Source organism: Sporosarcina sp. ACRSL, assembly GCF_022346605.1.
In the GTDB taxonomy this organism is placed as follows: domain Bacteria; phylum Bacillota; class Bacilli; order Bacillales_A; family Planococcaceae; genus Sporosarcina.
This window is the reverse complement of record NZ_JAKRNT010000012.1, coordinates 1-57,671: the sequence shown is the minus strand read 5'-3', so window position 1 is coordinate 57,671 and position 57,671 is coordinate 1. Positions and strand designations below refer to the sequence as shown.

Annotated in this window: 56 protein-coding genes, 1 rRNA gene and 1 pseudogene (1 of these 58 running past the window's edge); 21 read left to right on the top strand and 37 right to left on the bottom strand. The window is 41.4% G+C overall.

Going from position 1 to position 57,671, the window contains the following annotated elements:
- Positions 1–1,348, top strand: the 3' portion of a protein-coding gene (locus MHZ92_RS17215; RefSeq protein WP_239432945.1) for an acetolactate synthase large subunit. It extends 245 nt beyond the left edge of the window; 1,348 of the gene's 1,593 nt are visible here — the last part of the coding sequence; the start codon falls outside the window, past its left edge; its stop codon occupies positions 1,346–1,348.
- 202 nt (positions 1,349–1,550) lie between these two features.
- On the top strand, positions 1,551–2,513 hold the full coding sequence (locus MHZ92_RS17210; RefSeq protein WP_239432944.1) for an aromatic acid exporter family protein: 963 nt from the start codon (positions 1,551–1,553) through the stop codon (positions 2,511–2,513).
- Between the two features lie 297 nt (positions 2,514–2,810).
- Here the strand turns inward: MHZ92_RS17210 and MHZ92_RS17205 are convergent, their stop codons facing one another.
- Both MHZ92_RS17205 and MHZ92_RS21655 read right to left on the bottom strand, forming a co-directional pair.
- The gene (locus tag MHZ92_RS17205; RefSeq protein ID WP_239432943.1) at positions 2,811–4,256 is read right to left on the bottom strand and encodes an HD-GYP domain-containing protein; all 1,446 of its coding nucleotides are present in this window, start codon (positions 4,254–4,256) and stop codon (positions 2,811–2,813) included.
- Between the two features lie 106 nt (positions 4,257–4,362).
- A pseudogene (locus tag MHZ92_RS21655) lies at positions 4,363–4,586 on the bottom strand (IS5/IS1182 family transposase); the annotation flags it as partial.
- Between the two features lie 66 nt (positions 4,587–4,652).
- Here MHZ92_RS21655 and MHZ92_RS17200 point away from each other — a divergent pair.
- From MHZ92_RS17200 to MHZ92_RS17190, 3 genes are all read left to right on the top strand, one after another.
- Positions 4,653–4,970: a hypothetical protein gene (locus tag MHZ92_RS17200; protein WP_239432942.1), complete on the top strand. Its 318-nt coding sequence runs from the start codon at positions 4,653–4,655 to the stop codon at positions 4,968–4,970.
- A 353-nt stretch (positions 4,971–5,323) separates the two neighbouring features.
- The gene (locus MHZ92_RS17195; protein WP_239432941.1) at positions 5,324–6,037 is read left to right on the top strand and encodes an AzlC family ABC transporter permease; all 714 of its coding nucleotides are present in this window, start codon (positions 5,324–5,326) and stop codon (positions 6,035–6,037) included.
- Positions 6,030–6,335, top strand: coding sequence for an AzlD domain-containing protein (locus tag MHZ92_RS17190; protein WP_239432940.1), 306 nt, complete (start codon positions 6,030–6,032; stop codon positions 6,333–6,335). The genes MHZ92_RS17195 and MHZ92_RS17190 overlap by 8 nt, the downstream gene beginning before the upstream one ends.
- A gap of 151 nt (positions 6,336–6,486) precedes the next feature.
- Here MHZ92_RS17190 and MHZ92_RS17185 read toward each other — a convergent pair whose 3' ends face one another.
- The gene (locus MHZ92_RS17185; protein WP_239432939.1) at positions 6,487–7,575 is read right to left on the bottom strand and encodes a serine hydrolase domain-containing protein; all 1,089 of its coding nucleotides are present in this window, start codon (positions 7,573–7,575) and stop codon (positions 6,487–6,489) included.
- Between the two features lie 368 nt (positions 7,576–7,943).
- On the opposite strand from MHZ92_RS17185, the gene MHZ92_RS17180 reads away from it, so the two are divergent.
- Positions 7,944–8,615, top strand: coding sequence for a class I SAM-dependent methyltransferase (locus MHZ92_RS17180; RefSeq protein WP_239432938.1), 672 nt, complete (start codon positions 7,944–7,946; stop codon positions 8,613–8,615).
- A 220-nt stretch (positions 8,616–8,835) separates the two neighbouring features.
- Here MHZ92_RS17180 and MHZ92_RS17175 read toward each other — a convergent pair whose 3' ends face one another.
- The gene (locus MHZ92_RS17175) at positions 8,836–9,546 is read right to left on the bottom strand and encodes a DUF421 domain-containing protein (protein WP_239432937.1); all 711 of its coding nucleotides are present in this window, start codon (positions 9,544–9,546) and stop codon (positions 8,836–8,838) included.
- Positions 9,547–9,864: 318 nt separating this feature from the next.
- Here MHZ92_RS17175 and MHZ92_RS17170 point away from each other — a divergent pair, with 318 nt between their 5' ends.
- Entirely contained in the window at positions 9,865–10,428 is a 564-nt protein-coding gene (locus MHZ92_RS17170) for a nitroreductase family protein (protein ID WP_239432936.1), read from the top strand.
- A gap of 127 nt (positions 10,429–10,555) precedes the next feature.
- On the opposite strand, the gene MHZ92_RS17165 is transcribed toward MHZ92_RS17170, so the two are convergent.
- Positions 10,556–11,194, bottom strand: a complete 639-nt coding sequence (locus MHZ92_RS17165) for an alpha/beta hydrolase (protein ID WP_239432935.1) — start codon at positions 11,192–11,194, stop codon at positions 10,556–10,558.
- 294 nt (positions 11,195–11,488) lie between these two features.
- Between MHZ92_RS17165 and MHZ92_RS17160 the strand changes: the two genes are divergently transcribed.
- The 4 genes from MHZ92_RS17160 (at position 11,489) to MHZ92_RS17145 (ending at position 15,572) form a co-directional block, all read left to right on the top strand.
- Positions 11,489–12,715 carry an NAD(P)/FAD-dependent oxidoreductase gene (locus MHZ92_RS17160; RefSeq protein WP_239432934.1) on the top strand — a complete coding sequence of 409 codons (1,227 nt, stop codon included), beginning with the start codon at positions 11,489–11,491 and terminating at the stop codon, positions 12,713–12,715.
- A gap of 104 nt (positions 12,716–12,819) precedes the next feature.
- Positions 12,820–13,560: an SDR family NAD(P)-dependent oxidoreductase gene (locus MHZ92_RS17155; protein WP_239432933.1), complete on the top strand. Its 741-nt coding sequence runs from the start codon at positions 12,820–12,822 to the stop codon at positions 13,558–13,560.
- A 412-nt stretch (positions 13,561–13,972) separates the two neighbouring features.
- Positions 13,973–14,536 (top strand): sigma-70 family RNA polymerase sigma factor, encoded by a 564-nt coding sequence (locus MHZ92_RS17150; RefSeq protein WP_239432932.1) that lies wholly within the window; start codon positions 13,973–13,975, stop codon positions 14,534–14,536.
- The gene (locus MHZ92_RS17145; RefSeq protein ID WP_239432931.1) at positions 14,520–15,572 is read left to right on the top strand and encodes a DUF4179 domain-containing protein; all 1,053 of its coding nucleotides are present in this window, start codon (positions 14,520–14,522) and stop codon (positions 15,570–15,572) included. Before MHZ92_RS17150 ends, MHZ92_RS17145 begins: the two co-directional genes overlap by 17 nt.
- Positions 15,573–15,831: 259 nt before the next feature.
- On the opposite strand, the gene rlmH is transcribed toward MHZ92_RS17145, so the two are convergent.
- From rlmH to rpsF, 17 genes are all read right to left on the bottom strand, one after another.
- Complete coding sequence (gene rlmH, locus MHZ92_RS17140; RefSeq protein ID WP_239432930.1) at positions 15,832–16,311, bottom strand: 23S rRNA (pseudouridine(1915)-N(3))-methyltransferase RlmH; 480 nt, start codon at positions 16,309–16,311, stop codon at positions 15,832–15,834.
- Positions 16,312–16,390: 79 nt separating this feature from the next.
- The gene (locus MHZ92_RS17135; RefSeq protein ID WP_239432929.1) at positions 16,391–16,555 is read right to left on the bottom strand and encodes a CxxH/CxxC protein; all 165 of its coding nucleotides are present in this window, start codon (positions 16,553–16,555) and stop codon (positions 16,391–16,393) included.
- 205 nt (positions 16,556–16,760) lie between these two features.
- Positions 16,761–18,119, bottom strand: a complete 1,359-nt coding sequence (locus tag MHZ92_RS17130; protein WP_239432928.1) for a S1C family serine protease — start codon at positions 18,117–18,119, stop codon at positions 16,761–16,763.
- Positions 18,120–18,159: 40 nt separating this feature from the next.
- Complete coding sequence (locus tag MHZ92_RS17125) at positions 18,160–18,393, bottom strand: hypothetical protein (RefSeq protein ID WP_239432927.1); 234 nt, start codon at positions 18,391–18,393, stop codon at positions 18,160–18,162.
- Between the two features lie 4 nt (positions 18,394–18,397).
- Positions 18,398–19,186: an MBL fold metallo-hydrolase gene (locus MHZ92_RS17120; RefSeq protein ID WP_239432926.1), complete on the bottom strand. Its 789-nt coding sequence runs from the start codon at positions 19,184–19,186 to the stop codon at positions 18,398–18,400.
- A gap of 12 nt (positions 19,187–19,198) precedes the next feature.
- Positions 19,199–20,035, bottom strand: coding sequence for a two-component system regulatory protein YycI (locus MHZ92_RS17115; protein ID WP_239432925.1), 837 nt, complete (start codon positions 20,033–20,035; stop codon positions 19,199–19,201).
- Complete coding sequence (locus MHZ92_RS17110; RefSeq protein ID WP_239432924.1) at positions 20,022–21,353, bottom strand: YycH family regulatory protein; 1,332 nt, start codon at positions 21,351–21,353, stop codon at positions 20,022–20,024. The genes MHZ92_RS17115 and MHZ92_RS17110 overlap by 14 nt, the downstream gene beginning before the upstream one ends.
- Positions 21,344–23,170: a cell wall metabolism sensor histidine kinase WalK gene (gene walK, locus MHZ92_RS17105; RefSeq protein ID WP_239432923.1), complete on the bottom strand. Its 1,827-nt coding sequence runs from the start codon at positions 23,168–23,170 to the stop codon at positions 21,344–21,346. Before walK ends, MHZ92_RS17110 begins: the two co-directional genes overlap by 10 nt.
- Positions 23,171–23,175: 5 nt before the next feature.
- On the bottom strand, positions 23,176–23,886 hold the full coding sequence (gene yycF / locus MHZ92_RS17100) for a response regulator YycF (RefSeq protein WP_239432922.1): 711 nt from the start codon (positions 23,884–23,886) through the stop codon (positions 23,176–23,178).
- A gap of 169 nt (positions 23,887–24,055) precedes the next feature.
- Positions 24,056–25,498 carry a M23 family metallopeptidase gene (locus MHZ92_RS17095; protein WP_239432921.1) on the bottom strand — a complete coding sequence of 481 codons (1,443 nt, stop codon included), beginning with the start codon at positions 25,496–25,498 and terminating at the stop codon, positions 24,056–24,058.
- Between the two features lie 294 nt (positions 25,499–25,792).
- A complete protein-coding gene (gene dnaB / locus MHZ92_RS17090) occupies positions 25,793–27,151 on the bottom strand; it encodes a replicative DNA helicase (protein ID WP_239432920.1) in 1,359 nt (452 codons plus the stop codon).
- A gap of 12 nt (positions 27,152–27,163) precedes the next feature.
- Positions 27,164–27,610 (bottom strand): 50S ribosomal protein L9, encoded by a 447-nt coding sequence (rplI, locus tag MHZ92_RS17085; protein ID WP_239432919.1) that lies wholly within the window; start codon positions 27,608–27,610, stop codon positions 27,164–27,166.
- Between the two features lie 2 nt (positions 27,611–27,612).
- On the bottom strand, positions 27,613–29,580 hold the full coding sequence (locus MHZ92_RS17080; RefSeq protein WP_239432918.1) for a DHH family phosphoesterase: 1,968 nt from the start codon (positions 29,578–29,580) through the stop codon (positions 27,613–27,615).
- A gap of 12 nt (positions 29,581–29,592) precedes the next feature.
- A complete protein-coding gene (locus MHZ92_RS17075; protein ID WP_239432917.1) occupies positions 29,593–30,531 on the bottom strand; it encodes a YybS family protein in 939 nt (312 codons plus the stop codon).
- Positions 30,532–30,919: 388 nt separating this feature from the next.
- Positions 30,920–31,156, bottom strand: coding sequence for a 30S ribosomal protein S18 (rpsR, locus tag MHZ92_RS17070; RefSeq protein WP_239432916.1), 237 nt, complete (start codon positions 31,154–31,156; stop codon positions 30,920–30,922).
- A 44-nt stretch (positions 31,157–31,200) separates the two neighbouring features.
- Positions 31,201–31,710, bottom strand: coding sequence for a single-stranded DNA-binding protein (gene ssb, locus MHZ92_RS17065; protein WP_239432915.1), 510 nt, complete (start codon positions 31,708–31,710; stop codon positions 31,201–31,203).
- Positions 31,711–31,755: 45 nt separating this feature from the next.
- Entirely contained in the window at positions 31,756–32,043 is a 288-nt protein-coding gene (rpsF, locus tag MHZ92_RS17060) for a 30S ribosomal protein S6 (protein WP_239432914.1), read from the bottom strand.
- A gap of 343 nt (positions 32,044–32,386) precedes the next feature.
- Here rpsF and MHZ92_RS17055 point away from each other — a divergent pair, with 343 nt between their 5' ends.
- Positions 32,387–32,947 carry a DUF3267 domain-containing protein gene (locus tag MHZ92_RS17055; protein ID WP_239432913.1) on the top strand — a complete coding sequence of 187 codons (561 nt, stop codon included), beginning with the start codon at positions 32,387–32,389 and terminating at the stop codon, positions 32,945–32,947.
- Between the two features lie 45 nt (positions 32,948–32,992).
- Here MHZ92_RS17055 and ychF read toward each other — a convergent pair whose 3' ends face one another.
- The 3 genes from ychF to MHZ92_RS17040 form a co-directional block, all read right to left on the bottom strand.
- Positions 32,993–34,093, bottom strand: a complete 1,101-nt coding sequence (gene ychF, locus MHZ92_RS17050; protein WP_239432912.1) for a redox-regulated ATPase YchF — start codon at positions 34,091–34,093, stop codon at positions 32,993–32,995.
- A gap of 81 nt (positions 34,094–34,174) precedes the next feature.
- Positions 34,175–34,378: a DUF951 domain-containing protein gene (locus MHZ92_RS17045; protein WP_370644775.1), complete on the bottom strand. Its 204-nt coding sequence runs from the start codon at positions 34,376–34,378 to the stop codon at positions 34,175–34,177.
- Between the two features lie 19 nt (positions 34,379–34,397).
- Complete coding sequence (locus MHZ92_RS17040; protein WP_239432911.1) at positions 34,398–35,288, bottom strand: mechanosensitive ion channel family protein; 891 nt, start codon at positions 35,286–35,288, stop codon at positions 34,398–34,400.
- A gap of 95 nt (positions 35,289–35,383) precedes the next feature.
- On the opposite strand from MHZ92_RS17040, the gene yyaC reads away from it, so the two are divergent.
- Positions 35,384–35,962 carry a spore protease YyaC gene (gene yyaC, locus MHZ92_RS17035; RefSeq protein ID WP_239432910.1) on the top strand — a complete coding sequence of 193 codons (579 nt, stop codon included), beginning with the start codon at positions 35,384–35,386 and terminating at the stop codon, positions 35,960–35,962.
- Here the strand turns inward: yyaC and MHZ92_RS17030 are convergent.
- From MHZ92_RS17030 to MHZ92_RS16975, 12 genes are all read right to left on the bottom strand, one after another.
- Positions 35,931–36,638 carry a DUF554 domain-containing protein gene (locus MHZ92_RS17030; RefSeq protein WP_239432909.1) on the bottom strand — a complete coding sequence of 236 codons (708 nt, stop codon included), beginning with the start codon at positions 36,636–36,638 and terminating at the stop codon, positions 35,931–35,933. The two genes, yyaC and MHZ92_RS17030, sit on opposite strands and share 32 nt — an antisense overlap.
- A 63-nt stretch (positions 36,639–36,701) precedes the next feature.
- Positions 36,702–37,538 carry a ParB/RepB/Spo0J family partition protein gene (locus MHZ92_RS17025; RefSeq protein ID WP_239432908.1) on the bottom strand — a complete coding sequence of 279 codons (837 nt, stop codon included), beginning with the start codon at positions 37,536–37,538 and terminating at the stop codon, positions 36,702–36,704.
- Complete coding sequence (locus tag MHZ92_RS17020; RefSeq protein WP_239433020.1) at positions 37,531–38,292, bottom strand: ParA family protein; 762 nt, start codon at positions 38,290–38,292, stop codon at positions 37,531–37,533. Before MHZ92_RS17020 ends, MHZ92_RS17025 begins: the two co-directional genes overlap by 8 nt.
- 189 nt (positions 38,293–38,481) lie before the next feature.
- Complete coding sequence (gene noc, locus MHZ92_RS17015; protein WP_239432907.1) at positions 38,482–39,342, bottom strand: nucleoid occlusion protein; 861 nt, start codon at positions 39,340–39,342, stop codon at positions 38,482–38,484.
- A gap of 239 nt (positions 39,343–39,581) precedes the next feature.
- The gene (gene rsmG / locus MHZ92_RS17010; protein ID WP_239432906.1) at positions 39,582–40,298 is read right to left on the bottom strand and encodes a 16S rRNA (guanine(527)-N(7))-methyltransferase RsmG; all 717 of its coding nucleotides are present in this window, start codon (positions 40,296–40,298) and stop codon (positions 39,582–39,584) included.
- 60 nt (positions 40,299–40,358) lie between these two features.
- Entirely contained in the window at positions 40,359–42,248 is a 1,890-nt protein-coding gene (gene mnmG / locus MHZ92_RS17005; protein ID WP_239432905.1) for a tRNA uridine-5-carboxymethylaminomethyl(34) synthesis enzyme MnmG, read from the bottom strand.
- Positions 42,249–42,461: 213 nt separating this feature from the next.
- Positions 42,462–43,847 carry a tRNA uridine-5-carboxymethylaminomethyl(34) synthesis GTPase MnmE gene (gene mnmE / locus MHZ92_RS17000; RefSeq protein WP_239432904.1) on the bottom strand — a complete coding sequence of 462 codons (1,386 nt, stop codon included), beginning with the start codon at positions 43,845–43,847 and terminating at the stop codon, positions 42,462–42,464.
- 382 nt (positions 43,848–44,229) lie between these two features.
- A complete protein-coding gene (jag, locus tag MHZ92_RS16995; protein WP_239432903.1) occupies positions 44,230–45,009 on the bottom strand; it encodes an RNA-binding cell elongation regulator Jag/EloR in 780 nt (259 codons plus the stop codon).
- A complete protein-coding gene (yidC, locus tag MHZ92_RS16990) occupies positions 45,006–45,776 on the bottom strand; it encodes a membrane protein insertase YidC (protein WP_239432902.1) in 771 nt (256 codons plus the stop codon). Before yidC ends, jag begins: the two co-directional genes overlap by 4 nt.
- Before the next feature lie 97 nt (positions 45,777–45,873).
- Positions 45,874–46,218 carry a ribonuclease P protein component gene (gene rnpA, locus MHZ92_RS16985; protein WP_239432901.1) on the bottom strand — a complete coding sequence of 115 codons (345 nt, stop codon included), beginning with the start codon at positions 46,216–46,218 and terminating at the stop codon, positions 45,874–45,876.
- 249 nt (positions 46,219–46,467) lie between these two features.
- The gene (gene rpmH / locus MHZ92_RS16980) at positions 46,468–46,602 is read right to left on the bottom strand and encodes a 50S ribosomal protein L34 (RefSeq protein ID WP_239432900.1); all 135 of its coding nucleotides are present in this window, start codon (positions 46,600–46,602) and stop codon (positions 46,468–46,470) included.
- Positions 46,599–46,826: a hypothetical protein gene (locus tag MHZ92_RS16975; protein WP_239432899.1), complete on the bottom strand. Its 228-nt coding sequence runs from the start codon at positions 46,824–46,826 to the stop codon at positions 46,599–46,601. The genes rpmH and MHZ92_RS16975 overlap by 4 nt, the downstream gene beginning before the upstream one ends.
- A gap of 292 nt (positions 46,827–47,118) precedes the next feature.
- On the opposite strand from MHZ92_RS16975, the gene dnaA reads away from it, so the two are divergent.
- The 8 genes from dnaA to MHZ92_RS16935 form a co-directional block, all read left to right on the top strand.
- The gene (gene dnaA / locus MHZ92_RS16970; protein ID WP_239432898.1) at positions 47,119–48,471 is read left to right on the top strand and encodes a chromosomal replication initiator protein DnaA; all 1,353 of its coding nucleotides are present in this window, start codon (positions 47,119–47,121) and stop codon (positions 48,469–48,471) included.
- Between the two features lie 171 nt (positions 48,472–48,642).
- Positions 48,643–49,776 (top strand): DNA polymerase III subunit beta, encoded by a 1,134-nt coding sequence (dnaN, locus tag MHZ92_RS16965; protein WP_239432897.1) that lies wholly within the window; start codon positions 48,643–48,645, stop codon positions 49,774–49,776.
- 159 nt (positions 49,777–49,935) lie between these two features.
- Positions 49,936–50,175: a S4 domain-containing protein YaaA gene (gene yaaA, locus MHZ92_RS16960; RefSeq protein ID WP_239432896.1), complete on the top strand. Its 240-nt coding sequence runs from the start codon at positions 49,936–49,938 to the stop codon at positions 50,173–50,175.
- A complete protein-coding gene (gene recF / locus MHZ92_RS16955; protein ID WP_239432895.1) occupies positions 50,165–51,286 on the top strand; it encodes a DNA replication/repair protein RecF in 1,122 nt (373 codons plus the stop codon). Before yaaA ends, recF begins: the two co-directional genes overlap by 11 nt.
- Before the next feature lie 74 nt (positions 51,287–51,360).
- A complete protein-coding gene (gene gyrB / locus MHZ92_RS16950; protein WP_239433019.1) occupies positions 51,361–53,283 on the top strand; it encodes a DNA topoisomerase (ATP-hydrolyzing) subunit B in 1,923 nt (640 codons plus the stop codon).
- A 111-nt stretch (positions 53,284–53,394) separates the two neighbouring features.
- The gene (gyrA, locus tag MHZ92_RS16945; protein WP_239432894.1) at positions 53,395–55,926 is read left to right on the top strand and encodes a DNA gyrase subunit A; all 2,532 of its coding nucleotides are present in this window, start codon (positions 53,395–53,397) and stop codon (positions 55,924–55,926) included.
- A gap of 148 nt (positions 55,927–56,074) precedes the next feature.
- Complete coding sequence (locus tag MHZ92_RS16940; protein ID WP_239432893.1) at positions 56,075–57,172, top strand: HD-GYP domain-containing protein; 1,098 nt, start codon at positions 56,075–56,077, stop codon at positions 57,170–57,172.
- 379 nt (positions 57,173–57,551) lie between these two features.
- Positions 57,552–57,671 (top strand): 16S ribosomal RNA (locus MHZ92_RS16935); the annotation flags it as partial.

Sequence of the window (57,671 nt, the reverse complement as noted above, 5' to 3'; positions counted from 1 at the left end):
AATATCTAGTGCAAATCTGGACCATTCTCCGGTTGTAGCGATTACAGGACAAGCAAGCTTTGAAAGGCAACATCAAGAATCACATCAATATTTAGACATAGTTAAAATATTTGAACCTGCTACCAAGTGGACCGTTCAAATTAAAGATTCGCAAACTATACCCAAAATCATTCGTAAGGCATTTAGATTAGCACAAATGGAAAAGCCAGGTGCTGTTTTAATTGAATTACCAGAGAACATCGCATCACAAATCGCTCTAACCCAGCCATTGTCAGTATTGCCTATTCCTAAAAGTACTCCTATTTCACAAGCTCTAGAGGATGCTCGTACTTTAATAGGCCAGAGTCAAAAGCCACTTGTCATAGTGGGAAACGGGGTTATCAGGCAAAAAGCTATGTCTGGGCTCCTGACGTTTGTAGAGAACCTACAATCACCTGTTATTCATAGCATTATGGCAAAAGGAATTTTATCCAAAAAACATCAGCTAAATTATTTTACATTTGGGTTTAAAAAGAATGATGAAGTACTACCAATAATAGAGCAAGCTGATTTATTAATTGTCGTTGGTTTTGATTTTGTCGAAAGTCCGCCTAAGGATTGGAATAAAAAGATGCACCCCATTTTGCATATCGACACACTGCCTGCAGAAATGGACGAACATTACCCCGTAAAGGGAGAGTTGGTTGGTGATTTGAATGGGATTTTTCAAGATCTGAATGAACTGGATATACCATCCAAACCATGGGTTCCAATTGGAAATATAAAGGAACAGATTAAGGCCGCTTATCAAATTGATGTAGCTGTGAAAGATCTATCACTTACTATTGAGAATATCTTAACGGTTATTGAAGCAAATACCACTGAAAAGACCATCGTTATTTCTGATGTAGGTGCCCACAAGTTGTCCATTGCCCGTACCTATCAATCAAAACAGGCTGGTCGACTCATCATTTCAAATGGATTTGCTTCAATGGGTATTGCGTTACCCGGTTCTATTGGTGCTAAATTAGCTTGCCCTGACGCTCCAGTTATTTGTATTACTGGGGATGGAGGGGCTTTAATGAATATTTCTGAATTAGAGACTGCCAAACGACTTGGCCTGTCATTTATCATTATTGTACTAAATAATTCAACGTTAAAATTAGAGGAGCAAATGATGCAAGAGAAATTCAGTAATAGCTATGGTACAGCATTCGGAAACCCTGACTTCGTACAGCTTGCTGAAAGCTTTGGAATAAAAGGAGTTAGACCCAAACAATTGAATGAGTTTGAACAAGTATTGAAAAACGCTTTAGAACAAAACAATGAAATTACACTGATAGACATGCAAATGGGAAGGGATCTATAGCATACAAAGAAAGCAATGGTAGGTGTTCCACCTCTCGGCAAAAGAACACCTACCCTTATGTTAAAATCGCCGCTATTTATGGTACGGTCTCCCGTGCTGGCTACTAGGGTACCTGTCGCTTTCAGGTCCCCATGAATTTCTGTTAGAATTACTATCTACAGGTTTAATGAAAATATAGGAAACAATAGGTTGGTGCTTGCTTATGGTTGGAATGGGATATCGGACAATTAAGACTGCCATCGGGGCTGGGTTAGCAATTTGGATTGCTACTTTACTCGATTTGGAGTTTGCATCGTTTGCAGCCATTATCGTCATTATGTGTATTGAGAAGACAAAGAAAAGGACATTACATTCCATTCAGAAAAAGTTCTTCGCATCTCTTTTATCTTTACTTCTCGGTTCATTGTTTTTTGAGTTATTCGGGTATAATCCGCTTGTCTTAACTCTATTTATTTTATTTTTTGTTCCAATTCTTATAAAAGGACGCATTCAGGAAGGGTTTGTCACAAGCATCGTTATAGTTTTACATATCTATACAGTGAAGGAAGTAAGCCTGGAAAACATATTAAACGAACTCTATATTATTTTCATCGGTATTGGAATTGCCTTACTGGTGAACAGCATTATGCCAAGCTTTAAGAAAGAAATTGAAAAATACAAAGCTGAAATTGAAAATAAATTCAGCATTATTCTTTACGAGTTCTCATCACTTTTAAAGGACAGTGAGCGTAACTGGAACAGAAAAGAATTAGTTGAAGTAGAAAACATCCTAAATCAAGCTAAGAATGTTGTTATACAAGATGTAGAAAACCATCTGTTACGAAAAGAAAATAAGGATTATTACTATCTCGAAATGCGAGAGGATCAATTGGAAATCCTCAAACAGATGGAAGAGATCCTAAGCATTGTTTCTTCATCGGAGTTACATGTTACACAGAGAGGAATGCTCGCTAACATATTTTTGAATATTAGTCAGCATGTTAATTCAGGAGATACAACCATTGCATTACAACATTTAGAGGAATATGAAGAGTCCATACGGGAAACAGAATTACCGAAGACAAGAGAAGAATTTGAAATTAGGGCAAATCTGTTTTATTTAAACTTCGCGATTAAGAACTACTTAATTATTAAGAAAGATATTTTTAATCGAAGTAAACTTTAACGATCGAGTCTACCCATTATGGAAATAACAACAGGGACAAGTTCCTCGGCTTATCGAGCCAAGCGACCTGTCCCCGTTTTTTCTGAAATACCCAATATTGAGTATGTTATCGAAGCAAGAAATTCATTATGAATTGTCAGTTGCATGATTTGCTAATGCAAAATATTCTTTTTAAAACACATCACTTATTTTTGGTACGGTTCTCTGTAATGTATAAGTTAATTAAAAGGTTTGTACAATCTCTTTCATCATCTCAGAACAATCTACTCCATTTTTTTTTACAAATGGCACAAAAATCTAAAATGAAGAAATCAATGTACCAGTAGTATCATTATTTATTGTACTAGATGGAATTTGATAAACAGTTGGGTTACGTTCACACAAGTTAACCCATGCATCTACACATTTAGGGTCAAAGTGAATGCCTTTTTGCTCAAATAAAAACTTTACAGCTTCGTTATGGGTCCATGCTTTTCGATAGGATCTCTCAGAAGTAAGTGCATCGTATACATCCGCAACAGCTACTATTCTAGCTAAAAGCGTTATTTCTTCCCCTTGAAGCTTGTCTGGATAACCGCTACCATCCCATTTTTCATGATGAGAACGGACGATACTGAGCTCCTCTTTCATGAAACCAAGGTTTCTACACATTTCGTAACCATTCACTGGATGTGTCTCTATAATTTCTCTTTCCTCACTAGATAGTTTACCGGGCTTGTTAATAATCGAATCTGGTATACTTATTTTCCCCACATCATGAACTAATGCTCCTTGAGCTATTGCCTTTAGTTGCTCTGGTTTTAACTTGAGTTCTTCTCCTAGTTTCAATGCATACATGGTTACTCTAAAAGTATGGCCCATTGTATATGTATCTTTTTTTTCTGTAGTAATTACTAGAGCTTTGACACTTGGCGAAGCACTATTTGTAATTCTTTCAAATGGATCGTTCGTAAATAATGCACGGATAGCACCTACAAAACTCCGCCTCACTACATACTGCTTAATTAACCCAATAAGCATAACAATCATTGATGCTAATAATAGAAAATGATACATCCACCAACTTAGTCTCCATATCTCTCCCAAAACCATAATAAGCTGGGATACAATAAACCAGCCTGCACTATAGACAATCGATAGCTGAAGGGGGAACCGTGAAAATCTATAACTTTGATAATATCGAGTAATAGTAATTATATTTAGTAGTAAGACGATAGCAGTTACAAACCAATTAAGAGGTTTTACATTTAGTGGAATGAAATGCATTATATTTGGAAAACTCATTGATACTATACCAAAAATACTTAAGACTATTATCCAACCAGGAACAAGCATACTCTGTCGCTGTGATAGTTTTTCAACAAGTTTATGATCAGAAGGTAAAGAAGATAACCATAACCATATAGTGGCTAAGAACATACTTAACTGTGCGGCAACACCTGGTAAATGTGTTTCAGGGAGCAAAAAGTGTGGTGTAGATAAACCATGTAAAGCAAATACAAGAGCTAGAGAAATGAAGGATAAAGCTAAAAAGCTAACCTTAATATTTCTTAGTCTATTCCCAACAACCCCAACAGCTATAGCAATTATTGTAGATAATATAGAAACTGCACTTACAATATAAAAGTGTCCTCTGGGCATTATAAATAAAGGATCATCAAAAAGCCCAACTCTTAAAAATTCAAATATGGCAAACGGTAGGGCAACTGCTAGTAAAGGTCCAATGAAACTATAGTTTTTCAATTTATTCCCCCCAAAGTTTACATAAGTTTGTAATACCTCCCCCCATTATACAAAAAATTTAGTTAACTCGTACATTATATTAACTTTACTAAAAACTGATAGACAGTTGGAGGGTTATAATCTTAAAACAATTCGTTGCTGGTGCTGTATATTTTCTAAAATCAGTGGCGATCTTTGTATACTTTTGACAAAGAATTTCGGTTGGTCAACGCACAGTCCTTCCGTTCTTTTGGTCGTATATATTTAATGTTTGATATTTGGAATCAAACAAACGTAGCGATAAGAATTTTCTCGAACACAAGTTGCTGCGAAATGTTTATCAAGCCCGATACCATAATACCAATACCAACATATATATAGAGAGTGTTTAAAATAAAATGGGAATGAGGTAAGAGAATGGCAATAAAATTGCCTCGTGGTGCTCGAACTATATTATTAACGTCTGTGCTTTTTGGGAGTTTTGCTTCATCAGGATTTGCTCATAATTGCTATAATGCTAACAAACCTGATGGTGCAGGTGCAGTGACAAGCCTGGAAGAAGTATGGGTTAATAAGGGAGGAAAAGAAGTAATACCAGGAGCCTTTGTAAATCCTTCAATTTGGGGTGAAGAAGGTTATAAAGATATTTTTATCCGTAATTATTTGGATAAAGCAGCCAAGAACGGAAGCAAGAAAAACGGTATTCAAGAATACGAAATCCCTGAAGAAGAGTAAATAAATAGTTTAAAGAACGATTGTCTTTAGTATAAGATAATCGTTCTTTTATTTTGTCCAAACAAAGGTGAAATCTTCATTTACTTATGATACGGTTCTCCTTGGTAATATCGAAGATCAAAGAGAATTTGACCCATAACCTATCTTCTATTCTTCTTATTTACGGCGGTTCCATTACGTTCTACACCTATCATTAGATAATTTTATACAAAAAATATAATTATTAATTTTACTGATTTATATACATATGCTAGAATCGTTTTAATTCTGAAAGGCGCTACATGAATCAATTCATATAGATATGGTTCTGATAAAATCAGCCTTTCATAACAGCATCATTGGGGGAGAGGAAATTGAATACAAAAATAAGAGCATGGAAAAGCGGGGTCAAGAATGGCATTCCCATTGCAATGGGTTATTTTGCGGTTGCGTTTACCTTTGGGATTCTTGCTAAGCAAGCCGGGCTAAACCCGTTTGAAGCGGTATTGATGTCCGTAACTAATTTAACATCCGCTGGACAGTTTGCCGGACTTACGCTTATTGCCAGTTCAGCAGCAATCGCCGAAGTTGTTATCGCACAGCTAATTATCAACTCCAGATATTTTCTAATGTCGTTTGCTTTATCCCAAAAAATCGATCCAAAGACGTCCTTTTTCCATCGCTCCATCATGTCTTACGGGATCACTGATGAAGTATTCGGAGTGTCCGTTTCGGTACCTGGAAAGTTAAACCCTTATTACGTTTATGGCGTGATGATTGTGGCGGTACCTGGCTGGGCAATGGGTACACTATTCGGAGTTATTTCTGGGAGTGTTCTTTCGCCCAGATTGATGAGTGCATTAAGTATTGCACTGTTCGGAATGCTGCTTGCTGTTATTATCCCGCAAGCAAAAGGGAATAAAATCATTGCCGGATTGATTGTTATTTCTATGGTACTAAGCTGCGCATTTGCCGTGATGCCAATCCTACAATCCATCTCATCCGGAGTAAAAATTATCATTTTAACGATTTTGATTGCAGGTATCGCAGCGTTTGTCTTTCCGGTAAAGGAGCATACATATGAATAATGTTATTTTTTATATCTTAGTAATGGCAGTTGTGACGTATCTCATTAGGGTTCTGCCGCTTACCTTCATTAGAAAAGAAATTAAAAATGTCTATATCCGATCTTTTTTATTCTATATTCCATATGTGACATTGGCGGTGATGATTTTCCCGGCGATTTTAGAGGCGACGGCATCTCCCTGGTCAGCATTAGTTGGTTTTATTGTTGCAATTATTTTCGCCTATAGAGGGGCTAGCTTAGTAAGTGTTGCCCTTTTGTCCTGTTTTTCGGTTTTTGTAGTAGAACTGTTTTTGTATTGACTGCAGAGAGTACAAAGAGTGATTTTTAGAGGATTCCTCCTAGCTAGTTGGTAGAAGTATTTTACATAGGATCTGGTACCTAATAACAACAGGGACAAGTTTCTCGGCTAATCGAGCCAAGTAACCTGTCCCCGTCAAAGTAAGATACGTTTTAAAATTTTTCTTCCCAAATCCAAATTGGTTCCTGCAACATAATGGAAGTAAGGTTCCGGTTGATTGATTTTGAATTAATGGTCATTTCGTTGCTTAACACAATCACCGTAATTCCCTCATCTAGCAAACGAGTGACATAGTGACGGAAACCGCTCGGGTATCCACCAGAATGTCCTACGGCATCGTACCCCATAACATCCTGAGTGAACCATCCATAACCATATTGAGATGGAAACTTCTTAGCATGAGTCGTTCCCATCAAATCTTCTGATTCACCAGAAATAAGCACATGATCACTGATAGCCTGATAAAAAAGGGCTAGATCCTCTACTGTTGAGATAATGTCTCCCGCAGCAAATGCGGCCGTGTTATTTATTAATGGTCCTTTTTCACCCTTAATATGCCCAATTGCTACTGGGACTCCTTCTTTTAAAGAGAACATGGAATTCTCCATTCCACTTGGTTTAAAGATATGCTCTTCAATATACTCTTCATAAGTAAAGCCGCTAACTTTCTCAATAATCATACCTAACATTACGTAACCAGTATTACTATATTGAAAGCTCTCTCCTGGGGTAAATAGCAGCTCAGCATCTTGTGTAACTTTTACAATATCCTCTGGTTTCCATTCTTTACTAAAGTCAAATTTAAACTCCGGTCCAAGGTAATCTGGGATTCCTGAACTATGACTAAGCAGTTGGCCAACTGTAATATTATCTGCATTGGGGTATTCCGGGAAAAATGTACTAATTGGTTCATCTATTGATAACAACTGCTCCTCAACTAACTGCATAATTGCAATAGCAGTAAACGTTTTTGATAGTGATGCAATTTGAAAGTGGGTACTCGGGGTATTAGGAATATCTGCCCCTGCCATTCCGTATCCTTTTTTGAATACTTCCTCATTATCTCGTGAAACTAAAACAACGCCCTGGAAGTCTTGTTTTATGAGATATTGGTCTAATTGTTCAGGTAGTGTTCCACTGAGGTCTTTATGATTGTCTCGTCCTAGTAATAAAAGTAGGACAATTGCAAGTAGGACAATAGAGATCAAGCTAATAAAGATAATTTTAAAGAACTTCTTCATTCGACGTCTCCCATTCAACAATAAATTAATGCACCTTAATCATTCTTATTATATTGCTTAATAGGAGAAGAGTAAATGCCGATTCTTCTGAAAAATTCAACGGCCACTTTCACTCTAAATACTAAAGTTTTAAATTCCCCCTTGAGCTATACTCAGGCATATCAGGAATTCCACACACTCCCTATGCTAACTTTACTAGCTATTTCTCTTTAATAACCTTGCAAGAACCAGATTTCGTTAATTTCATATTATACAAGAAACATATCCGTACCCACTAACCACTCTCAAGCAATGCCATTACTATTTCTTACCTTTCAAAATAAATAAAGAAGGTGTTCATAATTCAGAATTCCAAGTACCTAGATTTTTTGTCTAAACTCGGTATTGGGGGGGCACACCCTGGTGGTATTAATCTGACAAAGGAAATATTCAAGAGGGAGAACATTAACAGAAATTCTCACATTTTAGATGTAGGGTGTGGTACTGGTCAAACTGCTGCCTATTTGGCTAACAGATATGGAGCAAAAGTAACTGGCATCGATAACAATCCCACAATGGTTGCAAAAGCCGAAAAAAGACTGAAAAAAAATCGATTACCGGTAAAAATTATTCAATGCTCCGTAGAAGAAATTCCGTTACCGGATAATCATTTTGATTTTATTACTTCCGAATCTGTTCTTTCTTTTGTAGATAAGCCAAGGGCCCTTAAAGAAATCTTTCGGTTATTAAAGAACGACGGTCGTTTCATAGCAATTGAACAAACGCTTAACCAGCAACTACAGGACATAGAGGAAAACGAAATCAAACAATTTTATGGATTTAATTCCCTCACTACAGAAAAAGATTGGATTGCATTATTGAAGCAGGCAGGTTTTGAACATATTCGTATACAAAAAAATACATCCATCGATTCAGAGCCTGATTTCCTTTACTCAGATGATATTGAACCTGAACTTCATGAGATTATGGATAAACATTTTGATCTCGTATTGAAGTATAAAGAAAAATTGGGCTTTAGAATCTATTCATGTACAAAATAAGATGTGATATTCTTTAAGTTGTTTTGTATAAGCAAATCATTATTTCTATAGGATCTGATGCAACTGCATCCTTGAGTGTATTCGATTATCTTATTCGAAAATGTTGATAGAGAATATCGCTCCCTACAGAATGAAAAAAGGACTGTCAGAAGGAATAAAGCTTCCTTCCGACAGTCCTTTACCTAATAAACGTGCATCCTTTAACCTATCATCTCAAGAACTATTCTTTATCAATTGGGGAATGAATATGATCCATAAATTTATCAATATACAAATTACCGTTAGCAGCCATAACTGCATAAACAACATTCCGACTTGTTAAATTTCTCTTTTGTAACTCCGATTCTAACCACGACAACTGTATATTATTTTGTTCTAAATTTTCCTTCATGATTTCTCCGTCCATTATTAGTTCAATAGGTAACTTCTTCTCAGGCATTACTGTAATCATCAAATCCTGTCTTGTGACATTTCTAAATTGAGGTTTTTTTAATACTGTTAGTGTCCCATTAGTCTCAACGATTGCAAAGAGAACCTCTTCGATATTAAACACATCTTTTTCTCTTAGTTGTTGATTTAAATAATCTAATGTATAACGCATTCTTTTCATGTTTCCTTCTAATATTTTTCCATTTTGTATCACAATCGTAGGATCTCCGGCAAAGAGTTTTCTTCCCTTTTTATTTTTTAATGAAATGAAAGCAAGCAGATAGATAACAGCTACATATATAGCTAATGCAATAACTGCATGATGGAACTTAATCTTAATATTAAAGGCCAAATTTGCTGCAATAGCTCCTAACGAAATCGCTGCAACAAAATCAAACAGCGTCATTTGTGAGATCGTTTGTTTACCTAATATTCTTGCTCCAATTAGTAACAAACTAAAAGAAGCAATTGACCTCAAAATTATTACAATATATTCAGGCATTTTCTCACCCCAATTAAACCTATTCTTAGTCACATCTTGTCCTTGAATTTCTCAAAACATTCATCCACTAGTTGAACTTTTATGATTACATGCTCCATATAGGCATTCAAAAAACTAAACAGCACCTCTCCATCAAATAGGAAGGTGCTGTTTCTTATTATAAGGAATTTATTTACTTTGAACTTGAATGAGATTAAATTCTTCAACTTACCTTACGAACAATCACATACTTACTTTTCGTAAGTCGAGTTGCTTGCAAACTTGTTTACTTAATTTAATATAAATAAGGGAGTTTGATACAACTAGGAGGATTTTATTATGACATTCCAAGCAAAAGATTACCGTACAGCTGAACACGAAATTGCAGATATATTTTTAAATCGTTGGTCTCCGCGTTCGTTTGCTGACAAACCAGTTGCTGACGACGTATTAAATAGACTATTCGAAGCAGCTCGTTGGGCACCTTCTTCAGGTAACAACCAACCTTGGCGTTTTATCGTCGCTAAAACAGAAGCTGACCTAGAAAAGTTCCATCCAATCTTAATGGAAGGAAACTTAGTATGGGCTAAAAATGCCCCAGTATTAGCAATACTAGTATCTGATAACACAAAGGGATCAAATGAATTTGATGCTGGCACAGCTTGGGGATTCCTGTCACTACAAGCAGCTAAAGAAGGCTTAATCACTCATCCAATGAGCGGTATATACAAAGATGTGGCGAAGGAAGCGTTAAATATTCCTGAAAACTTCGATGTACAATTAGCAATCGCGATTGGTTATAAAGGTGAAAAAGATATGCTCTCTCCCGAATTACAACAACGCGAAACACCATCAGGTCGTCGCCCATTAGATGAAATTCTATTTGAAGGTTCTTTCAAGTAATCTCAGTAAATTAAATACCCTAAGTAAACAACCGCACTTACTATACTTGCGGTTTTTCCAATCTAAAGCACTTCAGAATTTTTTCTGAAGTGCTCTATTTAATAAGAACTCCTAAAAGTTATTTTGTTTATAACTGCTGATCGAGCCATTCTCGGAAATCCTTGTAATTTTCTAATGAAATTGTGTGACCTGCTGGATAAGCATGATAGGTTACAGTAGCACCTAATTTATCGAAATAATCCCGATTCGCTTCACCCCATGCAAGTGGAAACACTGGATCCTTTTCACCATGAGAAATAAATATCTGTAGATTGCTTGTATGCTGTTTCGAGTACTCTTCTCTTACAAAGTGTGGAATATAACCGCTAAATGCCATTACTCCCTTTATCCTACTCCCCATCGTTAAACCGAGAGTCATAGAGAGTATGGCTCCTTGACTAAAACCGCCCAGGAATACCTTTTCCGGGTCTATTGCATATGTATTTAAGGTATTTTTAATAAATTCCTCCAGCTTCCGAACCGTATCATCAAATACTGAACGATGAGGTTTTCCAAATCCTTCAATAGTGAAGTATGCAAATCCAGGTGGCTGTTCAATCGGGCCGCGAATACTAAATATGTAGGCATCCTTCTCAAGCCCATTTACCAGCGTCAAAATATCCTTTTCATTACTTCCCATGCCATGCATCAAAAATATTGCAGGATAAGATCTTCCTAGTTCTTCTGTTGCTGGTCTACGCATTTCATAAATAAAAGTATTATCCATTGGTATCATCCTTTATAAGATTTGATGGTGTTACTTTGAAATATGTTGTTTTTAATTATTCTTCTATAATTGTAAAGGAGAAAAACATTTTTTACGATACAACGGATTATTCATTTTCTTATTCTTATACATTTTAGCATCCGCTATACTTAGCAATTGTCCCAAGACTCCATAGGCTATATAAACTGCTTCTATTTATGGTACGGTTCTTCGTAACGGATGTGCGGTTTTTAGAATACACACATTGAAATTGGATATAGTAATCATATACTTCTTAGCTTTTGGGGGTCTTTCATGAATTTACAATCTGGAACATTTTATTGGCCTACTACTTTTCCTGATGCCCCGTCTTACCCGGCATTAGAAGAAGATCTTAGTTGTGATGTGTTAATTATTGGGGGCGGAAGCTCCGGAGCTCAGTGTGCATATTATCTTGCAGATACTAATTTAGATGTAATTGTAATCGAAAAATCAACAATCGGAAGTGGCAGTACTAGTTCAAATACAGCACTCCTACAATACTCCGGTGAAAAAATGTTTATAGATTTAATCAATACTTTTGGGAAAGATTATATAACAAAACATTTGAATTTAGTAAAGAAAGCAATTAATGAAATTGAAGCAGCCTCAAAAAATGTCACCATTGATTGTGAATTCAACAGAAGGGATACATTATACTCCGCTAGCTGTGCAGAAGACGTGGAAAAGCTAAAAAACGAATATGAATTTTTAAAGATGCACAACTGTGAACTTACTTTTTTAACAAAAGAAGAAATTGAAGCAAAGTATCCTTTTAGTAGAGATGCAGCGATCTATTCATACAACGATGCAGAAATTAATCCTTTTCGATATACCCATGCCCTATTGAATTATGCGGCAAGAAAAGGCGTTCGCATATATGAAAATACGGAAATGAATGGTCACCATTATGAAAAGGAACAAAACATGATGGTCGTTTCGACAAAGAATAGATGCTCTATACAAGCACGTACTGTTATTTTTGCTGCAGGATATGAAGGGATGGAAATTAAAAAAGAGAAAAAAGCCTCCTTTGTCAGTACCTTTACGGTCACGACCAACCAAATTGACAATTTATCCGAATGGCATAACAGGTCACTTATTTGGGAAACCGCACGCCCCTATATTTATATGCGGACAACGAAAGACAACAGGATTATTGTAGGTGGTCTTGATGATAATACGAATTACTCCGATGACCGGGATAGTAAATTAATTCACAAAAGAGATCAGCTGATTGGAGAATTAAATAAACGATTTCCGAAAATAAACGCCAAAGCAGAATTCTTTTTATCTGCATTTTATGGCGGTACAGTCGACGGGATTCCGATCATCGGTAAATATGAAGAATATCCTAATAGCTATTTTCTATTTGCCTTTGGTGATAATGGAACAGTTTACAGCCAACTCCTTTCGAAGATTATTGTAAAGGAGATTGTTGAAGGTTATAGTCCAGATTTAGCTCTCTACTTACAACATCGTCCTATAGTAAATAAAGAGTGAAAAAGGTGGGGATTGTTTCCACCTTTTTTACCGAATTCACAATTGAAAAATCCTTATATGGGCATATTATGATATTCAAAATCATCGAAAATGGAGGGAATTAAATGGAGGGAAAGACAGCGATTATTACAGGCGGGGGCAGTGGGTTCGGAAGGGAAACTGCAATTAAACTTGCCCAAAAAGGAGTAAACATTTCAGTAGTAGATTTGTCCGAAGAAAACGGGGTAGAGACAGTAAATCTTTGTGAAGAGTTAGGCAGTAATGCTTTTTTTATTCAAGCAGATGTAAGTAAAGTTGAGGATGTAAAAAAATATGTAGTCGAAACAATTGACCGCTTTGGAAAAATAGATATGTTTTTTAACAATGCTGGAATTTCAGGTTCTGGAGTTCGAACTTTAGAATGTTCTGAAGAAGAATTCAATAACATAGTTGATGTTAATTTAAAAGGTGTCTTCTATGGTTTGAAATATGTCGTGAACGAGATGCTAAAAACTGGCGGTGGATCTATTGTCAATACCTCCTCTCTTGGCGGCTTAGTTGGAATGCCTACATTAGGAGCTTATTCGGCGACAAAGCACGCTGTCATTGGTTTAACAAAAACCATTGCTGGAGAATATGGAAAAGATAATATTCGTATCAATGCAATTGCTCCTGGAACCAATGAAACACCCATGGTAAAAGCATTTCCAGCAGAAGCTATTAAAGCAATGGCTGATGCAGTACCGATGGGCAGATTAGGTCAACCCCATGAAGTAGGGAATGTAGTTGCATTCCTACTTAGCGATGAGGCATCTTATATTCATGGTGCTGTCATTTCAATTGATGGTGGATCTGCCGCATTATAATTTATATATTTCATGTTTTAAAAAAGCGGAATGCGCCAACAAAATTATTTAAACTATATAAGTTAAAATGACAGAACCACCTGAAACGTTTCCAAATTAACGTTTTAGGTGGTTATTTTTTAAACCACTCTTACTTATGGTACGGTTCTCCCCACTATCTCTATATGGGGTTTTTATGTATCCTTTATTCCACATATTCAAACATATACTTCATTCATCAAACTGTTCCTGCTACAACTCTTCTAAATGCAATTGTGCCGCACAATATGAAGGAAATTTTCATCATAACAATGAATGAAGTAATCGAGTTCTATTTTTAAAAGAATTTTTTTATTTGCGAAAATTGTCCGCATCTTAACGTTATATAAAGTGTAAAGGCTTTTACACAATCGTTTAAAGAAAGGAGATTCCGATGAAAATTAACGAGCAAAATTTTATAGCCCTTCTTCAAGCCGGCGAAGAAGAAGCTCTTGATTATGTGATTGATCATTATTTACCGCTTATTAAAGGCGTGGTCGTAAAAACATTAGGACCACTTAATAAAAATGATCTGTCTAAGGAATGCTGTAACGAAATTTTATTGTCGATTTGGAAAAATGCTAAAAAGTTTACTGGTGAGCCTACGGATTTTCAAAAATGGATTTGTGTCATTGCAAAATATAAGGCAGTCGATTATATCCGTACCGAAATGCGAAAAAAAGAGAGCCTTTCTCTTAATTTAGACTTCACATCACACGAATTAACGTACCAAAAAAATATGCTACTCGAAGAGCAGCAAAATATTTTTGCCATTATCTCGAAATTAAAACCAGTCGATCAAAAGATATTTATTATGAAATACTTACTAGACTTTGACACAGAGGAAATCGCACGTCAGCTTCAAATGACAAAGTCTGCTATCGATAATCGACTTTATCGCGGAAAAAAGAAGCTTAAAAAATCAATAGGAGGTTTTCAAATTGAAGAAACTATTTAATCATTTTAATGAAATTGATATAAATCTCCATGAATTTGAAGAGGTGGAGGTATCAGAGTTTGAAAAGGCACAATTTAAAAAGGATTTGCGAAAACAAATCAACAAAAACAGCTCTCAAAAATGGACGAAAGGAATTGCAGCTGCATGCCTAGCTATTGGTATTGGTGCCACTTCATTGGTTGGACTTTCATACACAACATTTGCACAGGAAATTCCGTTCGTAAATAGTATTTTTAAGCTGTTCTCTGAAAGAGAATATGGCACAACATTAATTGGCTATGACAACTTTGCAGAAGCTGAAAATTTGACGGTTGAAAGTAATGGCACGACAATTACAATTACCGAAACATTATTAGACAGTAAAAAGCTTTTCGTTAGCTACTCAATTGAAACAGACAAAGAATTAGGTCCAATCGCTTTAATCGATGGTAGCTTCACATTAAATGGTGAGCAAAACTCCTTGTTCCATGCAGAGCATGACATTTATAAAATCGCTCCCAATAAATATGCAGCTATGACAACCGCTATTTTACCTTTATCACATTCCATTGATGAAGGTACGTTCCAATTCAATATCCGTGAATTATCTAATCCTGAAAACGGTGAAGTCGTTCAAGGCGAATGGGATTTCACAATTTATGCGGAAGCCTCTGATACAATTGTACAAACAGTTGAACTTCCTAAATCAGAAAAGAACGCTCTTAACGTAGAAATCAACAAAATTACGTATACACCATACTCATTCATCGTTAATTACAAAGAAGGCGTACACAATGATGTTTTAAATGAAAAATATAACGTAATTTATTCTGAATTACTGTTAAAGGATGACTTAGGAAATACGTATAAATCGAAATTTAATGGTGGATATGGGAATTCTGGTGTAACAGATTATATGATTACATTTGGACAGCTACACCCAAATGCTAAAAAGTTAATATTCACACCTATATTCCACTTTAAAAACTTAGATAACAATTATGAGTCGGTTGAAATAATGCAACTAGACGATATCATTGTAGAAATTGAGCGATAAAATACAAATGCTCGATGATGTGAGCAAAAGTTAACAAAATTGAACATAGAATAATATTCGTTCAAAAGAGGATGAATTAAAACCACTCAAAGCATTATTGAAAATACTTTGAGTGGTTTATTACTTGTGGTATTATATACAGCTACCGCCTCCACTAATTTCCCTTAATCTAGTAGCTCAAATGCATCATTTATTTTTCTACTATAAGCACCATTCATATTTTCCTTTGTCGTGAATAGTTACCTATAAAAAAATGCACTTACTTATGATACGGTTCCCCCCGCATAATTCGAAATCCTCGATAGATCTGCTCCAATAACACCAATTTCATCAACTGATGAGGAAATGTCATTTTAGAAAACGATAACAGCTCATCCGCGCGTTTATATACATCATTATGTAATCCAAGAGATCCGCCGATGACGAAGACGACTTTGCTTCGGCCATATGTCATCAACGACTCCATTCCAGCCGCCAATTCCTCGCTCGTTTTCATCTTCCCCTCAATCGCCAGAGCAATTACGTATGCGTCTTGACTGATTTTCGCAAGGATCCTGTCCCCTTCTTTTTTCTTGACGATTTCCATGTCTGCTTCACTTAATGACTCGGGAGCCTTTTCATCTGGTACTTCGACGAGCTCTATTTTGGCGTAGGCGCCGAGACGTTTGGCATATTCATCCATGCCCATTTTTAAATATTTTTCTTTTAGTTTGCCAACTGACACAATTGTAATATTCACAGGGTTGTCCACCTTTGCTGAAATGTTATACACAGAACTTATTCACATATCCACAGAAAAAACTATATGTAGTGCCCGATTATCCGTTCGCCACAATATACGTTGCGGGCGTGTCACAGTACTCGCATTTTGTGGATAACTTTTCGTCTTTCTTAATTGTTTCTAGAATCGGAAACGTTTCCTCTTTCGCGATAAAAACGTCTAGTGCATGATTGACGTGGGTTTCACAACAATATATTTTCATCTTCCACACTTCTTTCTCCACTTGATTTTTACACAAAGTTATTAACAATTTCGTTTTTTTATCCACATGCGTATAACTTCTACAGAAAAAACAGGCAGTATAGCCGATGTTCTGCTATGCTGCCTGTTGTGGATAAATAATATTACAGCCTTGTTAAAAGTGTAACATTCCATTCAGTTTTCTGCCTGCTTTTATACCACATTGTTTAGAATGTGTTGCCGTCCCTCAATTCCATTTGTATGTCAATCAGTTTTCCATCACGGTACACTTTCATCGTCATCGTGTCTCCAACTTTTTTCTCGTTATACAGATGCTTTCGCAAACCGACCATATCTGTAATCTTCTCTCCATCCATTTCCACGATGACATCATACTGCTGTACGCCAGCCGCTTGAGCAGGTGTGTTGCGGAATACTTGAGTGACGATGACACCTTCAACAATCTCCTCCGGTAAATTCAACATTCTTCTTCGTTCTGAAGTAGGGACATCCTCCAAGTTAAAGAGACTGACGCCCATTGTCGGTCGCTGAACTGTACCGGTTTTTTCAAGGTCCTCGATGATGGGTACTGCGATATTGATCGGAATGGCAAGTCCGATTCCTTCCACGGTTGACTGCGTAATTTTCATCGAGTTGATGCCGATAAGTTGGCCCGCTAGGTTAATAAGCGCACCGCCTGAGTTGCCGGGATTGATGGCGGCATCCGTCTGTAGGACATCAGCTTGCCAATCGACCGTACCATTCTGGTCGAAATCAATTGGGATCGACCGGTCTTTTCCGGAGACGACGCCCATCGTCACAGAGCCTGCAAAACCAAGACCGAGGGGGTTACCGATTGCGATAACTGTTTCCCCACGCTTCAATGCATCCGAATCCCCAAATTCAATTACAGTTTTGACAGGGGCTGCATCGATTTCAACGACGGCTAAATCAGTCCACATATCACTGCCGACGAGTCGTCCGTCCACCTTCGTCCCATCATCAAATGTGATTTCCAATTCCTCCGCATTTTCAACGACATGATGGTTTGTGACAATGTACGCTTTATCGCCTTCCTTCTTATAAATGACGCCAGATCCGCTACCTTCCCTCGTCGTTTCCGTTGCAGACCAAAAATCGCGCACGGTTCGTAAATTCGTTATGCCGACGACCGTATCCGCTACTTCGGAGACAACGTTGGTGACATCCGTATTAATATCCATGGAGACCCGCTCGCTCGTGAGGTTATTATTACCCGTCGTTTCACCCCCGACTTGAGGCGACACATTCTCCTTATCCAAAGTGAAATTCATCAGTAACCAGACGATGAGCCCACCTAGAATTGCACCGAACAAGGCAGGCAGAAATCCGCCTCGGCGTTTCGATTTGGTTGGAGATTCGCGGTATCTTATCGGTTCTTCACGTTTTTCAAGTTCTTCAGGTTCTTCAGGTTCTTGAAGACTTTGAGGTTCTTTACGTTCTTCGGGTTCTTGAAGATTTTGAGGTTCTTTACGTCCTTCAGGTTCTTGATTATGAATGTCCTGCTTATCTTCTTCCTTGCGCGGACCTTGATTGAATTCGTCCATTCTCCTCTCCCTTTCTATAGACAGTTACATTTACTTTACCCTAATCATGTTGTTTAAAATCAAATCTTTCTTTAACTTTGTTGGTGAAGGCTTGCTCGAGTCGCAACGTTTCTTTGAGTGTGTAACGCGTATCTTTGAGCGCGAAACGCTTCTCTTTTGGCGCGAAACACTTCTCTTTGGGGGCGCGGAACACGTCTCTTTGAGCGTTGCTCGGTGGACCACTTCCTGAAATCAAAATAGAAAAAGCCTCACCCGTAGGCAAGGCTTTTAACATTTTATTAAACAGTGACAAGCTCGGTTGGTTTTTCCGCATCGGTATCATGCAAATGCACGAATTCTCCCGTACGGATCCCGTATGCTTCCAATGTTTGCGAAACGCTCATCCTTGCGAGATCTTTCATATTGTTATCCTTGCTCAAATGGGACAAATAGATTCTTGTCTCTTTTTGGGCTACTACTTCGCTCATCGCGATAGCCGCATCTTCATTCGATACATGTCCGACGTCGCTCAAGATCCGGCGTTTGACGGACCATGGGTAGCGTCCCATCTGCAGCATACTGACGTCATGATTGCTTTCAAAGACGAATGCGTCGGCTCCGTTTATATGCCCTTTCATCCGGTCGCTCACATATCCTGTATCCGTAATGATTGCAAGTTTCCGGTCATTTTCGTGGAATACATAAAACATCGGATCCGCGGCGTCATGGGAAACGGCGAACGACTGAATATCAAGCGAACCGAATGACATATTCGTCTCCATGTTGAAATGGTAACGTTGATCCACTGGAATCTCACCGACAAGTCCATTCATTGCAAGCCATGTCTTTTCATTCGCATAGATCGGCATTTTGTATCTTCGTGCGAGCACGCCAATCCCTTTTATATGGTCACTATGCTCATGGGTAACGAAGATGCCATCTACTTGCTCCATAGAACGACCGATGCTTTCCAGTTGCTGCTCCATTCTTTTCGCACTCAGTCCCGCATCTACGAGGAAAGCATGCTTTTCGGTTTCGATATATACTGAATTGCCCGTGCTGCCACTTGCAAGCACACTAAAACGCATATGAAAAACTCCTTATTCTTTTTCATCCTCAGCCTCTTCAAGTTCTTCCTCTTCCACTTTCTCGAATTGGAATTCTATCACTTTACCTTCTATGGCATTTATGAAATGATTTTCAATCGTTCCATCCTTCAATTCTACACGAATATTCCAGGTCGGAGCAAATACTTGAGTTTCCGTCAATTGGACAAGTGACGAGTATCCCGGCGTCACTTTCAACACTTTGGAATCCTGCTTCAAAAACCCTCGCGTTGCAAGGGATCCGACCGCTTCATCTTGAGTTAATACTTCTTTTTTAAGGTTATCGCTTGAGAATTTTTCTAGCATCCGCTGCTCATAATGAGTTACTTCAAAATTGTCATCCCAATAGATGATCAGCGTGGCATTCGGACTATAGAAGATTGGTTCGCCATCCACCTTTTGAAAGAAGATGGCTTTCCGATCTTCCTCGTCCACTTCCCAAAGCTCATATTCAGCTCCACCCCATACATATTTCGCGAGGAAATCCGTGAAATGAGGATCTCCTTTTGCATTCCGTATGGAAACCGGAACCTCCATTTCGGATTCAATCCGAGTATCATCCTCAATGAGGATAGACTGGTCTTCCAACAAATCCAGTTCATCCTGCGAGAATGACTTCATGTCAGCGGATATGTAGGAGAAGTCATTTTTAACGACTTGCGGTAAATTGTACGTAATGTTCTCTTGCTTCATCAAATCCTCAATCGACGCTTTCCTCGCTACTTGTACATTTTGGGCTTCCGTATGCTGATTCAAATACAAGGAATAGAGAAAAATATTTAATATCGAAAAGACGACGATAAAAATGGTTTTCGTTTTACTCCAATCCAATCTGCTCACCTCCGCCTTGATCAGGTACATAGCGGGACCAGTCCCCTTTGATCAAATAATACCAGGCAGGCTCCATGACAAATATCCGTTGATCTTGATCATGTCTCATAGTGTAACCGACCGTAATTTCCTCGACCGCTCCGATATCAAGCTTCTCTGACTCCTTCAGCGCATTTGCAATTTCCAAGCCCGAAGGAAGCTCGATCTCCTCGTCATGTAACAGCACACCACGTGTATAGTAAGGACGGTTATAACGGAAAACCCGATTTTCGCCGTATATTTGAGAAATTTCCGTCGTTCCCATCGGTTCACCGAAAACAGGATAACCATGGATGAACAGCTGGAATTTCACGTAGCGAGAGTATGAATTCATATACGAATATCTGTAAGAATCCGTCCATCCCCCATGTTCATTTATGGAGTCAATTACATCTTGCAATAGGACAGAAGGGTTTGCCGGTTCCCGAATTTCTGCAGCAGGATGAAAAAAATTCAACATTTTTGTATTTGTGTTTACGATTAATCGTGCATGGTCGTCTCCAAACTCCTCATGTGTTGCATCGACTTGGCTGCGTCGCACTGCATTCGGGTCATTAAATAACGCATCCCGAAAACGTGTCGGACTTATTTCTTCCTGGTAATATGTGCTACGAGACATTTTGACCGGTTCAGCAGGGACTGCCAAATAAACCGGCTCCTCGACAGCCACTTCAGCATAAACTGGCAAGGTTTGCCCCTCTTGAACGATATTTCGGTAAGACGTCATCATATCGTTCGCAGATATTCTTCCATGATAATGGATACCTGTTGCCTGGCTGATGAAATGAACTCTAAACGCAATCTCTTTAGCATTCCATTGGACGACTAGACGGTCAAAGCTAAATCGATCAGGTAGTGGAATGTCATCTTCGATAGGCAAAATCTTATCATAGACAGGCAACGGCACATCACCTTGGAAATACATTGTGAACTGATTCGTTTGTTCAAAAAAAGCTTTCATCTCTGTTTTATTCATCTCGTTCGGTTCACGAACGAGTTGAGATACTTTCCAAGTGCTCATTTCCTTCAATACTTGATCAATTTTCGTTTGCTCGGTCGTTCCTCTCAAAGCTTCGTCATATTTAATGACGAATTTATAAGGCTTAATGATGTCATGATCTTTTTTCCGTTCACCGATTGAAATATCCACTGTCGGTGATTGTTCAATAATAGGCAGCTGCGGTGAATACGTCCATATGGAAAAGGTGAATGTGACACTCAACAGAACGAGTAATAGTAAAATAATCGATTTGATTGGTTCGATATACTTCAATCCCATTCACCTTCCTCTTGTTGTTCAAAAGGCAGCGTAAAGAAAATCGTAGTCCCTTTCCCTTCTTCGCTTTCCGCCCAGATTTTCCCGCCATGAGCGATGATCATTTCCTTCGCGATGGCGAGTCCAAGACCTGTTCCGCCCATTGCCCTCGACCTCGCGCGATCCGCCCTGTAAAAACGATCGAAAATGCGGTTCACATTTGCTTTTGGAATTCCCATGCCGTCGTCAGAGATCATCACTTTGATGTATGTCCCGGACGTAGTCACACCGAAACGGACGTCCCCACCGTCAGGAGAATATTTCAGTGCATTCGAAATGATATTGTCGATTACTTGCGTCATTTTATCGGTATCGATTTCGACAAAAAGATCCGCAGATGGCAGCAGCCTCTTGAAATGAACATTTTGTGATTTTGAGAATTCGAACCTCTCAATGATCGAGTTGAAGAAATGGTTGAATTCCACCCATTCGGTGTTCAATTCATATTCTTTGCTGTCCATCCTCGACAGTTTCAGCAAATCATTCACAAGTCGTATCATCCGCTCCGTCTCTGTCTGTGTCACGCGAAGGAAGGACGGGGCAATGTCCTCGTTCTTCCATGCTCCTTCCGCCAACGCATCCAAATAGCTGCGCATCGTTGTCAAAGGGGTACGGAGCTCATGAGACACGTTAGAAACAAACTCACGGCGCTCCATGTCGATCTTTTCCTGTTCGGTATTGTCATGCAGGACGACAATGAGGCCGTTCACGAAGCCAGTCTCCCGTTGTGTTACGGAAAAAGTCGCCCGCAATATATAAGGCTCCTTCTCCGTACTGAAATCGAGCGCGATAGAATCTTTGACTTGTATGAGATCTTCGAACGTATACTCCTGTTCCAGGCCCAATATGCTCGTAATCGGGCGGTTCAACACAAGATCTCGTGTCAGCCGGAGCATTATAAGTGCAGAGTCGTTAATAAGACTTACTCGCCCTTTACGGTCTGTTGAAATAACACCATCGGTCATATTTTCAAGAACAGAGGCAAGCTTCCTTTGCTCGCTTTCAGTTGTTGATTGTGACTCTTGGAGCTGATTCGTCAAATGGTTAAAGGCAATGGCAAGTTGGCCCATTTCATCATCACCATATACATGGACCTTCCTCGAGAAATTCCCCTGAGCCATCGCTTGTGCCTGTCGTCTCATATCTGAAATCGGTCGTGTAAAGGTCCGTGCGATGAAGATTCCGATAATAACAGTGATCGCTAATGAAACTGCCACTCCACCCGCAAGTATTTGGTTAATATCATTGATTTGCTTAAATACTTTTTCAATATTGGCCGTCACATATAAAGCCCCGATGACTTCCATGTTATTGTTCATAATCGGTGTGACTCGCACCATGACACGCTCGCCGGATGCCTGGTCAAAGTTGATATTCTCATAGAACGTTTCAGAGGAGATCGACCTCCTCACACTGTCTTCCATCGATCGTTGGCGGACTAATGATTGATTTCCAAGCTCGGATGTGGCTAATATTTTATACTTTGCATCGATCACCCGTATTTCATTAATATCTTCCGAATTAAAGCCCGAAAGGACGGTCCGCAAGCTCTGCTCGAGTGACGGATCGTCCGGTGACCGATCTTTCATCATTTCTTCACGGACACTGAATTCCACTAGATTCATCCTGTCTTTGACCGATGTCGTGAAGTTCGTCTTCAACGTCTCTTCAAGCTCCCTTGCAAAATAAAGCCCGATTATCTGCATCGCTACAACGATGAGCAAAATATAGATTAGGACGAACTTTACATGGATGGAGCGAAAAAAACCGACTTTCTGCATGTTCCTTACTCCTGTTCTGGGTCACGCAAATAGTAACCGACTCCACGCCTTGTTACAATCCACGTCGGATGGCTCGGGGTGTCCTCGATCTTTTCACGCAGACGGCGAATCGTTACGTCAACTGTCCGCACATCCCCGAAATAATCATAGCCCCATACTGTTTGCAACAGATGCTCCCGCGTCATTACTTGTCCGATATGCTTTGCTAAATAATGAAGCAATTCGAATTCACGGTGCGTCAATTCAATTGACTCCCCGCGCTTCTGGACTAAATAAGCATCCGGTTGGATGACAAGGCTTCCGACTGTAATTTCATTTGTCGCCTCATCTTGTTCTTCCGACAATGTTTTGGAATGTCTGCGCAAGTTTGCCTTCACCCTGGCAATCAATTCGCGTGTGCCGAACGGCTTCGTCACATAATCATCCGCACCTAACTCCAAACCTAACACTTTATCGATTTCCGAATCCTTTGCCGTCAGCATAATGATTGGGAAGTCATACTTCTTCCTAACTTCCTTACACACTTCCATGCCATCGCGTTTCGGAAGCATAATATCGAGCAGCATAATATCCGGCTGCACCTCTTCCACTTTTTCAAGCGCCTCTTCGCCATCATAAGCGCAATGAACAGTAAAGCCTTCCTTCTTCAAATTGAACTCTAATATGTCAGCTATTGGTTTTTCATCATCTACAACTAAAATCGTTTTATTTTGCATCGTTCATTCCCTTTCTCGCCAATTGGCGACTACTTATTACATCCGTATCACGTGTAATCGTTATTATTATATATTCTATTTTTCTTTCGATAAACCTTCTGACCATACATAGACGAAATTAGAAAAAGAGACACCAACAGAATTCTGTAGCGTCTCCATCCCTTACTCTTTATCTTAACACACTTAACGGATTAATATTGGAACCATTCTTGAATACTTCGAAATGCAAATGCGTGCCTGTAGAACGTCCTGTAGAACCCATGACACCGATTTTCGATCCTTTAGGTACTGTTTGTCCTACTTTCACATTAGTGGATGACAGGTGGGCGTACAACGTCTTATAGCCATTGTTATGGGTAATGATAATACGGTTTCCATAGGTCCCATGATATCCGACATTCGTAACGACGCCATTGTCCGCAGCAAAAATTGCTCGTGTTGATGGACGGGCAATGTCAATGCCCTGGTGTACCCTTCCCCATCGTTTCCCCATTTGGCTCGATACGTATCCGCCATCTGCCGGCCATGCGAAATTGCCTGTCCCCCGTGAAGGAATCACTTTCGTGCCGACGACCGTCACTTCATGGACGGGTTCTGAGAGTACATGTTCCTCCGCAACAGATTGGCCGATCACTTTTCCGTTCTTTTTTCTTACGAGATGGGTGACCGATTTCTTACCGTTCGTTCCTTTTTGTTTAACTCTCTTTTCACCTTTGAATACCGATTCGTCTTTCTCAGTCAGTTTTTTGAACTGAATCGGGGTAATTTCTTTAGATTCATAATGGGCTTCCACTTCTACGTAAGGTTCGAGAGTTGTTACGTTCAACTCCTGGCCTATTTGTAGAACAGTATTTTCTGTCATCCCCGGATTGATCTCGAGCAGTTGTGCAGTCGACATATTATGCGCACTGGCTATTTTGCCTAATACGTCCCCTTCCTGAACGGCATATTTCTTCTCTTCCAATGTGCCTTTATTCAACAGGGTTAGCGCTTCTTCTACACTTCTGATTTCTTCCGGTGGCGTTTGTCCTTCAGTCGCCTGAATGTCGGCACTGAATTGAATATTCGTAAGTCTTGTTTCATTTTCTTTCAACGGTGGTAATGCTTCAGTAGATTGTTGACGGGCTTCAAATTCCGTAAGCTCCTTCTCGGTAACTGTTTGCAACACAAGCTCCTGGATCACTTCTTCATATTCGGCCATATCTTTGACGTAGAGGGCAGTCTCTTCATCAATTTGGACACCGATTGCTTCCGCCTCAACGGTTAGCAAGTCTTGAAGTTTACCAAGGACTCGTTCGTCGTCTGTTCCAACTGAAAATACATTTTCAGGGACGACCGATAATTCAGTGCCGATGGTCAATGGGAGATCTTTGTATTCGGAGGCCGCTTTCTCTAATTCCTCTTTTGTTAATTGGTCAATTTTTTTATCATCGGATAACATCCCGACATATTCATTGTCCGAGTAAACATGGTAGACGGTATGGATTGTCGAGTCTCCCTCTTTTTCAAGTGCGAAACCTGAACTAATTCCGATTCCTGCGAAGAGGATGGAGATGACACCGACCTTTCGAATATTTCTATATAGGGTGCTTCTATTCTGTTGTTCTTTCAATTTTTGTTTCTTGGAAAACATCGTTATTGAATACTCCTTCCGACTGACAGCTGCTACTAGACGCCGATCATACTGAAAGTTTTTTACACTTTACCAATTTATCATATCCTCTAGCTTGCTTGTGGCATTCCCTCCATTTGTAATGAACTTGTAGTATTACAACCAAATATTCCTTATTATCTTCCATTTGTTAGGTTGAAATGATTAAATTGTATACTATGAGAATAGTCTCATAGTATACAAAAAGCCTTGATTAACCTGTTTGTCAGGTGAATCAAGGCTTTTCTATATCTATTATTGATGAACTGGCACTTGGTGTTGGCTCCAGTCGATGTTTAAGAACTTGTTGTATTCCTTCGCGAAGGCAAGTGTGACGGTGCCGGTCGGGCCGTTCCGCTGCTTCGCTATGATAATCTCAATCATATTCTGATTCTCTGTTTCTTTATCATAGTAATCTTCCCGATAAAGGAAAGATACGATATCCGCATCTTGCTCAATACTTCCAGATTCCCTTAGGTCGGACATCATCGGGCGCTTGTCCTGACGTTGTTCCACACCACGGGAAAGCTGGGAGAGGGCGATGACTGGAATTTTCAATTCACGCGCCAGCGCCTTTAGAGAACGGGAGATTTCGGATACTTCCTGTTGGCGGTTCTCACCAGAACGTCCGCTTCCCATAATGAGCTGCAAATAATCAATCATGATCATGCCCAGACCATGCTCCTGTTGGAGACGGCGGCATTTGGAACGGATTTCGTTAATTCGGATGCCGGGAGAGTCGTCAATGAAGATACCGGCATTTGATAGGCTACCCATCGCCATCGTCAGTTTCCGCCAATCTTCCGCTTCCAAATTCCCTGTTCGCATGACTTGCGCATCAATATTCCCTTCCGCGCAAAGCATACGCATGACGAGTTGTTCCGCACCCATCTCCAAACTGAAAATCGCGACGTTTTCTCCCGCCTTCGTGGCAACGTTTTGTGCCACGTTCAGGGCGAACGCCGTTTTACCAACGGAAGGACGGGCAGCAACGATTATGAGGTCATTCCGTTGAAATCCGGCCGTAATTTTGTCGAGGTCACGGAATCCAGTTGGAATGCCTGTCACTTCTCCTTTTCTCGTATGGAGAATCTCGATATTATCATATGTTTCAACAAGTACATCTTTAATGTGCTTGAAATCGCCGGCATTTTTCCGACTGGAAACTTCCATGATCCTTTTTTCAGCTTCAGAAAGGACTGCTTCGACTTCATCCTCTTTTGTAAAACCTTCTTCGACAATATTGGTTGCTACACGAATGAGTCGTCTCAGAAGCGACTTCTCTTCGACAATCTTGGCATAATACTCGATATTCGCTGCTGTCGGTACGGCATTTGCAACTTCGGTCAAATATGAAATCCCACCGACGTCTTCTAATTCCTTCTTCGCGGAAAGCTCTTCTGTTACCGTAACGACGTCAATCGGTTGTCCCCTATCGCTCAGGATCTGCATCGTGTCGAATATTTTTTCATGAGCTGTTCTGTAAAAGTCGTCGGGACGAAGAATTTCTGAAGCGGTGATTAATGCTTCAGGCTGTAAGAAAATCGCTCCAATAACTGATTGTTCGGCTTCGTTATTATGCGGAGGGACGCGATCATACATCTGATCCATCATTATCGCTCCCCATCATTCTTCGGTTACATGGACTTTGAGCGTAGCTGTAACTTCCGGGTGCAGTTTGATTGGCACATTTGTAAAGCCAAGAGCCCGTATTGCATCAGGCAGTTCCATCTTACGGCGATCCACTTTTATTTTATGATTTTTCTCAAGCGCATCCGCGATCTGCTTTGTCGTGATCGATCCGAAAAGTCTTCCGCCTTCTCCGGATTTCGCTTTCATTTCCACAGTCTTTTCATCGATAAGTGCCTTCAGTTTTTTTGCTTCAGCCAATTCAGCGGCTGCATCTTTTTCCGCACGCTTCTTTTGACCTTCCAGTTGGCTTAAGTTTGCTGGTGTTGCTTCAATAGCCAATTTGTTTTTGAGCAAGTAGTTTTGAGCGTAGCCGACTGATACGTCTTTCACTTCGCCTTTTTTCCCTTTGCCTTTAACATCTTTCAAGAAAATAACTTTCATCGTCATGTTCCCCTTTCCGATTTATCTTCTATGGCGGATTTCAATAAGTGATCCGCTTCTTCTATCGTTTCCACTTCAAGCTGGCAGGCAGCATTCGTCAAATGCCCACCTCCGCCGAGTTCTTCCATAATAAGCTGCACGTTTAGCTCTCCTAGAGACCTAGCACTAATACCGATTTTACCATCTGCTCGGGAAGCGATGACAAAGGAGGCAATGATTCCTTTCATCGTCAGAAGAATATCCGCAGTTTGCGCGATGAGCACCGGACTATAGACAACGCCTTCCTGCCCTTTTGCTATTGCAATACCGGATGGTGTGAGCTCGACGGTTTCAATCAATTTGGCTCTTTGAATGTATGTGTCAATATCTTCCTTCAATAATCGTTGGACAAGTACCGTATCGGCGCCATTCGTTCGTAAATAGGACGCCGCCTCGAATGTTCTCGATCCCGTCCGTAACGTAAAGCTTTTCGTATCAACGACTATCCCGGCGAGCAAAGCGGTCGATTCGAGCATCGTCAGTTTTTCATTCTTCGGCTGATACTCGATAAGCTCCGTCACGAGCTCGGCTGTCGATGATGCGTACGGTTCCATATAGACAAGCATCGTATTATTGATGAATTCCTCACTCCGTCGATGATGGTCGATGACAACGACCTTTTCGGCCTTGTCGATCAGTCTCTCATCAATGACCATGCTCGGCTTATGCGTATCGACAATGACAAGAAGAGATTTGTCGGTCAACATGGACAATGCGGTTTCCGGATCAACGAATTGAGAGAATAACTCCTCATCCTTTTTAATTTCATCCATCAGGCGGTTGACGCTTCCATCCAACTCGTCAAAGTTGAGGACGATATGGCCTTCCACATTGTTCATCCTAGCCATCTTTCTAACTCCAATGGAGGCCCCGATGGCATCCATATCCGGCATTTTATGACCCATGATCACTACTTTATCACTGCCTTGAATCAAATCGCGTAAAGCGTGTGAAATGACTCTTGCGCGTACACGAGTCCTTTTTTCCACCGGATTTGTCTTGCCGCCAAAAAACTTAAGTTTGCCATCCATATACTTGATGGCGACCTGGTCTCCTCCGCGCCCCAGTACGAGATCCAGACTGGATTGTGCAAGCTCTCCAAGCTCGGTAAGCGATGCAGATCCGGTTCCGACCCCGATGCTAAGCGTCAAGCCTGCATTTTGCTTAGCCGTGTTTTCCCGTATATCATCTAAAATTGTAAATTTGGACGCTTCCAATTTGGATAGAATTGCTTCATTGAAAACGGCCAGAAAACGATCGGATGCAATCCTCTTTACAAAAATTCCATTTTCCGATGCCCACCGATTCACAAGTGAAGTGACAAGCGAGTTAAGACTGCTTCTCGTCTGGTCGTCCATCGTTTGAGCAAGCTCGTCATAATTATCGACAAGCATGATGCCGAGTACGGTACGGTCTTGATAATAAAGGGATTCAATTTCCACTTGTTCGGTAATATCGAAAAGGTAGAGCAGTTTTTCCTCGGCCCTGTAAATAACTTGGTAAGTGGATTCTCCGACTTTCATGGTTGTCTTCTGTTCATCATTTTTAAGAATGGCTTGGAATGACTCAGACAGCCCGAATAGCTCCTCCCCGATCAACGTATCTTTATCGAAGATATTGACGGCATATGGATTCGCCCATTCGATGATCTGTTTTTCATTGAAAAGGATAATAGCGATCGGCAGCTCAAGCAACGCTTCTTCCCCAACTTTTTTCATCCTATGGGAAAGGGATTCAATATGCTTTTCCGTTTCAATATACGTCTGTTCCTCAAGCCTCCAGGCGATGCCTGCAGCTATCGTGAAAGGTATGGTAAATAAAAGGCCTTGCCAGAAATTCGAAAGGAATAAAAGGACGGCCGCTATCAATCCAAGGAGAGATATGACAGTCAGTGGATATCGAATAGCTCTTTTTCTAAAAAACGACTTCATCGTCTCATCCCCTTACTTCGAGTTGTCTTTTCCGATCCAAGCACGGATATTCACGCCTATATCAAGTATGCCAAGAAGTGTGGTTATTGGACTGAACAGCAATGCGAAAATCGTTGCGAACATCGTGACAACGCCCGGCATTTTCATCTTATACATGAAATAGTGGACTAATGACAGACCTTGTAATAATAAAAGGACCCGTAAAATGATTGTCGCATTGATATATAGTAAATAAGCTGAAGACTCCGGTTTTAATTCCATCATCCAAGGAAGCAGAATGATTAGCCCGTAGATGAAAATAGTGATGACAGGCAATTTCATGTCCCTGAACGGCGGGAATTTTGGTACTTGATGGCCAAGCCTGCGAAGCACCTCGAAATTAGGGATTACCATGATGAAAGTGAATAGATATACTGACAGGATGAAGATTGCTGGAATTGCAGATCGATACATTGTGAACGCTTCTTCCACTATCTTTTCGTAGCCTTCCGGCAATGCACCAAAGCTTTGTAGTGAATTCTTGAATTGCGTCTCGGATTCCTTCATCATCGCCATCAGACTATCGATTACATTGATTTCGAAAACAAGTGCAGCTACTACATATACCAATACACTCGTAACGATGAAAAAAAGTCCCGATGCCATGAACGTGTACAGCTTTGACTTACCAAGCAACAACGATTCGGCAATAAGGAAGGCTAATATTCCGAACATCAGGGCGAATGGCACCAACAAAATACCACCGATGATGACAGACAAAATACTGCCGACGATCATAACGAAAATCGTAGAGCTCCGGTTATAACGGAGTCGATAAAGGATGATCGGCAATGGGATGAAGATCATAATGATGCTGCCAAGGAATGGAATGTACATAGCTCCCGCTAGAAATATTGTGAACAGCGCGAGCATCATCGCACCATATGTTATTTTTTTAGATTGGTCCTGCATCATCAATTCCTCCGTCCAGTCAATGGACTCTTTTTCTTTATTGTCTATCTCCTCATTGAAATGAGTACTTACAATTGTATCATGATTACCGCTGATTAACCAAAAGACAGAATGAATACCCGACTTTGGATTATTTTGTATATGAATGTGCTTTTCGCGGTTTATCTCCGACGATTTCCTTTGTAATAAGTGCGCATAAATCAGTCTAAAAACGCATAAACCTCTACAATCACGCATATTTCCCAGGAAACGCTCATAAATCTTCGGAAACACGCATAAACACTTCCAAGTACGCATAAATCGTTTGATTCACGCATAAAAAAATTCATTTAAAAAACCGCCTGCTGACCGGGGATGCCGGTATCACAAGGCGGTTTAAAAAGTATAATTATCTTTCTTCCGAAACGAACGGAAGAAGTGCCATGATACGTGAACGTTTAATAGCAGTCGTCAATTTACGCTGATATTTCGCGCTTGTACCAGTTACACGGCGAGGCAAGATTTTTCCACGTTCAGAAACGAATTTCTTCAGTAGATCTGTATCTTTATAATCGATATGCGTAATGTTGTTCGATGTAAAATAGCAGACTTTACGACGTCTGCGACCTCCACGGCGTGGTGCCATATCGCTTTCCCTCCTTACTTAATGACGTTACCGAATGTTCCCGATCAGAATGGCAGGTCGTCATCCGATACTTCTATCGGACCGCTGCCCATTGAGAATGGGTCATTGTCAGTACGTGTATAGTTTTGTTGTGCTGGTTGTTGGTATTGCTGGTTCGGCTGCTGATTCTGATAATAAGGTTGTTCGTTCTGTGGTGCTCCACCATAAGCAGCTCCAGATCTCTCAGCATTTGCACTGCGTGGCTCAAGGAATTGCACACTGTCTGCTACGACTTCTGTCATGAAGACACGTTTGCCGTCTTGTCCATCGAAGCTGCTCGTTTGGATACGGCCTTCGATTCCGGCAAGACTTCCTTTGCGTAAAAAGTTCGCAGTGTTTTCCGCCTGCTTCCTCCAAGTTACACAGTTGATGAAATCAGCTTCACGCTCACCTGATTGGCTTGCGAATGTCCGATTCACCGCTAGCGTAAAGCGCGTTACCGCGATTCCGCTTTGTGTGTATTTGAGTTCAGGATCTTTTGTCAGTCGGCCAACTAAAACGACACGGTTAATCATCAGAATGCAACCTCCCTCATCATTTTACTGCATTTCGTTCTATGATTAGTTGTCTAGACGAACAGCCATATGACGAATGATATCTTCATTGATGTTCGCAAGACGATTGAATTCATCGATTGCTTCAGTACCTGCGTTAACTGTTACCAATTGGTAGTAGCCTTCACGCAGATCGTCGATTTCGTAAGCAAGACGACGCTTGCCCCACTCTTTCGACTCGATGATTTCCGCTCCGTTTGAAGTTAGGATGTCATCGAAACGAGTGATCAATGCTTTTTTCGCTTCATCTTCTACTGTTGGACGGATGATGTACATGATTTCGTACTTTCTCATCTTTAGTCACCTCCTTATGGACTTTGGCCCACTTTTGACGGCGGGCAAGGAGTAAGTAATTTTTATTACTCACATCATCATATTTTAACATGATGTCTGTAGACAATCAACTATTAAATATGAATAAAACATAGGCAGTTGCTTTCCGTTTCAGCGCTCGCTTTCCGCGGGCGTCGCCTCAGCCTCCTCGTTCGCTCATTCTTCGCTGCCTGCGGGGTCTTCGACTGACGCTTTTCCCGCAGGAGTCTCGCGCTTACACTCCAAGCACCTGCAGCCTGTTAAATGGCAAGTGAAGCCGTATAATTCGTGTATACTTATTCTTAATAAGAAGGAGTGATTTTTCATGGAGAATCTCACTGAACCAGATAAGATAATAGAGATTGATTTGCCGAGTGTGGCTAAGAGTGGGTTGTGGATTACGGTTTGGACGCTTATTGGATTGCTGATTGTAGAAGGACTTATTCATCAGGGAGCATCTTTCACATTCAGTATAATGAATATTCTGTATTTTATTGGTGGTTATGTAGTTTTGATAATCCTTCATGAGCTTTTTCATCTTCTTGGGTTTAGGGTGTTTGGGAAAGTGCCTTGGAGAAGTATGGTGGTTGGGATGAATCTTAAGTTAGGGATTGCCTATGCAACGACCGATCGGCTGATGACGAACCGGGCGATTCAGAAAGCGTTGTTGCTTCCTTTTTGGACGACGGGGGTTGTGCCTGCTGTTATTGGATTGGTCACTGGGAATGGTATTTGGCTTACTTTGGCTGCGTTTCTGATAGGTGGTGCTGCAGGTGATTTTGCGATGTATAAGGAGTTGCGGAAGCTTCCGGATGATTGGCTTGTGAAGGATGATCCGCAGCAGCCGAAGCTCTACTTATTTGAGCCTGGACGGGTGATACAATAAAACAACCGGAAAAGGATATCCCTTCTCCGGTTGTTATTTTTTTGATTAGACGTTGAATCTAAACAGCATGACATCCCCGTCTTGGACGACATATTCTTTTCCTTCCAGACGGACTTTTCCTGCTTCTTTTGCTGCTGTCATCGAGCCCGCTCCTACTAGTGCGTCATAAGACACGGTTTCCGCACGGATGAAGCCACGTTCGAAGTCTGTATGGATAATGCCTGCACATTGTGGCGCTTTCATGCCTTTTCGGAATGTCCATGCTCGGACTTCCTGAACGCCGGCCGTGAAATACGTGGCAAGGCCTAATAGTTGATATGAAGCTTTGATGAGTTGATCGAGGCCGGATTCTTTAATGCCTAATTCTTCAAGGAACATTGCCTTCTCTTCATCATCCAATTCAGCCATTTCTTCCTCGACTTTTGCACTGACGACAATCACTTCGGCATTGTCCTTCTCGGCAAAGTCGCGGACCATTTTGACATACTCGTTGTTATCCGCTTCTGCGATTTCATCTTCCGAAACGTTTGCAACATACAGCATCGGCTTGATTGTCAATAAATGCATCCCTTTGATGATGTGGAATTCTTCAGGCGTTAATTCGACGGAGCGGGCAGGCTTTTCATTTTCAAAAGCTTCCTTTAGCTTTAGCAGTACTGGCTCCTCTGCCATAGCGTCTTTATCTTTTTGCTTCGCCATTTTGGATACGCGTGTCAGACGCTTGTCCACGCTTTCCATATCAGCGAGGATCAATTCCAAGTTGATGACTTCGATATCATCAATTGGATTTACTTTTCCAGATACGTGTGTAATATTTTCATCGTCAAAACAGCGGACGACTTGGCAAATTGCATCCACTTCACGGATGTGAGAAAGGAATTTATTCCCTAATCCTTCCCCTTTGCTTGCCCCTTCAACAATCCCTGCGATATCTGTGAATTCAAATGCTGTCGGTACAGTTTTTTTCGGTTCGACGAGCTCTGTCAATTTTTGAAGTCGCTCATCGGGAACTTCTACAATTCCGACGTTCGGGTCGATTGTACAGAACGGATAGTTGGCAGCCTCCGCTCCAGCTTTTGTTATTGCGTTGAATAGTGTCGACTTTCCTACGTTCGGCAATCCGACGATACCAGCTGTTAACGCCATTTATTTCCCAACCTTTCATTTAGGTCAATTTCATAATCATTTATGCAACTCTTCTATTATAAGAATAGTTGACGTTCCTGTCTAATTTTCCTCAGTCTCTGCTTTGACAAGCACCTTTTTCATCTTTTTTGCAAATTCATTTCGAGGAATCATCACGCTATGACCGCAACCTCCGCATTTTATCCGGATATCCGCTCCCATTCGGATAATTTTCCATGCATTTGTTCCGCATGGATGCGGTTTTTTCATTTCCACAACATCATTCAAATGAAATTCCTTCTCCACCGTCTATCTCTCTCCTTACTCATTCAGTGTTAAATGATCTTGATACAAGTGTAGGATAAGGGATTTCAATCCCTTCCCTTTCCAAATGCTTTTTTATTCCTATACTAATTAATCTCGCGGTGTCATAATGCCGCATTGGTTTTGTTTCTACGATAATGCGTTCAATGACCGCATCCTCAGTGAAGTCATGGGCACCGATTAATTTCGGTTTACTGAGGAGATCGGGATTATCCTTGCTCATCGAATCCAAAAATTCCTCAATCGATTTTTCCACTTTCTCGATACCGAGAACAAATGGAATTGTGACATCGACAATGGCCAAAGAATTTTTCAAAGAATAATTGACGACTTGCGTAATGGTCCCATTCGGCAAAATGAAAAGCTCTCCCGTGAAGTTTTTAATCTTCGTTGTCCTTAAACCAATCTCTTCTACCCTTCCTTTAGCAGTACCGATTTCCACGTAATCCCCAACAGAAAACTGGTCCTCAAAGAGAATAAAAAATCCGGAAATGACATCCTTCACAAGGCTTTGAGCGCCAAAACCAACGGCTAGACCCAGCACCCCTGCCCCTGCCAGAAGCCCTTTCACATCAATGTTAAATTCCTGCAGGACGGCTAGAATCGCCGAAAAATAGACGACATAAATGAGTGCGTTCTCGAGCAGTCTACGCAGTGTCTGTTCGCGTCGCTCATCATGCCTATTACGACCTCTGAATTTGATTTTAAAAATCTTACGAATAATGTACCTGCCTACTTGTACAACAATAATTGAAACAATGATAATTACGGCAATCTTAAGAGCGGTCATTCCTAATGCAATCCAAGTTTCTCGGTCAAATAAGAATTTGGCTGCTTTTGCAGCTTCGTCCTTCGCCGTGTCAAGGCTATTATCTGTTTCTTTATTTGTCATCCGCATCAAGCCTTTCCGTATAAATCCAAGTATTGCCGCGTATACTGCTACACAATCAATTCATTGTGAACTACTAATAAGAATGGAGTTTTGTTATGCACTCAGCACTTTCCACTGATTATAATTTCCGTATTCATTATAATGAAACAGGTGCAGTTTGGAAGCTTAGTTCATATTTCCTTGAACACATTCCGTTCCATGAGGAATCTCTAACTTTTTTTTGTATAGGAACGGATCGATCGACAGGTGATGCATTAGGTCCGTTAACCGGTTCCCATTTAGCCGAGTCCTTATTATTCCCATTTCCAGTCGTCGGTACACTGGAGAAGCCATTACATGCTCTAAATTTACAACAACAATTAGATGAACGACTAGCAATGGACCCTGCGACTTTCATCGTTGCCATCGACGCATGCTTAGGAAAGAGCGATTCAATCGGTCAATTACTCTTCCATAGAGGCCCCCTGCTTCCTGGTAAAGCGGTCGGTAAACAATTGCCGCCTGTCGGTGATTTGTCCATTAAAGGAGTCGTCAATATATCAGGCTTCATGGAACAAGCTGTCTTGCAAAGCACTCGATTGCATATTCCATTTGAAATGAGCCGAGTTATTTCCCGCTCCCTTCAATTAGCCTATGGACGATTTAAAACAGGAAATGAACAATTGTCACGATAAAACCAACGACAACGATTCCTGGAATGAGGTTAGCGACCCTGATTTTCGTAATTCCAATCAAGTTCAAACCTATTCCTATAATCATTAAACCGCCGGTAGCGGTCATTTCGGAAATGAAAAACTGTAAAAGTTCATCCGGTATAAAACGGCTGATTTGTGTCGAGAAAACCGTAATGAGTCCTTGGTAAAGGAATACCGGCACTGCAGCAATTGCTACACCAATGCCAAGCGTTGAGCTAAGGATGACAGACGTAAAACCATCGATAATTCCCTTCATAATCAATACGTCATGGTCATTCCGTAATCCGCTGTCAATGGCGCCAATAATCGCCATTGAACCGACAACGAAAATAAGTGTTGCCGTTACAAATCCTTGTGAAATTCCAGGACCTTCTTTGCTTGATGGAAGCTTTTGCTCAATCCATTTTCCTAAGTCGTTTATTTTTTCATCTAAGTTCATCCATTCCCCTATAATAGCTCCAATAACGATGCTAATGATAACAATCAATATTTGGGTACTTTCAAATGTCATTTGAATGCCAATTGCAGCAACCGCCAACCCGATTCCATACATTACGGTCTCTTTCATCCGTTCAGGGATATTGGATAAAAAACGGCCAAGTAGAGCGCCGATTATGATTAGCAAGGCATTGACAATCGAACCGAATAAAATCATTGTTTTTCACTTCCATCTACTAAAAATAATACCTATTTTGCATCGAGCAAAATAGGTACAGGCTTATTCATTCAGTAATTCTAGAATTCTTTCAAGGTCCTCTTCTGTGAAAAACTCGATTTCGATTTTCCCTTTATTTTTCGACTTCTTAATCGTCACATTTGTACCAAAATATTCTCTTAAATGTGATTCTTGCTCTTCCAAGAAGATGTTTTTCTTTTCTGGCTTTGTTTCACGTGGAACATTCTCATTTATTTTATGGACAAGCTTTTCTAATTGACGGACATTCAGTCCTTCATTGATTGTCTTTTCAGCAATGAGAAGAATTTGCTCTTTCTTCCGAAGTCCAAGCAACGTACGCCCATGCCCCATTGACAGCTTCCCATCCGTAATCATATTGCGTACTTTTTCAGGCAAGCTGAGCAGTCGGACATGATTTGCTATATGTGGTCTGCTTTTCCCAAGTCTAAATGCGAGTTGTTCCTGTGTAAGGGATAGGTTGTCCATCAGCTTCTGGTACGCTTCCGCTTCCTCGATCGGCGTCAAGTCTTCCCGCTGTAGGTTTTCCAAAATCGCCATTTCCATCGATTCTTCATCAGTCAACTGTCGAACGACTGCTGGAATCTCCGCTAAACCTGCCATTTTAGCTGCTCTAAAACGTCTTTCCCCTACTACAATTTCATACATTGTCCCAACTTTTCGGACAATGATTGGTTGTAAAATCCCATGTTCCTTAATTGATTCACTTAACTCTTGGATTGCAACTTCGTCAAATATCTTCCTTGGCTGATACGGATTCACTTTAATGCTTTTCAAACGGATATTTTCGATTGCTTCTGCTTTCGTTAAAGATTCATCAGGGAATAAAGCGTTCAAACCTTTTCCAAGACCTTTAGCCATTGTGCACCACTTCCTTTGCCAGCTCTAAATATACTTCTGCGCCCCGTGATCTAGAATCGTAAATGATAATTGGTTCTCCATGGCTTGGCGCTTCACTAAGTCGTACATTTCGTGGAATGATCGTTCCGTACACTTTATCTTGAAAATACTTTTTCACTTCTTCAATGACTTGGATTCCTAAGTTTGTTCTCGCATCGAACATTGTTAACAACACGCCATCGATTGTAAGGGTTTCATTTAAATGCTTCTGGACGAGCCTAATTGTACTAAGTAGTTGACTCAAACCTTCCAATGCGTAATATTCACATTGTACGGGAATGATAACAGAATCAGCGGCAGTCAATGAATTAATCGTCAGTAACCCTAAAGAAGGTGGGCAATCAATAATAATGTAATCATACAATTCCTTAGCTTCTTGAATTGCATGTTTCATCCTTACTTCTCTTGAAATGGTTGACACCAGTTCAATTTCAGCACCTGCCAGAGATATGGTTGCTGGTACAATATCCAAGTTTTCCATCTTCGTCTGATGGATGACTTCTTTTATATTGACATCATCGATTAACATATCGTAAATACATTGATGAACGTCTCCTTTATTGACCCCTACCCCGCTCGTCGCATTCCCTTGCGGATCGGCATCTATCAGTAAAACTTTTTTGCCGATATGTGCAAGGCAAGCACTTAGATTTACTGAAGTGGTAGTCTTACCAACTCCTCCTTTTTGATTGGCAATGGCTATAATTTTACCCACACTTGCACCTGCTTTCTCACTCATCTATCAAACTGCTATCTTTCTTCATGAATAAATCATTCAATATTCGTCACTCTTTACTAGTTTATCAAAAAAATGAACAGCATGGTAATGTATAGCGCAAAAAAACTCCTGCTTTAATCAAGCAAGAGTCATCTCGCACGTATTACGAGAAATACTATGTCTTTTTTATTTCTTTTTCGGTATTTTAACCGTGATTGTATAAAAATCTTCAGTGTCCTCTTCTTCGGTTTTCACGTCGATGCCGCTTTTCGTAACGAGTGCCAATGATTGACGAATCGTATTCAATGCGATTCGGACATCTTTGCTGACTGATTTCCGTTTAACAACTTTCTTTTTTTCCTTCTCTTCTTCAACCGGATTTAGCGCTAGCTGAATTCTATCTTCCAATTGCTTCACATTCAGTTGTTCGTCAATCGCCTCTTGGCAAAGCTTATGCTGCAATTCAACATCTTTTACGGAAATCAATGCTCTCGCGTGTCTTTCGGATATTTCCTTCGTAAGAATCTTGTTCTTAATTTCATCCGGAAGTTTTAATAGACGAAGCTTGTTCGCGACGGTTGATTGTCCTTTTCCGAGTCTTTGTGCTAATGCTTCTTGTGTTAGCCCATGCAATTCAAGCAATTTTTCATAAGCATATGCTTCCTCGATTGCTGTTAATTCCTCGCGCTGCAAGTTTTCAATAAGAGCAATGGACGCTGTTTCTTTATCATCCAGATTCCGTATGATGGCTGGCACTTCTTCCCAACCTAATTTTTTCATAGCGCGGAATCTTCGTTCTCCCGCAATGATTTCATAGCCATCATCGCTTTTTCTGATGACAATCGGTTGAATCACTCCGTGTGTATGAATCGTACGCGCGAGTTCTTCAATCTTCTCTTCCGAAAAAATAGTTCGAGGTTGATATTTATTCGGTTTAATTAAATCGATTTTTACTTGTTCTACTTTCTCTTGTGGAGTTTTATCTATGTTCTGTAAATCAGGTTCTTTTTCTCCACTACCAAAAAACCGTGAAAACGTGTTTTTCATCGCCGGCACCCACCTTTACAAAACTGCTCATTACTAGCTAGTTCGTCATATCTATTATATATCCTCTTTATTACTTATTAAAGAGTAGAATTCTATAAGATTACTAAACAATGTCCTAAAATAATATATGAAAGAAATAATAGGAAGAAAGACGCTTTGCTTCTATCGGTAAAGCGCCTAGTCTTCACTTTATTATATATGAATTCACTGACAAGTGGGAAATGTTTCACGTGAAACATTTATTTGATTGGTGTTTTGTTTGGGACGCCGGGTTTACGAGGATATTTCTTTGGTGTTTTTTTGACTTTGTTCAAGATGAATATATTTCTTTCACTTTCCTCCATAGGCAAACTGAAAGAAAACTTATCGACGAGTTCTGCTCCCAATACGTTGATAGCCTTTTTCGCATCTAGCAATTCTTCCTCGGCTGCTGCGCCTTTCATGGAAATGAAAATTCCACCCTCTTTTACGAGAGGGACGCATAATTCTGAAAGGACAGATAATCGGGCGACCGCACGGGCAGTTACGATATCAAATTGCTCACGGTATTTCGGGTTTTGACCGAAATCTTCGGCTCTTGCATGGACAAACGTTACATGATCAAGCTCAAGTTCTTTAGCGAGTTCATTCAAAAATGTAATACGCTTGTTTAATGAATCTACAATTGTCACCGCTAAGTTAGGAAAACAAATTTTCAAAGGAATACTTGGAAACCCTGCTCCTGCACCCACATCACAAATGGATTTCTCTCCAGTCAAATCTGTGTAGAAAGCAGCGGTTATAGAATCATAAAAATGTTTGAGATAAACAGATGGCGCATCTGTTATCGCTGTTAAGTTCATTTTTTCATTCCATTCCACTAACATTTGGAAGTATTTGTTAAACTGTTGAAGCTGGTGATCTGTAAGACTTATCCCCTGCTCTTTCAGCGCCTCTATGAATTGTTCTTCGTTCACCTTGAATCCTCCTTCTAAAAAAAGACTGATGCGGACTTATCCCACATCAGTCACAAGTTGTTAACTAGTAATTTTCGCAATTTTCCCTTGTTCGATATAGACAAGTAGAATGGAGATATCTGCAGGGTTCACACCGGAAATCCTTGATGCTTGAGCGATTGACAACGGTCTGACAGCTGACAAATTCGCTTTCGCCTCTTTTGCGATTCCTGTAATGGCATTGTAATCAATGTTATCAGGTATCTTTTTGTTCTCCATTTTTTTCATGCGTTCCACTTGTTGCATCGATTTTTCGATATAGCCTTCATATTTGATGAAGATTTCTACTTGCTCCGCCACTTCTTCGGATTTTTCTTCCTCAGGTGGCACAACAGTAATGATTTGTTCGTATTTCATTTCCGGTCGTTTCAACAAATCAGCAGCTTTCATCGGTTCGCGAAGCTCTGTTCCGCCCGATTCCCGAATGATTTCTTGAACTGCTTCACTTGGTTTAATCGTCACTTTGCGAAGTCGTTCGATTTCTTCTTCAATTTGTTGCTTTTTAAGAAGGAATTTCTCGTATCGCTCTTCACTAATCATACCAAGTTTGTATCCGATTTCTGTCAGACGCAAATCTGCGTTATCATGGCGAAGCAATAGGCGATATTCCGCTCTTGACGTTAGAAGACGGTATGGTTCGCTCGTTCCTTTCGTTACGAGGTCATCGATCAGCACTCCGATATAAGCGTCAGATCTTCCAAGGATGACCTCTTCTTTGCCAAGCACTTTGCTTGCGGCATTGATGCCTGCCATAATTCCTTGTGCAGCTGCTTCTTCGTAGCCGGATGTTCCATTGATTTGTCCTGCGGTGAAGAGGTTTTCGATCTTTTTCGTCTCAAGCGTCGGCCAAAGTTGCGTCGGGATAATTGCATCATACTCGATAGCGTATCCGGCACGCATCATTTCCGCTTTTTCCAATCCCGGCACGCTTTCGATGAGTCTGCGTTGAACGTGTTCAGGCAAGCTCGTTGAAAGACCTTGGACGTAATACTCTTTCGTATTTCGACCTTCTGGCTCTAGGAAAATTTGATGGCGCGATTTGTCCGCAAAACGGACAATTTTATCCTCAATTGAAGGGCAGTAGCTCGGTCCCTTCCCTTTGATCATCCCTGAATACATCGGGGAAAGGTGAAGGTTTTCATTAATAATTTCATGTGTTCTCGGTGTTGTATATGTCAACCAGCAAGGCAATTGATCCATGATGAATTGCGTCGTTTCGTAACTGAAAGCACGTGGGACGTCATCACCTGGTTGAATTTCAGTTTTGCTGTAATCGATTGTATTACCGTTAATACGTGGAGGTGTACCGGTTTTGAAACGCACTGTTTCCAATCCAAGTTCTTGTAGGTTTTCAGCAAGCTTGATCGCCGGCATTTGGTTGTTCGGACCACTTGAATATTTCAGGTCACCGATAATGACTTCTCCACGAAGGAAAGTCCCTGTCGTAATGATGACTGTTTTCGCACGGTAGATTGCACCGATTTGCGTAATGAGTCCTTTCACTTCCCCGTCCTCGACGATCAATTCTTCCACAACTCCTTGATGGAGTGTTAAGTTTTCTTGTTCTTCTAGGACGCGTTTCATTTCTTGTTGGTAAAGGACTTTGTCTGCTTGCGCACGGAGCGCACGGACAGCTGGACCTTTCCCTGTATTCAACATTCGCATTTGGATATGTGTTTTGTCGATCACTTTGCCCATTGCTCCGCCAAGGGCGTCAATTTCACGGACGACGATCCCTTTTGCGGGACCTCCAAGTGACGGATTGCAAGGCATGAAAGCAATCATGTCGAGATTCATTGTTAGCACCAATGTCGATGCACCCATCTTTGCGGAGGCTAGTGCCGCTTCAACGCCGGCATGCCCTGCTCCGATGACTATACAATCGAACGTGCCTGCTTCAAATTTTGGCATGTTCGTTCATCCTTCCTAATATATAAATTTTCCGTGTCTATTTGAATTGAACATAAAATCGGATTTACGCTCCAGGCCGACGCTTTCCGGGGGGCGGGCGGTAAGCCTCCTCGGTCGCTATGCGACACTGCGGGGTCTTACCTGTCCCGCTCATCCCCCAGGAGTCGCCGCCTTGCGCTTCAATCCTAAGTGCCTATATTAATTTTGATTTAATCACTTACCTAAACAGAACTGTGAAAATAGCTGGTTGATAAGGCTGTCTTGGACGGTGTCGCCTACGATTTCGCCTAGGAGCTCCCACGTGCGTGTGACGTCGATTTGAATCATGTCGACAGGCACACCTGCCTCGGCTGCGGACAAGGCGTCCTGGATAGTCTTATGCGCTTTGTGGAGCAGTGCAATATGTCTTGCATTGGAAACGTAAGTTAGATCGCCAGGCTCAAGCGTTCCTTCGAAGAACAGCTTAGCGATTGCTTCCTCCAGTTCGTCAATGCCTTCTTCCCTCAAGACGGATGTCGTGATAATCGCGCCATTACGAGCGAGTTCCTGTACTCGCTGCATATCGATCTTCTGCGGAAGGTCGGTTTTGTTAATGACGACGATCATATCCATTCCTTCGGTTGCCTCAAATAATCGGATATCCTCATTCGTTAGCTCCTCGGAACTGTTTAGTACAAGTAAGATGAGGTCCGCTTCCTTGAGGACTTGTCGGGACCGCTCAACTCCAATTCGCTCAACAATATCCTCCGTCTCTCGGATGCCCGCCGTGTCTACGAGACGCAATGGCACTCCTCTGACATTAACGTATTCCTCTATAATATCACGCGTCGTTCCTGCAATATCGGTAACAATTGCCTTATTCTCTTGGACGAGGCTGTTCAGCAAAGAAGATTTTCCAACGTTCGGCCTTCCGACGATGACCGTCGATAATCCTTCACGAAGGATTTTGCCTTGGGAGGAAGTACGTAGAAGTTTCTCGATTTCTTCCTTCACCCACGTCCCTTTTTCAATCATAAGCGGAATGGTCACTTCTTCAACGTCGTCGTATTCCGGATAGTCGATATTCACTTCAACTTGCGCCAATGTTTCTAGGAGCGCTTGTCGGAGTTCGTTGATCAACCTGGAAAGTTTCCCTTCCATTTGATTCAACGCGACGTTCATCGCGCGATCCGTTTTTGCACGAATGAGATCCATCACCGCTTCCGCCTGTGACAAATCGATGCGCCCATTGAGAAATGCACGCTTGGAAAACTCGCCCGGTTCTGCAAGGCGAGCCCCTTCTTTCAACACTAGGTTGAGGACACGGTTTACCGCCACAACGCCTCCGTGACAGTTCACTTCGACGACATCTTCACGGGTGAATGTTTTCGGAGCCTTCATGATGGAAACCATGACTTCCTCGACAACTTCATCCGTAGACGGATCTACCAAATGCCCATAATGGATTGTATGTGATTGTTCTTCCGAAAGTTTTTTCCCTGACGGAGAACGAAAAATTTGATCTGCAATGCCGATAGCCTCATCTCCACTTATCCGGACGATGGCGATAGCCCCTTCCCCCATTGGAGTCGAAATGGCCGCTATTGTATCAAAATGCATATCCTTCACCTTCCTACATTAGTTACCCACATGTGGATAACTCGTTTTGACTTGACTATCTGACAACATATAATAACACAAATCGTTCCATTCTCATAGTTATGGAACAAAAAAATGTGGATAATTTATATCGACAAGATTTATTTACAATTATGATGAAAAAGTTATGAGTAAGTTTAGAGGAGTTTTGCGCGAGTTTACACTTGTTATGCTCAAGTTCGATGAGGTTTTGCGCGAGTAGGAACGATTATGCGCAACTTCGGGTTGCTTTTGATCATTTCAGGACTTTTGATTCATCTTAGGATTCCTATTCTCTACTTCATCCCACTAATTTTAGTCATTTTAGGCATAAAAAAACCCCGTTAGATCACGGGGTTTGCAATTAATTGATTGGTTCTATGACAAGATATCGGTTCGGATCTGTCCCTTCCGAATACGTTTCAATGTCTAACCTATTCGATAATGCGTTATGAATGACTTTTCTTTCATAGGAAGGCATTGGTTCAAGCTGTACTTTCCTTCCACTTCGGACAGCTTGGTCAGCCATCCGTTCTGCAAATTGTTCCAACGATTGTTCGCGGCGTTCACGGTAATCACCTACATCGAGACGGACGACTTTGAATTGCTCAGACGTTTTATTCGCAACGAGCTGCGCTAGTTGCTGCAAAGCATTCAACGTTTGGCCGCGCTTTCCGATCAAAAATGCCGCTTTCTCGCTCTCTAATTGAAAAGATAGATATTTTCCGTCCATTTCATGAGTAATGACGAGATCGTTAATCCCCATTGCTTTGGCAACTTCCATGACATACGTTTTCGTGTCGCTAATCGCCTGCTCGTCCGACATAGCTGGATCATTAGTCTCTACTTCGACGATTTGAACCGTTTCAGCGGCGGGCTCAGCAGTTTTTTCTTCTTTTACTGTAGGTCCAACCTTTTCTTCCTGAACAATTTCCTTCTTCTCTTCTTGTTCATTCGATTCTGGTTTTGCCATTTCCTTCACTAACACGATCACTTCGGCTTCCCTTGCTCCGAACCCGAGAAAACCTTTCTTTCCAGCATCCACTATTTGAATATCGACTTCGTCACGCGTAACATTGAGCTCTTGTAAGGCAGATGCAATCGCGGCCTCCACTGTTGCTCCTTTTCGCGTTATCTCCTTCATTTCCGTTTCCCTCCTACTTTTACAGGCTCCACTTCTTTTTTCTTGAATGGTTTGTAAATGAAGATGTTCTGGATAATTGAAATGATATTACCGATAACCCAATAAAGTGCAAGTGCTCCTGGCAGGAATGAACCGAAACCAATAATCATGAAAGGCATGATATACATCATCATTTTCATTTGTGGGTTATCCATTGCAGGTCCTGTGCGCAATACGACGAACTGCATCAATCCAGCGAGGATCGCAAGCGTAATGCTTGGTGTTGCTAATTCGAACCATAGAAATTTTCCAATTGCGATTTCTGGAGTAGCATTCATCCTGCTGATCGCATGATAAAGTCCGATGATGATTGGCATTTGAATCAATACCGGCAAACATCCAGCGGCAGGATTGATTTTTTGCTCGGTCATCAATCTTTGCATTTCTTCACGGTACTTTTGCTGTGTCACAGCATCTTTAGACTTGTATTTCTCTTTCAATTCTGCCAACATTGGCTGGATTTCTTGCATCCGCTTTGAACTTTGCGCTTGCTTGATCATGAGCGGTAACAGAATAAGTCTGATGATGATCGTTACTGCAATGATTCCTAAACCGTACGTGCCTAACAAGTCTTTGAATGTGATAATCAACGCCACGATCGGCCAGACGATATACTTACTCCAAAAACCTTCGGTTGTTTCATATATCGGTTGATTGAAGTCCCCACATCCGGCAAGGAATACCGTCAATACGGTTAGCATAAGTAATAATGTCGTTCTTTTTTTCAAATCGGTTCCCCCAAATCTGTTTCTATGAAATATCGATGATTTCAGTTTATCATGAACGATTAGTACGTTCTACTTCTTACGTAAGAATGCCATATGCTTATTTCGATTTGAAGGCTTTGGCAATTTTCAATACGTGCTGCAAGCTCTTTTTTGTTTCGTGAAAATCTAGTGTGGCCGCCTGGTGTCTGGCGATAATAACATAGTCCCGGTCACTTTTCAGCTCTTCTTTCATTTCTAGGAATGCTTGTCGAATGTATCGTTTGATACGATTTCGCGTCACGGCATTTCCTAATTTCTTTCCGACGGATAAACCGATTCTGAATTCCTGTTGGCCTTCTTTCCTATAGGAATAGACGACAAATTGCCTATTCGCGACAGACTTGCCTTTTTTAAATACTGTTTGGAAGTCTTCATTCTTTTTGACCCGCTGACGTTTTTTCAAACTCTACACCTCCGTGGATCATTGGTAATAATGGGAATCAAGAAAATCTCGCCATTGATTTCCGCTCCAGGCGGACGCTTTCCGTGGGCACGGCTTCAGCCGCTTCCCTCGCTACGCTCAGTCCAGGGTCTTCAGCTCGTGCTGTTCCCACTGGAGTCGCCGCCTTCCACTCCAATCAACTAAATTGTTCAACTAAAAAAGATTAATTCATCAATCTTGGTAAAAAAAAAGACCACTGATTTAGTGGTCTTATGCTGAAAGCACTTTTCTTCCTTTGCGACGACGAGCAGCGAGAATTTTACGACCGCTTTTTGAGCTCATTCTTGCACGGAAGCCGTGAACTTTACTACGTTTACGTTTATTTGGTTGGAATGTACGTTTCATTTAAAGACACCTCCTGCATTGTCCCTTTGCAATCTGACAGTCTTGAACAGTATAAAGGGCATGGCCTCATATGTCAACCGTTTTTTCTCCACGCCATTTAACACGACGAAGATCCATTCTACAAATTTCAACCGCATCATTCGACAAAATAGGTTATCCACATCTTCAAAATTCGACAAATGAATAATATGTTCATAGAAATTTTTTCCCGTTTTTTTATTCACAGCCCTTATCTACACCTTTTGCACATACAAAAGCCTGTGGATAAAGTATTTCTCCACAGCTGCCGCTATTGTTAATAACTCTTAGAAACCCTTGTCATTCTTAATCTTTCTTGTTACAATAAAAAGGATTTTGCTGTTAACAAATTTAAAAGCTTATTTTTTATCCACAATTGTTGATAGGTTGTGGATAATTTTTTCAACACATTCGGATATTTCTTATCCACAAGAGTTAATTCTGTGTATAATACATATTCCTGTGTTTTTTTATTTTCTATGTAAAGGAGGCCCACGAGTGGATCAGCTAGAAAAATTATGGAACAATGTTTTGTCGAAAATTGAAGGCAAGATTTCTAGACCTAGTTTCGAAACTTGGCTCAAATCGACAAAATTGATGTCCTATGGTGACGAGAACGTTACGATTGCTGTTCCCAATTCATTTGCGAAGGATTGGCTTGAAAATCATTACGTACATTTGATCACAGGCATCCTCTCGGAATTGACCGGTGAAGACCGGCTCATACATTTCGTCGTTCCAAAAGAAATGGAAGAAAACGATTTTCAAGTTCCTAAACCGGTAGTCAAACAGGCAGATCGATCTTCGGCTATTCAGTCAGCATCTGTCATGTTGAACCCGAAATATACATTCGATACTTTCGTCATCGGCTCAGGGAATCGGTTTGCTCACGCCGCTTCGCTTGCAGTCGCGGAAGCTCCTGCAAAATCCTATAATCCATTATTTATCTATGGCGGCGTAGGACTTGGAAAGACTCATCTCATGCACGCTATCGGTCATTACATTCTGGAACAGGATCCCTCTTCCAAAGTCGTTTATTTATCGTCGGAGAAATTTACGAATGAATTTATCAATTCGATTATGAATAACAAAGCCGGAGACTTCAGAAACCAGTACAGGAATGTAGATGTGCTGCTAATTGACGATATTCAATTCATCGCTGGAAAAGAACAGACGCAAGAAGAATTTTTCCATACTTTTAATACTTTGCATGAAGAATCAAAGCAAATCATCATTTCCAGCGACCGCCCGCCAAAGGAAATCCCGACACTTGAAGATCGTCTAAGATCCCGGTTCGAATGGGGATTGATCACGGACATCGCACCACCTGATTTGGAGACCCGAATTGCAATCTTGCGCAAAAAGGCGAAAGCTGATGGACTGCTTGATATATCTGATGAGGTCATGCTTTATATTGCAAACCAGATCGATACGAATATCCGTGAACTGGAAGGGGCATTGATTCGCGTTGTTGCCTATTCCTCGCTCGTTAACATGGATATTACGACCGACTTGGCTGCAGAAGCTTTGAAGGATATCATTCCTAATTCAAGACCGCGTACGGTGAGCATATTGGATATCCAAAAAACAGTTGGGGAACACTATAATGTACGACTTGAAGACTTCACAGCTAAAAAAAGAACGAGGGCGATTGCATTCCCTCGTCAAATCGCCATGTATCTTTCACGCGAACTGACTGATTCATCATTGCCGAAAATAGGGTCCGAATTTGGCGGCAGAGATCATTCAACAGTCATTCATGCGCATGAAAAAATCTCCAAGCAGCTGAAGGAAGATCAAAATCTGCAGCAGGACATTCAGGATATTAAAAGCATCCTAGGTCGGGGCTGATCATGCACATGTGTATAACCTTAAAAAAACGAAACAAGCTGTGCACATATTATGCACATGTGAATTGTTTTCAAACATAAAGGATTTCAGGGGTTATCCACATTTCCACAGCCCCTATTACTATTACTATCTTTATTACTTAACTAATAATTATATAAGCGAGGGTGCGTTATGAAATTTGAAATAATGAGAGATTGGTTGCTCGAAGGATTGAATGACGTCATGAAAGCAATCAGTCAAAAAGTCGCCAATCCTATTTTGACCGGTGTAAAAATTGACGTGAATGAAACAGGATTGACGATGACAGGAAGTGATTCCGATATTACAATCTGCACGTTCATCCCGGTTGAAGAAGATGGCGAACAGATTATCCGTGTCATTGAAACGGGATCAATCATCCTTCAAGCGAAAGTTTTCAGTGAAATTGTGCGGAAATTACCGACAAACGATGTAACAATTGAAGTTGAAAACATGCAAACCCATATACAATCTGGAAAATCCGAATTCCATCTAATCGGTTCGAATCCAGATGAATACCCGATTTTACCGGACGTGAAAGATGAATACCGCTTCTCCTTGCCATCTGACTTGATGAAATCAATCATTCGAGAAACTGTATTTGCGGTTTCTCAACAAGAGACACGACCAATATTGACGGGTGTGCATTGGTCTACAAACGAAGAAAAACTTGTTTGTGTAGCAACGGATAGCCACCGTCTTGCAAGAAGGGAAATCGTCCCTGAATTGATGCCGGAAAGTCCGTTCAGCGTCGTCATTCCTGGAAAAAGCCTTCAAGAGTTGAATAAAATCCTTCCGGATAATACAGACAATGTTGAAATCGTCATTGCCGATCAACAAGTCCTTTTCAAATCAAGAAATGTCCTGTTTTATTCACGGCTTTTGGAAGGCAATTACCCAGATACATCCAGACTCATTCCATCGGAATATAAAACGACTGTGGAAGTAAACGGCCGCAAATTATTACAGGCAATCGACCGTGCTTCGCTGCTCGCTCGTGAAGACAGAAATAATATCGTCCGATTCGCTGCGGAAGGCGGCCATGTCATTGAAGTTTCATCAAATTCCCCGGAAATTGGTAAAGTTGAGGAATTGATTGAAGCAATTGATGTAAATGGCGAGGATCTGATGATTTCCTTCAGCGCAAAATATATGATGGATGCTTTGAAAGCCATTGAAGGGCAAGATATCGCAATCCATTTCACAGGTGCTATGCGACCATTCATTTTAAAATCAAAGGAAAGCGACGCAATTTTACAATTGATTTTACCTGTTCGGACATTTTAAGAATAAGCCACTGACGATTCACAGCAGGCAAGGAATGCAAAACGTTTTCCTTCGCCTGTTTCTTTTATTTTGTATACCACCAGTTCATTTACATTTTTACTTACAGCTAAAAGTTCGGTAAAATAGAAGAACAGACTACTTTGTGAAGGATTGAAGCAGATGGAAGTCATGAAAATCGATACGGAATTCATTACATTAGGTCAGCTGCTAAAAATGTCGGATTGCATTAGCTCCGGCGGGATGGCCAAATGGTATTTGGAAGAACATACCGTTTACGTGAACGGCGAAGTGGAGCGAAGACGGGGCAAAAAGTTGTATGACGGTGATATCGTCACGATTCCAGGTGCAGGTAAATTCAAAATATCTACATCCGCAGACGGTCAATCAAATGTTCATTGAGCGGCTTGCTTTAACGGATTATCGAAATTACGCTTCTCTTGAACTATCCTTTTCCCCACATATCAACGTTCTGATCGGTGAAAATGCGCAAGGCAAGACGAACGTCATGGAAGCGATCTATGTATTATCGATGGCAAAATCACATCGCACTGCAAATGATCGTGAACTTATACGTTGGGAACAAGAGTATGGTAAAATAGAAGGGGATATCCAACGAAAATATGGACGTCTTCCGCTTGAATTGACCATTTCCAAAAAAGGAAAGAAAGCGCGGGTCAACCATTTGGAACAAAACCGGCTTAGCCTGTACATCGGTCAACTCAACGTTGTCATGTTTGCTCCAGAGGACTTGAATCTTGTAAAAGGAAGTCCACAAGTCCGAAGAAGATTTTTAGACATGGAAATCGGGCAAATCTCCCCCGTCTATCTTCATGACCTGCTGACTTTTCAAAAGGTCTTAAAGCAACGGAACGCAATCCTCAAAGATCATCGCGGCAAAATGGATTTTACGGACGTCATGTTCGATATTTATACAGAACAATATATTCAATTGGCTGTACAGATCATCCGAAAACGGTTTTATTTCGTCGAGCTGCTCCAAAAATGGGCAGAACCGATTCATAAGGGGATTTCCCGGGGCCTTGAGCAGCTAAAAGTGACGTATGGGACTTTAAAAGAATTGGATTCTGGGCAGACTGTTGAACAGATGGAAGAAATACTCAGCCAAAAATTTCACGAAGTGAGACGTCGTGAGTTGGAGCGTGGTATGACACTGATCGGTCCACACCGTGACGATCTCCATTTTTTTGTAAACGGGTATGACATTCAGACATACGGTTCGCAAGGGCAGCAGCGGACTACCGCGCTGTCCCTTAAACTTGCGGAAATAGATCTCGTCAAACAGGAAGTAGGAGAAACACCGGTTCTTCTTTTAGATGACGTGCTTTCCGAGCTCGATGATTACCGTCAGTCCCACCTGCTGAACACGATGCAGGGTCAAGTGCAAACATTCGTCACGACGACGAACATTGCGGGAATCGACCATGAAACGATACGCCAAGCTGAGATTTTTAATGTATCGGCGGGCAAGGTTAGCGAAAAAGAAAATTGAGTCTCTACTCCTGTTTGGAAGGAATAGAAGAAGTTTTGATTGATGTTCGGAAAGGAAAGGTGAGCATTTTGGCTATGGAAGAAAAAGAATTACAGGCAGCGTATGATGCGAATCAGATACAAGTTCTTGAGGGCTTGGAAGCTGTCCGTAAACGTCCGGGCATGTATATCGGTACAACAAGTTCACGAGGGCTTCACCATCTCGTATGGGAAATTGTCGATAACAGTATCGACGAGGCACTTGCTGGCTATTGTGATCATATTGAAGTGACGATTGAAAAAGATAACTGGATCTCTGTCGTGGACAATGGGCGAGGAATCCCCGTAGGCATCCAGGAATCAACCGGCAGACCTGCCGTCGAAGTCATTATGACGGTCCTTCACGCAGGAGGTAAATTCGGAGGCGGTGGATATAAGGTTTCTGGTGGTTTGCACGGTGTTGGTGCCTCTGTTGTTAACGCACTTTCCGAAGTGACCGAAGTGTATGTCCGACGGGATGGAAAGGTTCATTTTATTAAATTTGAACGGGGTATCCCGTCACAGGAATTGGAAGTCATCGGGGAAACAGATGAAACCGGTACGCGTACAAGATTCAAAGCAGACCCTGAAATATTCACAGAAACGACAGTCTACGAATATGAAATTTTGGCACATCGTCTACGTGAGCTTGCTTATTTGAACAGAGGTTTGCGCATTAGCATTACAGATGAACGAGAGGAAGAAGTGCGCCAAGATACATTCCATTACGAAGGTGGCATCAAATCCTACGTCCAACATTTGAATCAAAATAAAGAGCCGATTCATGAGGAACCGATTTTCATAGAAGGCGAGAAAGATGGCATCTCCATCGAAATCGCAATGCAATACAATAGCGGCTACGCAGAAAACCTGTTTTCATTCGCGAATAATATCAATACGTACGAAGGCGGTACCCATGAATCAGGGTTTAAGACTGCCTTGACGCGTGTCGTTAACGATTATGCTAGAAAGAACGGGATGCTGAAAGAGGCGGATCCGAACCTGTCGGGTGATGATGTACGGGAAGGATTGACAGCAATTATCTCAGTCAAACATCCGGATCCGCAATTTGAAGGTCAGACGAAAACAAAGTTGGGTAACTCCGAAGTGAGTACGATTACGAATGCCTTATTCTCAGAAGGTTTTCAACGTTTTCTCCTCGAAAACCCGACGACTGCACGCCTTGTCATCGATAAGAGCCTTATGGCAGCACGGGCAAGGATTGCGGCTAAAAATGCACGCGAGCTGACACGCCGGAAATCCGCACTCGAAGTGTCGAGCCTACCTGGAAAATTGGCGGACTGCTCTTCACGTAACCCTGCGATCAGTGAACTGTATATCGTTGAAGGGGACTCCGCGGGTGGATCTGCAAAAAGCGGACGGGACCGGCACTTCCAGGCGATCTTGCCGTTACGGGGGAAAATCCTGAACGTTGAGAAAGCCCGATTGGACCGTATTTTAGGCAATGCTGAAATCAGAACGATGATTACGGCACTCGGAACAGGTATCGGGGATGAGTTCGATCTATCGAAGGCCCGTTATCATAAAATTGTCATCATGACAGATGCTGACGTCGACGGAGCGCATATTCGGACGTTATTATTGACATTCTTCTTCCGTTTCATGCGCCCTTTAATCGAAGCGGGCTATGTCTATATCGCACAACCACCTCTTTACCGGGTCAAACAAGGGAAACACGAGGAATACTGCTATGATGAAGTAGCGTTACAAGAAATTCTGGATCGCCTCTCTCCTGTTCCGAAACCTGTCATTACACGGTATAAAGGACTTGGTGAGATGGACGCTACCCAATTATGGGATACGACAATGGATCCGGAACAGCGCACTCTCTTGCAAGTACATCTTGAAGACGCATTCGAAGCGGATTTAATTTTCGAGCAGCTGATGGGCGATGAAGTGGAACCTCGACGTAAGTTCATCGAGGAAAATGCGATGTATGTAAAGAATTTAGATACTTGATTCAACGGTTGAATAAATAAAGGAATTAGAACACGGGCCTGCAACAGACAGGGGCTTTGTTCAGTTGACAGGCTGTTCATGAAGCGCCTGAGTTGAAAGGAGTTTTACATTATGGCAGATATGCCTAAACGTGGTGTCCAAGAGATAAACATCAGTACGGAGATGAAAACATCCTTCCTTGACTATGCAATGAGTGTTATCGTCTCCCGGGCATTGCCTGACGTGAGGGACGGATTGAAACCCGTTCACCGTCGTATCCTTTACGCGATGCAAGATCTCGGAAACACCGCGGATAAACCACATAAGAAATCAGCCCGTATCGTCGGGGACGTCATCGGTAAGTATCACCCGCATGGTGACAGTGCCGTTTACGACACGATGGTCAGGATGGCACAGGACTTTAACTACCGTTATATGCTCGTCGATGGACACGGGAACTTCGGTTCTGTCGATGGGGATGCAGCTGCAGCCATGCGTTACACGGAATCTAGGATGTCCCGAATTGCGATGGAATTACTGCGTGATATCAATAAAAACACGATCGACTATCAAGACAACTATGACGGTCAGGAGAAAGAGCCGATCGTACTGCCAAGTCGTTTTCCGAATCTCCTCGTAAATGGAACTTCAGGCATCGCAGTCGGAATGGCTACGAATATTCCGCCTCACCATTTAGGTGAAACGATTGATGGTGTGCTAGCGATTGCAGACAACGCAGCAATTACGACTGAAGAGCTGATGGAAATCATCCCAGGTCCTGATTTCCCTACAGGCGGAATCATTCTTGGAAGGAGCGGCATCCGCAGGGCGTATGAAACAGGACGCGGTTCGATTGTCATCCGGGGGAAAGTTGAAATTGAACAAAGCTCAACCGGCAAAGAGACGATCATCGTGACAGAGCTCCCTTACCAAGTGAATAAAGCCCGTCTTATCGAGAAAATTGCGGAACTTGTCCGCGATAAACGAATTGAAGGCATTACACATTTGGCGGACGAATCCGACCGTACGGGAATGCGCATAGTCATCGAAGTTCGAAAGGACACAAATGCACATGTTGTATTGAATAATCTTTATAAACATACAGCCCTCCAATCAAGCTTCGGCATTAATATGCTTGCACTTGTAGATGGACAGCCGAAAATCCTGGCATTGAAAGAAATTCTTTACCACTATTTGGAACATCAGAAAGTCGTTATCCGGAGACGTACCCAATATGATTTAAACAAAGCGGAAGACCGTGCACATATTTTGGAAGGTTTACGGATTGCACTGGATCATATCGATGAAATCATCGCATTGATACGCGGATCAAAAACGACCGATGAAGCGAAAACCGGCTTGATGGAACGTTTTAATCTGAGTGAACGACAATCTCAAGCAATCCTCGATATGCGTCTTCAACGTTTAACCGGACTGGAACGCGACAAAATCGAAAATGAGTACCAAGAGCTTTTAGTCTTGATTTCCGAGTTGCGCGCGATTCTGGCAGATGAGGAGAAACTGCTCAACATCATCCGTGAGGAACTGCTTGAAGTGAAGCAGCGCTTTGCAGATGAACGCAGAACCGAAATTGCTAGTGGCGGAGCAGAAATGCTCGAAGATGAAGATCTCATACCGGTGGAAAACTCCGTCTTGACGTTGACGCATAACGGCTACATCAAACGCTTGCCGGCGAACACGTACCGGAGCCAGCGCCGTGGCGGCCGTGGGATTCAAGGGATGGGTACGAATGATGATGACTTCGTCGAACATTTATTAAACACGTCAACACATGACACGATCTTGTTCTTCACGAGCCGGGGCAGAGTGTTCCGTAAAAAAGGATATGAAGTACCTGAATTTAGCCGGACGGCAAAAGGGTTGCCTATTATCAACCTATTGGATTTCGATAAGGGTGAAAAGGTGACAGCCATGATTCCGGTTGAGAAGTTCGAAGCGGAGAAATATCTCTTCTTTGCCACACGTGACGGCATCGTTAAACGTACATCGGTTGCCGACTTTGCGAATATCCGCTCTAACGGATTGATCGCATTGACGTTACGCGGTGATGACGAATTGATCGGCGTGAAAATGACGACTGGCGACCAGAATATCGCAATAGGTACACGCAATGGCATGCTCATCAAGTTCGACGAACGCGATATTCGTACGATGGGTCGTGTCGCGAGCGGTGTACGTGGAATTCGGTTGCGTGAAGGAGACATCGCTGTAGGCATGGATACAGTATCAGAAGGCGATGAAATCCTCGTTGTCACTGAAAAGGGCTTCGGAAAACGTACACCGGAACATGAATACCGCATACAGTCCCGTGGCGGATATGGGTTGAAAACATTGAATGTAACCGACCGGAACGGCCAGCTAGTGGCTATGAAAACTGTTAACGGTACGGAAGACCTCATGTTGATTACAATCCACGGCATCCTCATCCGTATGGCTGTTGAAGACATTTCCTCCATCGGCCGCAGCACACAAGGTGTTCGTCTCATTCGTTTAGGAGAAGATGAGCTTGTTGCGACAGTTGCGAAAGTTGAAAAGGAACAAGAAGAGGAAGAACACGAAGAACACGAAGAGAACGACGGTGGTACTGACATGGAAATGGAAGACTCGATCGAAGTAGATTCTTCTGATGACGTAGAAGAATGATCGTCGTGTAAATAGTATATTGGCCTTGAAAAGTTATTGAGACGGTAAAATGCCGCTCAATAACTTTTTTTCTATCGTCTATTTTGAATATTTGCAGTATGGTATAATAGGTCTAAAGAGATGATCGGAAAGTGGTGACATCATAGAGATGGAAGTATACAAGACAATAAGTGATTTGCGTGCGGGAATTTTACTGAAAGAGGACATATACAGCAAGACGCAGTACCCGATCATGCGAAAAGATACAGAGCTTTCCAAAGAACATATAGAAGTATTGCATGCTTTCGGAATACAACGTGTAAAAGTAGAGGAACGGGTAACGCAAAAAGATATACCCGAATCGGAAAAGTCATCTTCCATGAATACCGAAGATATCTTAGATAATATTCCGGTAAGCATGTTTGAGCTTCGAAAAGAATATAACGAAGCCGTCCGGAGTTATAAGAAGGAATTCGGCCATTGGCGGGCAGGCCAGCGCCCGGATGTCCCAAAAGTACGTTCATTCACCATTCCATTATTGGAGAAATTCATGAAGCAGAAAAAAATGCTTCTCTTGTTGAATGATTTTTCCAAACCAGAGCAATACATTTATCATCATTCTGTAGCAGTCGGAATCCTTGCAGCTGCTATTTGTAAACAAATGGGTTACGACAAGGGTGATGCGCTTCAACTTGGATTAGCGGGAGTACTAGCAGATTGCGGTATGGCGAAGATTGCACCTTCCATATTGGAAAAGTCCGCGTTCTTAACGAAGGAAGAATACAACGAAGTGAAAAAGCATACGCTGTTTAGCGTAAAAATGATACAAGATACGCCTTTACTCAGGCAGGAAATGAAGCTGGCGATTCTACAACATCATGAGCGTCTGGATGGAAGCGGCTATCCACGTGGAGAAAAAATGGAGACCATTTCGGTTTTCTCTCAAATTTTAGCGGTGGCGGATGTCTTCCATGCGATGACGTCCGAGAGAGTATACCGGTTGAAACATTCTCCCTATAAAGTAATTGAAATGATTAAAGAAGAAGAGTTCGGCAAGTTCGATATTAAAGTAGTAGATGCACTTCATAAACTCGTCGGTGATCTCTCCATAGGGACAAGAGTAAAGTTAACAGACGGCGAAATAGGTGAAATTATGTTCATCCACCGAGACAATCCGCTTCGACCGATGATTAAAAAAGAGTCGGATGGGACAATCATCGACTTGACGACTCACCGTAACGTAGCGATTTCAAAGATTGTTGAATGAATGGAACGGAGCCGCTTAGCTAAACAGCCAGAGCGGCTTTTATTTCCAGTTAATAAATGATAAAAAGCTATTGCAATGAAAATAATAAGCTGTTATAGTAAATAACGTTGCACTTCCGATAAGTAAATAACTACTTCTCTAAAACAGCTTAAAAACTTTTTTAGAAAAGTTATTGACATTAGGATTGCAATTATGGTATTATATAAGAGTTGCTTCTGACGAAGCGGCGCGAAATGAACCTTGAAAACTGAACAGCAAAACGTCAACAAATAAAGTCTTGAAGCCGACCCCGTCGGCGGACAGACAAATCGAATCTTCGGATTCAAAATTGACATCTTAAATGATGCCAGCAAGAAACTCGAGCTACTCGAATTTCTCTATTATGGAGAGTTTGATCCTGGCTCAGGACGAACGCTGGCGGCGTGCCTAATACATGCAAGTCGAGCGGATTGAAGGGAGCTTGCTCCCTGATATTAGCGGCGGACGGGTGAGTAACACG

What these genes read in the sequence shown, in the direction of transcription:
- MHZ92_RS17210 (WP_239432944.1), top strand. Translation starts at nt 1,551, where the DNA reads ATGGTTGGAATGGGATATCGGACAATTAAGACTGCCATCGGGGCTGGG.
- MHZ92_RS17200 (WP_239432942.1), top strand. Translation starts at nt 4,653, where the DNA reads ATGGCAATAAAATTGCCTCGTGGTGCTCGAACTATATTATTAACGTCT.
- MHZ92_RS17190 (WP_239432940.1), top strand. Translation starts at nt 6,030, where the DNA reads ATGAATAATGTTATTTTTTATATCTTAGTAATGGCAGTTGTGACGTAT.
- MHZ92_RS17185 (WP_239432939.1), bottom strand. Translation starts at nt 7,575, where the DNA reads ATGAAGAAGTTCTTTAAAATTATCTTTATTAGCTTGATCTCTATTGTC.
- MHZ92_RS17175 (WP_239432937.1), bottom strand. Translation starts at nt 9,546, where the DNA reads ATGCCTGAATATATTGTAATAATTTTGAGGTCAATTGCTTCTTTTAGT.
- MHZ92_RS17170 (WP_239432936.1), top strand. Translation starts at nt 9,865, where the DNA reads ATGACATTCCAAGCAAAAGATTACCGTACAGCTGAACACGAAATTGCA.
- MHZ92_RS17165 (WP_239432935.1), bottom strand. Translation starts at nt 11,194, where the DNA reads ATGGATAATACTTTTATTTATGAAATGCGTAGACCAGCAACAGAAGAA.
- MHZ92_RS17160 (WP_239432934.1), top strand. Translation starts at nt 11,489, where the DNA reads ATGAATTTACAATCTGGAACATTTTATTGGCCTACTACTTTTCCTGAT.
- MHZ92_RS17155 (WP_239432933.1), top strand. Translation starts at nt 12,820, where the DNA reads ATGGAGGGAAAGACAGCGATTATTACAGGCGGGGGCAGTGGGTTCGGA.
- MHZ92_RS17150 (WP_239432932.1), top strand. Translation starts at nt 13,973, where the DNA reads ATGAAAATTAACGAGCAAAATTTTATAGCCCTTCTTCAAGCCGGCGAA.
- MHZ92_RS17135 (WP_239432929.1), bottom strand. Translation starts at nt 16,555, where the DNA reads ATGAAAATATATTGTTGTGAAACCCACGTCAATCATGCACTAGACGTT.
- MHZ92_RS17130 (WP_239432928.1), bottom strand. Translation starts at nt 18,119, where the DNA reads ATGGACGAATTCAATCAAGGTCCGCGCAAGGAAGAAGATAAGCAGGAC.
- MHZ92_RS17125 (WP_239432927.1), bottom strand. Translation starts at nt 18,393, where the DNA reads ATGTTAAAAGCCTTGCCTACGGGTGAGGCTTTTTCTATTTTGATTTCA.
- MHZ92_RS17120 (WP_239432926.1), bottom strand. Translation starts at nt 19,186, where the DNA reads ATGCGTTTTAGTGTGCTTGCAAGTGGCAGCACGGGCAATTCAGTATAT.
- MHZ92_RS17110 (WP_239432924.1), bottom strand. Translation starts at nt 21,353, where the DNA reads ATGGGATTGAAGTATATCGAACCAATCAAATCGATTATTTTACTATTA.
- walK (WP_239432923.1), bottom strand. Translation starts at nt 23,170, where the DNA reads ATGCAGAAAGTCGGTTTTTTTCGCTCCATCCATGTAAAGTTCGTCCTA.
- yycF (WP_239432922.1), bottom strand. Translation starts at nt 23,886, where the DNA reads ATGCAAAATAAAACGATTTTAGTTGTAGATGATGAAAAACCAATAGCT.
- dnaB (WP_239432920.1), bottom strand. Translation starts at nt 27,151, where the DNA reads ATGATGGATCAGATGTATGATCGCGTCCCTCCGCATAATAACGAAGCC.
- rplI (WP_239432919.1), bottom strand. Translation starts at nt 27,610, where the DNA reads ATGAAAGTTATTTTCTTGAAAGATGTTAAAGGCAAAGGGAAAAAAGGC.
- MHZ92_RS17080 (WP_239432918.1), bottom strand. Translation starts at nt 29,580, where the DNA reads ATGAAGTCGTTTTTTAGAAAAAGAGCTATTCGATATCCACTGACTGTC.
- MHZ92_RS17075 (WP_239432917.1), bottom strand. Translation starts at nt 30,531, where the DNA reads ATGCAGGACCAATCTAAAAAAATAACATATGGTGCGATGATGCTCGCG.
- rpsR (WP_239432916.1), bottom strand. Translation starts at nt 31,156, where the DNA reads ATGGCACCACGCCGTGGAGGTCGCAGACGTCGTAAAGTCTGCTATTTT.
- ssb (WP_239432915.1), bottom strand. Translation starts at nt 31,710, where the DNA reads ATGATTAACCGTGTCGTTTTAGTTGGCCGACTGACAAAAGATCCTGAA.
- rpsF (WP_239432914.1), bottom strand. Translation starts at nt 32,043, where the DNA reads ATGAGAAAGTACGAAATCATGTACATCATCCGTCCAACAGTAGAAGAT.
- MHZ92_RS17055 (WP_239432913.1), top strand. Translation starts at nt 32,387, where the DNA reads ATGGAGAATCTCACTGAACCAGATAAGATAATAGAGATTGATTTGCCG.
- ychF (WP_239432912.1), bottom strand. Translation starts at nt 34,093, where the DNA reads ATGGCGTTAACAGCTGGTATCGTCGGATTGCCGAACGTAGGAAAGTCG.
- MHZ92_RS17040 (WP_239432911.1), bottom strand. Translation starts at nt 35,288, where the DNA reads ATGACAAATAAAGAAACAGATAATAGCCTTGACACGGCGAAGGACGAA.
- yyaC (WP_239432910.1), top strand. Translation starts at nt 35,384, where the DNA reads ATGCACTCAGCACTTTCCACTGATTATAATTTCCGTATTCATTATAAT.
- MHZ92_RS17030 (WP_239432909.1), bottom strand. Translation starts at nt 36,638, where the DNA reads ATGATTTTATTCGGTTCGATTGTCAATGCCTTGCTAATCATAATCGGC.
- MHZ92_RS17025 (WP_239432908.1), bottom strand. Translation starts at nt 37,538, where the DNA reads ATGGCTAAAGGTCTTGGAAAAGGTTTGAACGCTTTATTCCCTGATGAA.
- noc (WP_239432907.1), bottom strand. Translation starts at nt 39,342, where the DNA reads ATGAAAAACACGTTTTCACGGTTTTTTGGTAGTGGAGAAAAAGAACCT.
- mnmG (WP_239432905.1), bottom strand. Translation starts at nt 42,248, where the DNA reads ATGCCAAAATTTGAAGCAGGCACGTTCGATTGTATAGTCATCGGAGCA.
- mnmE (WP_239432904.1), bottom strand. Translation starts at nt 43,847, where the DNA reads ATGCATTTTGATACAATAGCGGCCATTTCGACTCCAATGGGGGAAGGG.
- jag (WP_239432903.1), bottom strand. Translation starts at nt 45,009, where the DNA reads ATGAAGGAGATAACGCGAAAAGGAGCAACAGTGGAGGCCGCGATTGCA.
- rpmH (WP_239432900.1), bottom strand. Translation starts at nt 46,602, where the DNA reads ATGAAACGTACATTCCAACCAAATAAACGTAAACGTAGTAAAGTTCAC.
- dnaN (WP_239432897.1), top strand. Translation starts at nt 48,643, where the DNA reads ATGAAATTTGAAATAATGAGAGATTGGTTGCTCGAAGGATTGAATGAC.
- yaaA (WP_239432896.1), top strand. Translation starts at nt 49,936, where the DNA reads ATGGAAGTCATGAAAATCGATACGGAATTCATTACATTAGGTCAGCTG.
- recF (WP_239432895.1), top strand. Translation starts at nt 50,165, where the DNA reads ATGTTCATTGAGCGGCTTGCTTTAACGGATTATCGAAATTACGCTTCT.
- gyrB (WP_239433019.1), top strand. Translation starts at nt 51,361, where the DNA reads ATGGAAGAAAAAGAATTACAGGCAGCGTATGATGCGAATCAGATACAA.
- gyrA (WP_239432894.1), top strand. Translation starts at nt 53,395, where the DNA reads ATGGCAGATATGCCTAAACGTGGTGTCCAAGAGATAAACATCAGTACG.
- MHZ92_RS16940 (WP_239432893.1), top strand. Translation starts at nt 56,075, where the DNA reads ATGGAAGTATACAAGACAATAAGTGATTTGCGTGCGGGAATTTTACTG.